The following is a 55,523-nucleotide window of genomic DNA, read 5'->3' as shown; positions in this document are numbered from 1 at the left end:
ATCGGAGGCAGCGGGTGGAACCGGAGGACCGTATAGTCCCCCGGCGGGCGCGTGTTTCGCGACAGCGCCGCGACGAGTCGCGCGGTCGCGCCGTCCCCGGCGGCGCGGTAGTAGTTGGTGTTCGGCACGCGCACCGAGCCCGGCACGAGCGGCTCGAAGGGCTGCTTGAACGCGGGGATGCCGGTGATCGACAGGGCGCCCTGCGGGGTGCCGTGGTAGGCGACCGCGCGGCTGATGACCTTGTGCTTGCCCGGCTTGCCGGTGATCTTGAAGTACTGCTTGGCCAGCTTCCACGCCGACTCGACGGCCTCGCCGCCGCCTGTGGTGAAGAACACACGGTTCAGGTCACCGGGGGCGAGCTCCGCGAGGCGCTGGGCCAGCTCGGCGGCCTTGGGGTGGGCGTACGACCACAGGGGGAAGAAGGCGAGCTCCTGGGCCTGCTTCGCGGCGGCCTCGGCGAGTTCGGTGCGCCCGTGGCCCACCTGCACGACGAACAGCCCGGAGAGGCCGTCCAGGTAGCGCTTGCCGTGGATGTCATAGATATGGGCACCGTCGCCCCGCACGATCGTCGGGACCTCGCCGGCGTCGTAGGAGCTGTGCCGGGTGAAGTGCATCCACAGGTTGTCCTGCGCTGCCCTCAGGACGGCGGCCGTGTCGGTTTCAGGTCGCGTCATGGCTATCTTTCCTCAGTGATCTCGACTGTCCTCAGTGTGCATGCTCCACACCGATGATTACAACTGGTTGCGTGGCGACACTATGCAAGAACTTCGGAATCCGTGATATCGGTATGTAACAACGACGAAATCCGTGTGGGGTGTCGCGCTTTTCGCCACTCCTCAAAGGCTTGGCGACGGCGGGGACGCCGTCCCGGAGCACCGGTGATCACGGCGTTCGCCGCTGGTGGCACGGCCGGTATCACATCTGTGATGCAATGTGTCGGATCAGAACACAGTCGATGCGGGGAACAGATAGTCGTGACTCCTGAGCTAATCGAGAACGCCGTCACAGCCGAGATGCCCCGGGCGGTGGACGAGCTGAGGCGGCTGGTCTCCATCCCCTCGGTCGCCTTCCCCGGTCATCCGGAGGAGCCGGTGTACGCGGCCGCCGCGATGACCGAGGAGCTTTTGCGCAGCGTGGGGCTGCCGCACGTCCGGCAGATCCCCGTCGAAGGCAGCTTCCCCGCCGTCTACGGCGAGGCGCCCGCGCCTCCCGGGGCGCCCACCGTGCTCCTGTACGCGCACTACGACGTGCAGCCCGCCGGGGACCTCTCGCTGTGGCGCACGGCCCCGTTCGAGCCCACCCTGGTCGACGGCGAGCTGTACGGCCGGGGCGCCGCCGACGACAAGTCGGGCGTCATCGCCCACGTGCTCGCGCTGCGGGCCTTCCAGGGCCGCTTCCCCGTGGGGATCAAGGTCGTCGTCGAGGGCCAGGAGGAGTACGCGGGCGAGCGCCTGGAGGCGTTCGTCGAGAAGAACCCCGAGCTGTTCCGCGCCGACGCGATCGTCGTGGCCGACACCGGCAACCCGAGCGTGGGCGAGGCGTCCGTCACGACGTCCCTGCGCGGCCTCGCCGCGTTCACCGTCGAGGTCAGGTCCCTGAAGGAGTCGCTGCACAGCGGCTCGTTCGGCGGCGCCAGCCCCGACGCCCTGTCGGCGCTGATCCGCATGCTCGCCTCGCTGCACGACGACAACGGCGACATCAGGGTCCCCGGCCTGCCGCGTGGCGTCTTCCTCGGCTCCGGCCCCTCCGACGCGGAGTTCCGCGCCACCGCCGGGGTGCTCGACGGCGTGTCCCTGGTCGGTTCCGGCTCGCCGGCCGACCGCCTGTGGGCCTCGTACGCGATCACGGTCACCGGCATCGACGCGCCGACCGTCAACGGTGCGATCAACGCCGTCCAGGCCGTGGCCCGGGCCCGCGTCACCGTCCGGGTCCCCCCGGCGGGCGATCCTGGCACGGCCGCCGACGACGTGGTGGAGCACCTTCGCCGGGCCGCGCCGTGGGGCGTGCAGGTGTCGGTGACCGACCGGGTCCTCGGCTCCGGCTACCTCGCCGACACCGGTGGACGCGCCAGGGCCGCGCTGAACCGCGCGATGGAGCGCGCCTTCGGCCGGGCGCCGCGTGACATCGGCTCGGGCGGTTCCATCCCGCTGGTGGCGACCCTGGTGAGGCAGTTCCCCGCCGCCGAGATCCTGCTGTTCGGCGCCGAGGACGACGGCGCGGCGATCCACGCGCCGAACGAGCGGCTCGTCCTCGAAGAGCTCCGCCGCGCGGCGACCGCCGAGGCGCTGTTCCTGGCGGACTACGGCACCATCTGAGCGGTCCGCTTCGCCGTACGTCACCCCGCTCCCTGCCGGAGCGCGGACGCCGGTCGAGCCAGAAGCCCCCGTGCCGTCGGCACGGGGGCTTCCCGCATTCGTGTGCTCCGCCCTCGGGCGGTTCCGGGGGCCTACCGGTCGGGGCGCCTTACCTGTAGGTGATGTCCGACGAGGAGTAGAGGCAGTTGGTGCCGTCGGCACCGCTTCCGATCTTCGTGGGCTCGCTGCCCTTCGGCACACCCTTGTACTTCTCGCAGATCACGATCTTCTTGCTGGAGTCGTTGACGATCGTGATGTTGGAGAACCTCGCGGTGTCGCCCCAGTTGGTGTTGATCCCGGCCAGGCTCTTGCCCGGGGAGGTCGCGGTGACGTTGGAGATGACCACGTCCCGCTTGTACGAGTTCGTACAGTTGCCGCAGGCTCGATAGAGCTTCCCGAAGTCGGAGACCTGGAAGTTCCTGATGTACATCGTGCCCGGGCCGTTGTGCTGGAACACCTTGTCCGTGGCGCTCCTGGCGCCGCCGCCGTCGATGGTCATCGTCTGCGACGACGAGGTCCCCATGAACGTCGCGGCGTCCTCGCCCACGTCCTCCCACCAGACGTTCTGCAGCGTGCAGGTGCCCAGGCAGTGGACGCCGTCGGCCGCGGGAGCCCCGATGATCACGTTCTTCAGCACCGCGCCGTTCGCCAGCTCGAAGATGGGCAGCTGGCTCTCGCTCTGGCCGCCGTCGCCCATGTTCCCCGTGGCGTAGTAGCGCTTCAGGCCGCCGTCCAGAGTGCCCGAGACGCTGATGGTGCTGCTCACGGCCTGCTGGCCGTTGGCGCTCGGCCACGATCCCGGGGAGCTGGTCGGGGTCGTGGTCGGAGTGCTCGTCGGTGTGTTGCTGGGGGTGGATCCGGCGGGGTTCAGCGTCCACTGCTTGGTGCTGACCGAGTCGCAGGAGTTCTGCTGGACCAGGGCGCTGGCGCTGGTGGCGTTGTCCTTGATGTTCAGGCACTTACCACCGTTGGCGTTCACCACCCGGTAGTTCGACCCCGACGCGGTCAGCTGCCAGGTCTGCGACAAGGCACCCGAACAGCTCTCCAGCTGAACGGCCGCACCCGCCGAGGTGCTCGCACCCTTGACCCCCGCGCACTTACCGCTGTTGCCCGCCTTCAACGTCACCCCACCGCTGACCGAGGTGACCGTCCAGCTCTGGTTCGCCGCCGAGTTACACCCGTACTGCACCAACTGCGTACCATCGGCCGTGCTACCACCCGGAACATCCAGGCACAGACCACTACCCGCGTTGACCAGGCTGTAGGTCCCCGACGTCGGCGCCGCCGCCGCCCACACCCCGGACACGACACCACCCGCCAGCGCCACACCGGCCGCCACCATCGCAGCCAGCACCGCACCCGCTCTGGTTCTTCTCACGATCACGCTCCTCGGCTCGTGGGACCTCGCGGTCCCGGCCTTGTTCATCGGGGTTCCCGCGTGCGCGTCAGACGCTGATCTTGCCCGCGCCCGCGCCGCCGCTGACGATCGACTTGATGTTCGACGGAGTGTCGAGCGTGTAGGAGTAGGGGATGGAGGCGACGCTGCCTCCGGCGTCCCCGGCTCCTGAGTTCACGAAGAAGTTGTTGCGCGCGACCAGGCTCCCGGCGGACGAGGACGCCTCGCCGCGGTGGAACGGGTCCGGGGTGTTCTCGAAGTAGTTGCCCTCGACCAGTACGCCGGCCCCTTCGGTGGAGGCGACGCCGTACCCGCCGGAGGAGCCGACGTTGGCGTAGTAGTTGTTGTAGACGTGCACCGGGTTGCCGAAGCGCACGCGCGGGTGACGCTGGTTGGTGCCGTCGAAGAAGTTGTGGTGGTAGGTCACCCGCAGGTGGCCGTTGTCCTCCGACCCGTTGTCGTCGCTGTGGCCGAGCAGCATGGTCTTGTCGTGGTTGAAGGTCCGGTTCCACGAGACGGTGACGTAGTCGCTGGCGCGCTTGATGTCGATCGCCCCGTCGTAGCCGTTGCTGAGGGTGTTGTGGTCGATCCACACCCGCGTGGAGTACTGGACGTTGATGGCGTCGTCGTCCCAGTCCCTGAAGGTCAGGTTGCGGATGATGACGTTGGACGCCTGGGTCACGTTGAGCCCGCAGCCGACGATCGTGGCGCCCGCGTTGCCGAGCACGCTCTTGTTCGAGGTCACCTTGAGCATCCCGGAGCAGGAGATCGTCCCGGAGACGCGGATGACCGCGGTGCCACTGGCCGCCAGCGCGCTGGTCAGCGCCGAGGCGCTGGTCACCGTGGTCGGGCTGGTGTTCCCGCCACCGGTGGTACCGCCGCCCTGGGTGGCCCAGCCGACCAGGCCCGTGGCGTTACCGGGCGGAGGAGTGACGGTGGGCGTGGGAGTCGGGGTGTTGCTGGGGGTGGATCCGGCGGGGTTCAGCGTCCACTGCTTGGTGCTGACCGAGTCGCAGGAGTTCTGCTGGACCAGGGCGCTGGCGCTGGTGGCGTTGTCCTTGATGTTCAGGCACTTACCACCGTTGGCGTTCACCACCCGGTAGTTCGACCCCGACGCGGTCAGCTGCCAGGTCTGCGACAAGGCACCCGAACAGCTCTCCAGCTGAACGGCCGCACCCGCCGAGGTGCTCGCACCCTTGACCCCCGCGCACTTACCGCTGTTGCCCGCCTTCAACGTCACCCCACCGCTGACCGAGGTGACCGTCCAGCTCTGGTTCGCCGCCGAGTTACACCCGTACTGCACCAACTGCGTACCATCGGCCGTGCTACCACCCGGAACATCCAGGCACAGACCACTACCCGCGTTGACCAGGCTGTAGGTCCCCGACGTCGGCGCCGCCGCCGCCCACACCCCGGACACGACACCACCCGCCAGCGCCACACCGGCCGCCACCATCGCAGCCAGCACCGCACCCGCTCTGGTTCTTCTCACGATCACGTTCACGACCACGCTCCTCGACTCGCGGTTCATATATGTGGACGCCATACATGTAACCGAACGAGCTAAACGTAGAACAACGCCAACGACTGTCAATGCCGCTGGTGACCTGGGCGAAACGCCTGCCCATCTCTTCGGAACCCCATATGGCATCTACCTGCGCTGTCGAGGATTTCGTATAAGCAGATGCATTTCATATATGTGAACGGGATGAAACATTCACGGCGCGGGGACTCGCACGCCCTTGGGCGGTGGTAGATTTTGAACTGACCGGTCAGTTCAAGGCGGCAGGGAGCATGGAGATGCAAGGCGAGGGCCAGGGGGCGCGGGCGATCCTCGCGACCGGGCTGTCACTCAGGGGCGGGCACGGCTGGGTCTACCGAGACGTCGACCTCGACATCCCCCAGGGAAGCGTCACCGTGGTCGCCGGCGAGACCGGCAGCGGTCGCACGAGCCTGCTGCTGACGCTCGGGGGGCGGATGCGCCCCACCGAGGGCACGTTGGTGACCGGCGGTCACACCAGCGGTCGTCGCATCCGCCGCGTCACCGCGCTCGGGTTGTTCGACGGCGTCAACGACCTCGACGACGCCCTCTCCATCCGTGATCACGCCCACGAGCGGCTCCGGCCCAGCGTGCTTCGCCGTCGCGACGGCCACGCCGCCGACGCCGCGCTCACCCGGGCCGGGCTCGACGTGTCCGGCCTGCCCCACGCCGACCGCACCCTCGTACGCCACCTCGGCCGCGACCAGCGGCTGCGCCTGGGCATCGCCCTCGCCCTGCTCGACGCGCCCGAGATCCTGCTGGTCGACGACATCGACGGCGGCCTGCGTGAAGACCACCGCACCGGCCTGATGACGACGCTGCGCGACCTGTCCCGCGAGGGCCTCACCGTGGTCGCCTCCGCCACCGACCCACCCGGCGGCGCCGACACCGTGATCACCCTGCCCTCCAACCCCGCCGAGCCCCAGCCCACACCTCCGCAAGACCGTCCGTCCGAAGAGGGCCGGGCATCGGCCGAAGAGACCCGGCGGGAGCCGCCGCAGGCTCCGCCGGAAGCGGTGGCCGAGATACCGGCGGAAGCGGCAGTGGAAGCGAAGGAAGAGGAGTCGTCGTGAGGAAGCCGCTTCCGCTCCAGCTCGGGCGGCTGGAGCTGCGCCGGTTCACCAGATCGCGCCTGACCCGGGCCGCGCTGGCCGCCGTCGTGCTGCTGCCGCTGCTCTACGCCGGGCTCTACCTCTGGTCGTTCTGGGATCCCCAGGGCAACCTCGACAGGATCCCCGTCGCCCTGGTCGTGGCCGACCGGCCCGTGACGGTCGGCGGCAGGACCCTCGACGCGGGCGGCGAGCTCGCCGCCGAGCTGCGCGACCGCGAGGTCTTCGCCTGGCACCAGGTCGATGCCCGCCAGGCCGACCAGGGCGTGAGGGACGGCACCTATTACCTGTCCCTGACGATCCCGGCCGACTTCAGCGCGAACCTCGCCTCGCCCGACGGCGACGGCGTCCCCACGGCGGCGCGACTCGGCGTACGCGTGGACACGGGGCGCAGCTACATCATGCGCACGATCTCCGACGCGGTCTTCTCCGAGGTCAAGGAGGCAGCCGGCCGCAGCGCGATCCACGACTACCTCGACCGCGTCTTCCTGTCCTTCGGCGACATCCACGACGCCACAGCGAAGGCCGCCGAGGGAGCCGGCAAGCTGAGCGACGGCGCGGCCGCCGCCAGCCAGGGCGCCTCCGCGCTCGACGACGGGCTCGGCGACGCCCAGAAGGGCACCCACCGCCTCGCCTCGGGCGCGGCCACGGCTCAGAGCGGCGCGGCGCGGCTGGCCGGAGGCCTGGCCACGGCACAGCGCGGCGCGGCGACCCTGCGCGAGGGCCTGGCCGAGCTCGACCGAGGCGCCGCGAAGCTCGCCACCGGCAACGCCCAGGCGTACAAGAAGGTGCACGCCTACTCCGGCACCGTCAACGGAGCGGCCGACACCTACGTGCCGATCCTCACGGAGAACGGTCACAAGATCCGGCAGGCGGCACTCGCCGTGGCCAGGGGGGCCGACCTCGTCGCCGCAGGGCTCGCCGACCTCCCCTCGGAGGTCGGCGGCGACGCCGCCCGCGCCCAGCGCGACCTGCGCGCGGTCGAGGCCTGGCTCGACGACCGCCCCGACGCCGATCCGGAGCTGCGCTCGCTTCTCGGCGACGCCGCCGACTCGGCCAGGTCGCTCGCCGACTCGGCCGGTCGCCTCCAGGACCGCGTCCAGGAGCGGAGCGCCGCCATCGACGACGTCCGGCGTGACGCGCACGCGGTCGCCGAGGCCGCGCGCGAGCTCGCCGCCGCCGCGCCCAAGCTCGGCGCGAAGCTCGACGCGGCGCGCGACAAGTTCAACGAGCTCGACAGCGGGCTGAAGCAGCTCGCCGACGGCTCGGCGAAGCTCAGCGAGGGCACCGGCAGCGCCGTGAGTGCCACGGCACGGCTCGGCTCGGGCCTCGCCGGTCTGAGCACCGGCGCCGACCAGCTCAGCGGGGGCCTCGCGGCACTCGGTGAGGGCGCGGGCCGGCTCGACAGCGGCATCGGCAAGCTGCACGCGGGGGCCGGCAAGCTCGACCATGGCCTGGTGCAGCTGGCCGACGGCTCGGACGACCTGGCGAGCGGTCTCAGCGACGGCGCCGGCAAGATTCCCGACTACACCGCCTCCGAGCGCGACAGCCGTACGGGCATGATGAGCGACCCCATCAGGCTCGACAGCGAGGTCGACAACAGCGTGCCCAACTACGGCACGGGCTTCGCGCCGTTCTTCGTCCCCTTGGCGCTGTGGGTCGGCGCCATGGTGACCTACATGGTCCTGCGCCCGCTGAACCCTCGCCTGCTCGCGGGCTCCGCCCCCGCCTGGCGCATCGCGACGGCCGGCTGGCTGCCGGGTGTCACCATGGGCTTCCTGCAGGTGGCCGTGCTGCTGGGAGTCATCCGGTTCGGCCTCGGGCTCGACGCGGCGAACTGGGCGGGCATGTTCGGCCTGCTGGCGCTCACGGTCACGGCATTCCTCGCTCTCGTCCAGGCCGTCAACGCCCTTGTGGGCCCGGCCGGACGGGTGCTCGTGCTGGCGCTGCTCATGCTGCAGCTCACCTCGGCGGCCGGCACCTATCCCATCGAGACCTCCCCCGGGTTCTTCCAGGCGATCTCGCCCTGGCTCCCGATGAGCTGGGTCGTACGGGCGCTCCGCCGGCTGATCAGCGGCGGCGACGCGACCGTGGTGTGGCAGGCTTGCGGCGTGCTCACCGCCTTCACCGCCCTCGGCCTGGCCCTGACCGTCCTCGCCGCACACCGAGCCAGAACCTGGTCCCCGCGCCGCCTCCACCCAGAGCTGTCGCTATGACGGAAACCAGAAACACCCGCACCAACAAGCCGCAGCACCCTCATCCGGAAACCAGAGACATCCGTACGAACAAGCCGCCCATGCGGAGGCCGGAGACGTGTGCGTCAACGAGCCGCAGCTCCCCTGTCCGCAAGCTGGAAACGTCCGCACGAGCAAGCCGGGGCTGTTGATATGAGCAAGATGGAGACCCAGCTCAAGCTCTACATGGCCGCGGTGGAGCTGATCGCCGAGCAGGGTTACACCGCCACAACGGTCGACGCGATCGCCGACCGCGCCGGGGTCGCCAAAGGCACCGTCTTCTACAACTTCGGCAGCAAGGACGGCCTGTTCGTCGCTCTCCTGGACCACGGCATCCAACGGCTCGCCGACACTCTCAACGATGCCCTCACCGACAAGCCCCCCGGCGAGACTCCCGCCCTCACCCCACCAGGTGGGTCTTCCACCCTCACCCCGCCCGGTGGGGCACCCGTCCCTAACCCGCCTGGCGGACCGGCTTCCGCGCCGCTTCAACGGCTTGACGCGGTGGTGATGGCGCAGCTTCGCTTCTTCGAGGAGTACGGCGCGTTCGCCCGAGTGCTGCTGGCCGAGATGTGGCGCACCACCTGGGAGGAGGCGGTGGCACGGCTCCGCAGGCAGGCACTCGGGGTGTACGCCGACGTGTTGCGGGAGGCTGTCGACGCTGGAGAGTTGCGGGCGGATCTCGACGTGGAGACGGCGGCGACGGCGGTGTTCGGGATGGTCCTCACGGTCTCGATCGAGCGCCGGGCACTTCACCCCGAGCGCCCCCTGACCGAGGTCCACGCCACCCTCACCGACCTCATCCACGGCCGCATCGCCGGCACGAACGTGCCTGAATAGCCCAGGGGCTCCCCACCCAAACGCCGCACCGGGTGTATCCAGTGGTCGCCGTACTCCCTGGTCGCCGTGTTGTATGGGCGTATTGCTGGGTGGGAAGCAGATGGGTCCCCCCGGCAATGGGTGCCGGGAGGGAACAACAACCCAACCGGCCCACCAGGTAGCGCCCTCGTCGTGATCAGCCGTGGTTCGCAGCCGTCGGATACGCAGTGGACAGGACGCGTTGGAGTTCGGCGGGGCCGGCGTTGGCGCCGGTGCAGACGACGCCTACCTTGCGTCCCGCGAACTCCTCCTTCCTGCTGATGAGGGCGGCCAGCGCGGCGGCCCCGGCCAGTTCGGTGAGCGTGTGCGCCTCGGCGAGCAGCAGCCACTGGGCAAGACGAAGGTCGTCATCGGTGACCAGCGTGAAGCCGTCCAGATCGCGCATGATCTCCTGCGGCAGCGCGAAGGCGGATCCGGTCGCGAGGCCGTCCGCCACCGTCCGCACCGGCCGCCTGACCGGCTCGCCCGCCCGCCACGAGTCGTGAGCGGCCGGCGCCAGCGACGACTGTACGGCGATCACCCGGCACCCGGGTGCGACCGCCTTCGCGACCAGGCACGCGCCCGCCGCGCCCGTACCCGACCCCACCGGGACGAAGATCGCGTCGAGGTCCGGACGGCGGGTCAGCATCTCCAGGTACAGCGTGCCGACCCCGGCGATCAAACCGGGCTCGTCGGCGGGGCTGATCAGGCGGTTCCCCCGGTCCACGGCGAGCGTGGCAGCGTACTCGCCCGCCTCCACCATCGTGGCTCCCTTGATCTCCACGGTGGCGCCGAGTGCCTCGACCGCCGCGACCTTGGCCGGGTTCGGGTTCTCGGGCATCACGATCGTGCAGGGCGCGCCGAAGATACGGGCCGCGTACGCGATCGACTGGGCGTGGTTGCCCGTGGAATAGGTCAGCACTCCGGCCGCCCGCTGGTCCCCGGGCATGCGGGCGAGCAGGTTGATCCCTCCGCGCACCTTGAACGCGCCGGTGGGCTGGGTGTTCTCGTGCTTGACGAGCGTCTCGGTCCCCAGCCGCTCGTTGAGCACCGGATAGGACCACATGGGGGTCTCCGGCAGGTGCGGAGCGATCAGGCGCGCGGCGTCGAGGACGTCGGTAATGGATGGCGATGTCGTATTCACGGACACCACGCTGCGGCAAAGTCATCCATTGGTCCAGTGCCAACACGCCGGCTGACCGACACGGGCAGGCTCCGCCACCGGGCGGCCGAGAGGGGCGTCGGACACCCCGAAATGCGCTGGACCGGATTACCAGGCATTTCCTAGCATCAGCGGCATGCCACCTATCACCACACTCGCGATCTTCGCCGCGGCGACCCTCGCGCTGCTGCTCGTACCCGGCCCCGCCGTCGTCTACATCGTGACGCGGAGCGTGGCGCAGGGACGTACGGCCGGGCTGGTCTCCGTCGCGGGCATCCACGCGGGCTCGGTGGTCCACGTGGCCGCCGCCGCCCTTGGCATCAGCGCGCTGCTCGCAGCCTCGGCCACGGCGTTCGCCCTGGTCAAGTACCTCGGCGCTGCCTACCTCGTCTACCTCGGCCTGCGGAAGCTCTTCTCCCGTACCGGCGACCTCGCCAAGCAGGTCGCGCCCGTGTCCCGGCCGAGGCTGTTCGGGGAGGGCTTCGTGGTCAACGTGCTCAACCCCAAGACGGCGATCTTCTTCCTGGCCTTCCTTCCGCAGTTCGTCGACCCGGCACGCGGCCCGGTCGCGGGCCAGATCGTGGTGCTCGGTCTCATCTGGATCGCCCTCGGGATGGCCAGCGACGGCAGCTACGCCCTGCTGTCCGCCGCCCTCGCCGGCCGCCTGCGCCGCTCCGTCAGGGCCACCCGGCGGCTCGACATCGCCAGCGGGCTCGTCTACATCGGCCTCGGAGCCGTCGCCGCGCTCGCCGGTGACGGCGCGCGCGAGTCCTGAACGAGCCCTCGGAGGGTGCACTGGGCTCCATGATCACCCGTGGGATGCCCCTCCCCGGGCAGCGGGCCACCGTGTCGTACGGCGAACGTCCTGCGCTTGAACGGGCCCGGTCAGGAGAGGGTGGCCTGGGCGGTCTCCATGGCCCAGCGGTAGTCGGCCTTGCCCGCGGGCGAGCGCACCATGCGGTCCACGAAGGCGTACGTACGCGGCACCTTGTATCCCGACAGCCTCCCCCGGCAGTGCGCGTCCAGTTCCTCGGCCGTCGGCTCGGCGCCCTCCCTGGGCTCGACGACGGCGGCGACGCGGCTGCCCCAGCGATCGTCCGGGATCCCGGTCACCACGGCGTCGAACACGGCCGGGTGTCCCTTGAGCACGGCCTCGACCTCCTCGGGGAAGACCTTCTCGCCGCCGCTGTTGATGCACTGCGAGCCGCGCCCGAAGACCAGGATCGTCCCGTCATCCTCGATTCTGGCGAGGTCGCCGGTGAGTAACCAGCGCGTCCCCTCGGCGTCGGTGACGAAGGTCCTGTTCGTCTTGTCCGGGTCGTTGTAGTACCCGAAGGCGATGCTTCCCGTCTTGGCCACGGTTCCCATCTCGCCGGACCCCGGCTTCACGGGTTCCAGGGCGTCGTTCAGCACGGCCAGCGTGGAGCTCGCGTTGGGCTGGTACTTCAGCCCGGACTCCGGGGACGAGCCCGCCACGGCCGAGGCGGTGTAGCCGGACTCCGTCGACCCGAAGCTGTCGATGATCATCACGTTCGGCAGCAGCTCCTGCAGCCGATCGCGTACCGCGCCCGTGAGGATGGCCCCGGTCGAGCTCAGGACCATGAGCGACGACAGGTCGTACGTCCCGGCGGCGATCTCGTCCGCGAGGGGGCGCGCCATCGCGTCACCCGTGATGTTGAGCGTAAGCACCTTCTCGCGCTCCACCGCGCGCAGCACCTCGGAGGCGTCGAACCTCGGCGTGTAGACGATGGTCGCCCCCATCCACCACGCGATGAACGTGGCCATCTGCGCCGCTCCGTGCATCAGCGGAGCGGCGGGCATCATGACGATGGGCCCCGTGTTCCTCGCCGTCTCGATGACCTGCCCGGGCTCGCTGTGCGGCTCCCCGTACGGGTTGCCGCCGCCGAAGGCCATGAACAGGTCCTCGGTGCGCCACATGACGCCTTTGGGCATGCCGGTCGTGCCGCCGGTGTAGATGATGTAGACGTCGTCGCCCGACCGCGCGGGGAAGCCGTCGCGCCCGTACGGCCGCCCGGCGACGGCCTGCCCGTACGGCACGGCGGCCTCGACGCGCGAGGGGCCGCCGACGGCGACGAAGGTCTCCAGCTTGGGGCACCGCGGGGCGGTGGCGGCCACCCTGTCGTCGAACTCCACGTCGAACAGCAGGGCCACGATGTCGGAGTCGGTGTACAGGTAGAGCAGCTCGGACTCGACGTACCGGTAGTTGACGTTGACCGGCACCGCCCTGATCTTCAGTACAGCCAGGATCCCCGCGATGTACTCGATGCCGTTGTACAGGTGGATGCCGACGTGCTGTCCGGGCTCGACGCCCCGGTCCCGCAGGAAGTGCGCGAGGCGGTTGGCGTGCGCCTCCAGCTCGGCGTAGGTCATGCGGGTGTCACCGCAGACGACGGCCACGCGGTCCCCGATCGCGTCGGCCAATCCCTCGAACAGATCAGCGTGGTTGAACTCCATCGGGGACGCTCCTTAGAAGTCGTGGCTGAAGACCCTCACGGCCGGTCACTCCCGACGATCCACATGGCGAAGAACTGGGCGCCCCCGCCGTACGCGTGGCCGAGCGCGCGGCGCGCCCCGTCCACCTGGTGCTCCCCCGCGAGGCCCCTGACCTGCAACGCCGCCTCGGCGAAGCGGATCAGCCCGGACGCGCCGATGGGGTTCGAGCTGAGGACGCCGCCGGAGGCGTTCCAGGGAATGTCCCCGTCGAGCGCCGTGGCCCCGGACTCGGTCAGCTTCCAGCCCTCGCCCTCCCCTGCGAAGCCGAGGTTCTCCAGCCACATCGGCTCGTACCAGGAGAACGGGACGTACACCTCGGCGACGTCGATCTCCCGCCGGGGGTCGGTGACACCGGCCTGGCGGTAGACGTCGGCGACGCAGTCCTTGCCGCCCTGCGGGTTCACCGTGTCGCGGTCCGCGCGGAAGATGGGCTCCGAGCGCATGGCCGTGCCGTGTACCCAGGCGGGCGTGCCCGTCACCTTGTGCTCGGCGGCGAGCACCATGGCGCAGGCGCCGTCCGAGGACGGGCAGGTCTCCAGGTAGCGGATCGGCTCCCAGAGCATCGGCGTGGACTCGACCATGGCCCGGTCGATGCCGGGGATCCTCAGGTGCGCGTACGGGTTCTTGAGGGCGTTCCGCCGGTCCTTGACGGCGACGAGCGTGCCGATGTGGTCGGGGGCGCCCGACCGCCGCATGTACTCGCGGATGTGCGGGGCGAAGTACCCTCCCGCGCCCACGACCAGGGAGGCGTTGAACGGCAGGTGCGTCGAAAGCGCCCACGTCGCGTTGGACTCCGACTGCTTCTCGAAGGCGACCACCAGCACCCGCTCGTGTACGCCGCCCTGGATGAGCGAGGCCCCGACCAGCGCGGTCGAGCCGCCCACGCTGCCGGCGGTGTGGACGCGGGTCACCGGCTTGCCCGCGGCGCCGAGCGCGTCGGCGAGGTAGGCCTCCGGCATCATGACGCCCTCGAACAGGTCGGGGGCCTTGCCGATGACGACCGCGTCGATGTCCTTGAACGTCAGCTCGGCGTCCTCCAGGGCGCGGATGGCGGCCTCGCGCACCAGCCCGGCGATCGAGACGTCCCGCCGCCTGGTCTGGTACTTGGTCTGCCCGACCCCGATGACGGCGCAGCGGTTTGCCATGGTCAGGCCTCCAACACGGTGACGAGGTTCTGCTGGAGGCACGGGCCCGACGACGCGTGGGCGACGGTTCGGCTCGCGCCGCCGTCGATGACGCGCCGGGCGGCCTCGCCGACGCGGATCAGCCCGGTGGCCATGACGGGATTGGCGGCCAGAGGGCCGCCCGAGGGGTTGACCACCGTGTCCGGCGGCAGCCCGAGCGCCTCGCGGAGGATGATCTCCTCGTGGCTGAACTGGGCGTGCAGCTCGGCGACCTCGACCGGACCCTTGCCGACGCCCGCGGCCCGCGCGGCGTCGGCGGCGGACGCCGACCGGGCGAGATCGCGCATGCCCAGGTAGTGGGGTTCGGTCCGATGGGCGATCCCCGTGATCCACGCCGGGCGTTCGACCAGTTCCCTGGCCAGGTCGCCGGCCGCGAGCACCACCGCCGCCGCGCCGTCGGTGATGGGCGCGGCGTCGCTCGGACGCAGCGGCCGGACCTCGTACCCCTCCTCGCCTGGCTCGGGCAGGTCCAGCGCGTACGGGTTGGCCCTGCCGTCGGCGCGGCTGCGCCGTACGATCTCGCGGAGCTCGCCCGGGTCGGCGCCCAGCGCGCTCGCCTGCAGCGCGGCGAAGGAGACCTGGTCGAGGCCGAGCGGAGCCAGATAGTACGGGTCGAGCTGGAGCGTCATGATCTCCCGCAGGTCGCCCTGGGAGGACTTGCCGTAGCCGTACACCAGCGCCGAGTCCACGTCGCCATGCTGGAGGCGCACCCACGCCTCGTACAGGGCCCAGGCGGCGTCCATCTCGACATGGCTCTCGGAGATCGGCGGCCAGGCGCCGATGGCGTCCAGCGCGGAGACGAACGAGAACGGCGCCCCCGCGAGGTAGTCACAGCTTCCCGAGCAGGTGAAGCCGAACCTCGTCAGGCCGGACAGCCGCTTGACCTCCTGGATCACCGGCGAGATCAGCTCGGGCTCGGTCAGTCCCTCGTCGTGGCCGGTGTGCCTGGTCTGGGCGAACGCGACGACCGCTACCTCACGCACGCGACCCTCCCCTCACGCGGCTCGCGCCGTCGATCCTCACAGCTCGCTCACTCAACAGGTCCTCACAGCTCGCTCACTCAACAGGTCTTCACAGCTCGCTCGCTCACACGTCCTCACCGCTCGCTCGCTCACAGTTCGGCGTCGGGCTCGCCCGTGGGGGCGAACCACCGGATGTTGGTCATGGAGAGGGTGCGCTCCTCGGGAGGCACCCAGACGGCCCTCACCCGCATGCCCTGCCGCACCTCGTGGGCGGGCACGTCGCCCATCAGCGCGATCATCGGGACGTCCGCCCCGTCGAGCAGGATGTAGGCCGAGACGAACGGCACCTCGGGCGCGCGGGGATCGGGCAGGTTGTTGATGGCGAAGGTGGTGACGGTGCCGGTGCCGGGCAGCTCCACCTCCTCACTGATGGACGAGCCGCACTGCGGGCAGGTGGTGCGGTAGGGCACGTAGACCTTGTCGCAGTGCGTGCAGCGCCCGGCCAGGAAGACGCCTTCGCGGACGCCTTCGAGGAAGCGGGCGAGCGATCGGCCGGCCTGGACGCGGTACTCGGTGCGGACGTGCGAGACCATCGTGGTGACCTCAGGAACGAAGCACGAAATGTCGGTGATGTGCCCGACGCGCTCGGCCTCCGGCCGGAACCGGGGACGCACCCGCAGGCCGGGCCGCATCGCCTTGACGTCGCCGGCGTCGACCGCGTGGACCAGCGAGGTGTCCGCGCCGTCGAGCTTGACCAGCGCCCAGGCGAACGGCCGGTCGAGTGGGTGTCCCTTGCGCGGCGTCTCCACCCAGGCCCAGCCGAGCACGGTGCCCGCCGGGCCGACCTCGACGAACGTGCCGGTCACGGCCTCGCCGGTGGCCGGGTCGTACTCCAGGGGCGGCACCAGCACGCGGTCGTCGGCCGTACGCACCCCGACGATCCGCCCGTCGCGTAACTCCGTGAGGAAACGCCCGATCACGGGTCCCGTCGTGCGGGTGTACCCCCCGGGGAACTCCAGCACATGCTCGGCGACGAGCGGATCAGATGGCACGGTCTCGGCCCTCCCAGTAGGGATCACGGAGCTTGCGCTTGAGGAGCTTGCCGTTCGGCTCGCGCGGCATCTCCTCGATGAAGTCGATCGAACGCGGCCACTTCATCTTGGCCAGCCGTCCTTCGAGTGACCGCAGGATCTCGCCCGCCAGCTCCGGCCCCGGAGCGACGCCGGGAGCGGGCTCGACGACGGCCTTGATCTGCTCACCCCACTCGTCGTCCGGGATCCCGAAGACGGCGACGTCGGCCACCTTCGGATGGACCACCAGCTCGTTCTCGATCTCGGCCGGGTAGATGTTGGTGCCACCCGAGATGATCATGTCGGCCTTGCGGTCGCAGAGGAACAGGAAGCCTTCCTCGTCGAGATAGCCGATGTCACCGACGGTGAAGTGGTCCCTGAGCCGGTTCTCCTCGGTCTTGGCGGGGTCGCCCTTGTACTCGAAGCGCAGGCCCCCCATCTTCATGTAGATCGTGCCGGGGGTGCCCGCCGGGACGGGCTCGTGGTCGTCGTCCACGATGAGCAGCTCGCTGATCGGCCAGGCCGTGCCGACCGTGCCCGGGTGCTTCTTCCACCCCTCCGGCGTGGCGATGGTGCCGCCGCCCTCGGTCGCCGCGTAGTACTCGTAGATGCAGTCGCCCCACCATTCGAGCATCGCCCACTTGACCGGGACCGGACAGGGCGCGGCCGCGTGGATCATCCACTTCAGCGAGGAGAGGTCGTACTTGTGCTTGACCTCGTCGGGCAGGCCGAGCAGCCGCTTGAAGTGCGTGGGCACCATGTGGGAGTTGGTCACCCGGTACTTCTCGCAGAGCCGCAGCGTCTCCTCCGGGTCCCACTTGTCCATGTAGACGAGCGTGTGCCCCATGTGCAGCGCCGTGCCGCCGAACTGCGTGACCGCCGTGTGGTAGTTGGGCGAGGTCACCAGGTGGGCGTTGGGCCTGCCCGCCGTGACCCCGAACAGCGAGAGCAGGAACGCCATCAGCTCGGCCGCGTCGTCCGGATCGAGCCCGTTCAGCGGTCGCCTGACGCCCTTGGGCCTGCCCGTCGTCCCGGAGGTGTAGTGCATGGTCGCGCCGGCCGTACGCTCGCCGGGCAGCGTCTCGGGCCGTCCCACGGTGAGCTCCGACACCGGCCGGAACCCTTCGATCGAGCCGAACGAGAACCGCCGGTCCGCCTCGATCGCCTCGGCCCCCCGCGCGCCCTCCTTGGAGTACCGCTCGTGGACGAAGAACGCCTTGGCCTCGCTGTCGGAGACGATGTACGCGATCTCGGGCCCGGTGAGGTGCCAGTTGACCGGGGTGTAGTACCAGCCCGCCTGCAACGCGGCGAGGTAGACGGTGAGGCCGTCGACCCCGTTCGGCACCAGGCCGCAGATGCCGTCGCCCGCCTTCAGGCCGAGGGCGCGCAGGCCGTGGACGAGGCGGTTGGCCCGGGCGAGCAGCTCCCCGGCCGTGTACTCGGTGCCGTCGGGATCCACCGCCGCGATCCAGCCGGGATCCGCCTGCGCGAGCCTCCAGAAGCCGAGCGAGCCCATCGGAACTCCCTTGTTCGGTTCCGCCCTGACGTCCTTGACGTCTGCGATCTCCCCCGAATCCGCCGCAGTGAAGCACGTTCCTGATATTCGGACAAGGCCTGGCGCTACGGGAGGTCACGAACAAGAATCTGTTCTAGTTCGCAAGCCGCAGACTAACCCGCCCGACGCGACCCGAGCAAGCGCTTGATATAACACCCACCGAGCGTCCGGCCGGCCCGGCAGGCGCCTGACCACTGAGGACGGTGTCCATGGAGCTCCTGCCCATCAGCACGCCACACTGCCGCGTCGAGCGCGAGGACCACGTCGTGATCGTGACGATGGACCGTCCCGAGGCCAGGAACGCGCTCTCATCCGACATGCTGGTAGGGCTCGCCGACGCCTGGGCCTACATCTCCGCCGAGCCCGGCGTACGGGTGGGCGTCCTCACCGGCGCGAACGGCACCTTCTGCGCCGGGGCCGACCTCAAGGCCATGGGCACGCCGTCCACCGACCCCCGCGTGCTCAAGCGCGCCCAGGAGATCCCCGACTTCCACTGGAAGGGCCTGCTGCGCGACGGCGACGCCCTGCCGACCAAGCCGATCATCTGCGCGGTCGAGGGCTACGCCGTCGCGGGCGGCACGGAGCTGCTGGTCGGCACCGACCTGCGGGTCGTCGCGGAGTCGGCGACGCTGGGCCTGTTCGAGGCGAGGCGCGCGCTGTTCCCCATGGGAGGCAGCGCCATCCGGCTGCCACGCCAGGTCCCCTACGCGTTCGCCATGGACCTGCTGCTCACCGGCCGGGCCGTCACCGCCCAGGAGGCGCTGGCGATGGGCCTGGTCAACCGCGTCGTGCCGGACGGGCAGGCCCTGACCGTCGCCCGCGAGATCGCCGACCAGGTCGCGGCCTGCGGCCCGCTCGCGGTGCAGGCCATACTCCGGACGTACCGCGAGACGCTGGGCATGCCCGAGGCCGAGGCCCTCAAGGTCTCCGACGCCATCGGATGGCCGGTGATCGGCTCCGAGGACGCCAAGGAGGGCTCCCGCGCCTTCCGCGAGAAGCGTCCCCCCCTCTACAAGGGCGCTTAGCCCGCTCTCTACAAGGACATGCCCGCCGCCCTCACGCCCGAGCCTGGATCATGGCGTGCGTGCCCGTCGTGCGCCACGGTTCGCCCGCCGCGTCCAGGGCGACCAGGGTGCGCTCGCCGACCCCGACGAGCACGTCCGACTTCAGCGTGCGCAGGGCGGCGACCGGCCCCGGGAAGTACGCGGTGACGTCCCGGAACGGCGTGTCCGGCGGCCACACCTGGTCGCCGACCAGCCGGCGGTAGTTGAGGTCCCCCTTGGTGATCGTCAGGGAGGCCGAGGCGAAGTCCTCGCGCAGGTCGTCGGGCATGTCCCGGTACGGCAGCGGAGCGCACGAGAAGGGATGGGCGCGCAGCGTGAGGCGCCCCTCCCCCATCGCCCTCCAGAGCCGGGCGCCCGCCTCGCCCGCCCGTCCCGGCGCGCCCGCGAGCCGCCGCAGGCAGGCGGCCACGTCCGCCGGCGTGGCGTCGGACACGAAGTACGGGTGCGGCTTGACGTGCAGCACCACCTCGGCGGCGAGTCCCTCGGACAGGAGGTGGTCGACCAGGACGAGGTCGGGCAGCAGCTCGCGCCCGGCGTTGTCCGCGAGCACGCAGACCCTCCCCGGAGCGCCGTCGCGGATCAGCGACCACAGCAACGCGCTGTCGTCCACGACGAGGGCGGCCACCCGCTCACGCTCGTCCGTCAGCGTGACCCTGAACGAGAGGTCCGCGCGGTTGCCCCAGAGCGATCCGAGCAGCAGTCCCTTCGCCCGCTCGCCGGGAGACAGCGTGGCGGCCTTGTCCAGGGCGGCCAGCTCGTCGTCCACGGCGGTGCCCCGCAGCTCGGCCTGCTTCACCGGCCCGAACGGGTCGACGCCCCGCCACGGGCCGTCCCCGAAGTAGCCCGTGGCGTCGAGGAGCTTGCGGTAGAAGTAGCTCTCGGCCCACAGGAACGGCACGTCGACCCACCGGCGGCCGAGCTTCCCGCGCCCCCACTCCGCCCACGCGGCGTAGTCGTGCGCCGAGCCGTCGAGCGGCTCCATCACGTCCCGCGCGACCTCGCCCGCCAGCCGGTCGAGCGCCTCGTGCCGGTCGGGGGTGTAGGGCAGCGCATCCCTGACCTGCCGCAACAGGACCGGATGCCGGTCACGGAACACCCCGAGAGCGTACGAGCCCGGCACGTTGCCCATGATGGGCGGCGCGTCGATCGTCTCCGGCATCCATCCATCTTGCATTACGGGGACATTCCCCTGTCCTTCGGGGACCGGCTCACCGCGCTTCCCCTGTCGTATCTATGGCAGACGGGCTGACGCGGAACAGGCGTACCCCGAAGGTCAGGGCTTCTCGGCACCCGGTGAGACGAGATCAGCCTCCCGTGAGGCGGTCCAGGCGTTCGATGGCCTCTACGTACTCTTCGACCAGGCCGAAGACGACGTCCTTGGCGGATTTCACCTGGTTCATGGAACCGATGATCTGGCCCGCCGGGAACGTCGCGAGCTCGGCGGCGTCGGAGTTGCCGATCCTGCGCAGGGCGCCGGAGATCAGCATGAACTGGAGGGGCATCGGCAGCGTTCCCGGCGACTCGGCCGACTCCCAGGCGTCGGTCCACTCGTTCTTGAGCAGCCGCGCGGGCTTGCCGGTCCAGGAGCGGGACCGCACGGTGTCGCGGGAGGTGGCCTTGAGGATCTTCTGCCGGGCGTGCTCGGGCGTGTCGGCCTCCTCGACCGTCAGCCACAGCGAGCCCGTCCAGACGCCCTCGGCGCCGAGCGCGAGCCCCGCGGCCATCTGGCGGCCCGACCCGATGCCACCCGCGGCGAGGACGGGGACGTCGACGGCGTCCGCGACCTGCGGGATCAGCACCATGGTGGAGATCTCCCCGGTGTGCCCGCCCGCCTCGGTCCCCTGGGCGACGACCACGTCCACGCCGGCCTCGACCTGCTTGACGGCATGGCGCGGCGTCGAGGCGAGGGCGGCGACCTTGACCCCCTTGGCGTGGGCCAGGTCGACGACGTCCTTGGGCGGTGGGCCGAGCGCGTTGGCGAGCAGCGCGATCGGGTGCCTGAGCGCGGTCTCGACCTGGGGCCGGGCGGTGGCGTCGGTCCAGCCGAGCAGCACCCTGCCCGCGTCGGCCCCGCCGGACAGCGGGGGCACGCCGTGCTCGGCCAGCAGGTTCTCCACGAACCGGCGGTGCCCGTCGGGGATCATCCCCTGGAGCCTGGCCACCAGTTCCTCCGGGGAGTCGACGCCGAGGTCGGCTCCGGCGTACGAGGCGGGCATGACCACGTCCACGCCGTACGGCCTGCCGTCGACGTGGTCGTCGATCCACTTGAGCTCCATTTCGAGCTCGTCGGGAGTGAAGTAGAGGGCGCCGAGCACTCCCATGCCGCCGGCGCGGCTGACCGCGGCGACGACATCCCGGCAGTGGCTGAAAGCGAAGATCGGTAACTCGATCCCGAACATGTCGGTGACACGTGTCCGCATGGCACGAATGTACGGCGCGCGCGACAATGACTGCAACGTGTTCTATCTAGAACATCTGATCGGTACGGCCTGCCGGACGCCCGGGCATGATCGCGACGGCGAAAATATGAGGAACACGTTCCAGTCCTTCTCATCACATCTCGCCTCGCGGGACGTGAAAGATGTTGGGCATGATCCGACTAATTAATGTCAAATTTCGTGACAAATCGGCATTGCGGACATAACACGTTAGTCGTACGTTCCCGGTATGGATCTGGAGCTCCGTCACCTCAAGATCGTGCGCGCGGTCGCCGAGGCAGGGAGCGTCACCAAGGCGGCCACCCAGCTCGGACTGGCCCAGCCATCGCTGACCGCGCAGCTGAAACGGATCGAGCGCACGCTCGGTGGCGCTCTGTTCGAGCGTGACCGCAACGGCGCCCGTCCCACTCCCCTCGGCGAACTCGTCCTGACTCGGGCACGTGTCCTGCTGCCCGCTGTGCGGGAACTCCAAGAAGAGGCGGTGCGCTTCGCCAACACCTATGAAGGAATACCGGGGTTCCGGATCGGCGCCACCCACGGACCCATACTCGGCGGCCTGGTCGAAAGACTCACCATGGCCCATCCGAACACGCCCGTCAGCACCCGTACGTCGTGGTCCTCACGCGAGCTCACCACGTTGGTGAGCGCCGGGCGGCTCGACTTCGCGCTCATCGGGACCTGCGGGGACACCCCGCCCCCCGCCGCCGACATCATGACGTGGAGCGTCGTCGGGGCCGACCCGGTCTTCGTCCTGCTTCGCGAGGACCACCCCATGGCCGGAGAGAAGGAGCTGGAACTGTCCAACCTCGCCGACGAGGCGTGGGCGGTGGCCCCGGGGGACGGCTGTTTCGCCGACTGCTTCGCCGGGGCGTGCGCGCGTGCGGGCTTCGTCCCGAAGACCGTGTACGAGACCGACGTGGGAACCTGCCTGCACCTGGTCAAGGTGGGCAAGGCCGTGGCGCTGTGCCAGGCGACGTTCGAGCTGACCGCCGAGCTGGTGATGATGCCCGTCGCCGGGGCGCCGCTGCGGTGGCGGCACCTGCTGGGCTGGCACTCGGACTCCCTCGCCGCCCGCGCCGCGCCCTCGCTGGCGCACCACGCGCGGGAGGCCTACGGGGACGCCATAGGACGCAGCTCCCGCTACCGCGACTGGCTCGTCGCCAACCCCCAGTTCGGCACGGTTCCATAACCCAGCGATAGGGGCAGACCAATCGCGCCCAGCATGGACGCCGCTACGGTGACGCCCCCCAACACCGAGGAACGTCGATGCGTGGAGCGACAGGCCCCCGCCTCGACGGCCCCACCGGCGCCGACGTCGAGGCGGTACCGCCGTCCGGCGTGGGACGGCAGCACCGCCTCCGCGTGCGCCCGGCCTCAGTCCTCCGGGTCGAGCTTGAAGATGACGTGCTGACCGGAGGTCGTGACGCGGGCCGAGCCGGTCACGCCGGCGTAGCGCTCGGTGCCGCCGGTGATCGTGGCACCGCTCGTCCACGGCGGGTTGCCCGCCCACTCGTCCATACCGAGCAGCGTGATCTGCCCCTGCCTCGTGCGCAGCACGCGCGTGCACTGCGCGATGACGCCGTGCGCGGTCGCCTGAACCGCCGAGCAGCGCGTGCTGCCGTCACCGGCCCGCTTCCTTTTCGCGTCGGAGAGGGAGAAGTAGGTGACCCATGAATCGCCCGGCTTGACCTGTGCGGGCTGGGTGTTCACCACATTGTCGGCGTGGAATACGAGCTCGGTGGACTTGTGCTTGGGAGTGGACGCGGCGGTGGACGTGAACGCGGTCGTGGAAGCCGACGCCGAGACCGGCGGAAGAACAGCGACCGAAGTACCCGAGAACGCCACGACCAGGGCGGTCGTGGCATAGCGGGTACGGATCGAGAACCCTGACATTTCTACTCCAACTCGGGAAAGGGGGATGCGGAGAGAGTGGCCGCATTTCGCTTTGAAGCGGCAGAACATTGTGTCCGCTCCGCTATGGCCATAGCAACGATCAGATTCGCGACATAATCGCATTCCCCTGGCAAGTCAGTATAAAAAGCTGCGCTATTTTTCCGGCCGCGGAAATGCCGTCGCTCTCGTGACGAGCCCCCCGCGCCCGGCGGCCAAGCCGCCGTTCCGAGGTCCCGGTTGGCGAATCCGGACAGGCCCGGCATCGCTCCGGAGGGTTCCATAACGCGGCGATAGGGACCAAACGATAGCTCCGCGACTTCCGTGAGCGCAGTTACGGTGACGGCACCCCCGAACACCGAGGAGAGCCCATGCTCCGCAGACGCACCGTTACCGCCGGATGCGCTCTAGCCGTCAGTGTCCTCACCATCATGGCCGCCCCAGCTGTCGCAGACCGCGCACCAGCCGCCGCGACCGGCGTCACCGCGCAACCCGCTCCCCCGATGCTCGACGCGATGAGCCGTGACCTCGGCATCACCCGCGAGCAGGCCGAGTCCCGCCTGCTCAACGAGTCGCGCTTCAGCGGCGTCGAGGCCAAGGTCAAGACCCAGCTCGGCGACACCTTCGCCGGTTCGTGGCTCAGCGGACCCACCTCGGCGACGCTGACCGTCGCCACCACCGACGCCGCCGCCGCGTCCGCCATCACCGGCACCGGCGTCCAGGCCAAGGTCGTCGGCCGTAGCCTCGCCTCGCTCGACGCCGCCAAGGCCGCGCTCGACAAGGCCGCCGCCGCCCAGACGCCCAAGTCGACCCCGGTGTGGTACGTCGACGTGCCGAGCAACAGCGTGGTCCTCAAGACCTCCCAGCCCTCGGACGCCGAGGCCTTCGTCGCCGCCAGCGGCGTGGACAAGTCGATGGTCAAGATCGAGCAGTCCACCGAGCGGCCGCAGACCTTCTACGACCTGCGCGGCGGCGAGGCGTACTACATCAACAGCTCGGCCCGCTGCTCGATCGGCTTCTCGGTGAGGCGCGGCAGCACGCCGGGCTTCGTCAGCGCCGGCCACTGCGGCCGGGCGGGCAACACCACGACCGGGTACAACCGGGTCGCCCAGGGCACCTTCCAGGGCTCGTCCTTCCCGACCAACGACTACTCGTGGGTCGCGGTGAACAGCAACTGGACGCCCAGGGGCATCGTGTCCTACGGCAACGTGACCGTCACCGGTTCGACCGTCGCCGGCGTCGGCGCGTCGATCTGCCGGTCGGGCTCGACCACCGGCTGGCACTGCGGCACCGTCCAGCAGCGCAACACCAGCGTGACCTACTCCCAGGGCACGATCTACGAAGTCACCCGCACCAACGTCTGCGCCGAGCCCGGCGACTCCGGCGGGTCCTTCATCTCCGGCAGCCAGGCCCAGGGCGTCACCTCCGGCGGGTCGGGCAACTGCTCCTCCGGTGGCACCACCTACTTCCAGCCGGTCAACGAGATCCTCTCGGTCTACGGCCTCACCCTGGTGACCGGCTGACCGACCGGGTAACCGGCTGAAAGACCCCGTAAGCACCCCCCGGCATCACCAAGGCGCCGCCATCCCTCCCGGGGTGGCGGCGCCCTCCCATGTGCGGCCACTGTACGGGTCACTGTGCGCCCGTCGTGCGGGCCGCGTCAGGCCGGGAGGTTGAGCCAGTAGAAGCCGTGGCCGGCCAGGTTGAGGGGATAGGGCTCGTGGCCGATCGGCAGGAAGCGCGACCCCCCGAAGGCCTCCACGGGAGTGCGGTTGGCGTACCCCGCGAGGTCGAGCCGGGCCGCCTGGGCGAACCTGGAGAAGTTGACCACGCACAGCACCTGGTCGACCTGGTGCGAGCGGACGTAGGCGAACACGGCGGGGTTGGTGGAGGCGACCTCCTCGAACCTGCCGACCCCGAAGGCGGGGTTGTGCCGGCGCAACTCGATGATCCGCCGCGTGAAGTGCAGGAGCGAACGGCTCCGCCGCTGCGCCTCGACGTTCGTCGCCTGGTAGCCGTACACCGAGTCCATCAGGACGGGCAGGATGAGCCGGTCGGGCTCGCTGTGAGAGAAGCCGGCGTTGCGGTCGGGCGACCACTGCATGGGCGTACGGACGCTGTCGCCGCCGCGCAGCATGAGGTTGTCGCCCATGCCGATCTCGTCGCCGTAGTAGAGCACCGGGGAGCCGGGGAGCGACATCATGAGCGCCGTACACAGCTCCAGGAGGCTGCGCTCGTTGTCCGCCAGCGGCGCGAGGCGCCGCCGGATGCCGGTCTCGGTGCGCATGCGCGGCGCCGTGGCGTACTCGCGGAACAGGTAGGCGCGCTCGCGCTCGTCGAGTGAGGCCAGGGACAGCTCGTCGCTGTTGCGCAGGAACACGCCCCACTGGCAGTTCGGCGCCGTGGCGGGCAGCCGGGTGAGCACGTCGGAGACCGGCTGGTGGTTCTCGCGCCGGATGGCCAGGAAGATGCGCGGGATCAGCGAGGCGTAGAGCACCATGTGGCACTCGTCCCCTGTCACGCCGTCGCCGAAGTAGGCCGCGGCGTCGGTCGGCCGGCGGTTGGCGTCCGCCATGAGGATGCGGCCGGGATACAGCCTCTCGACCTCGGCGCGCAGCCGCTTCAGGTAGTCGTGCGTCTCGGCGAGGCCCTCTCCCGAGGTGCCCTCGCGCTCGTACAGATAAGGCGCGGAGATCAGCCGGTAGCCGTCGACGCCGAGGTCGAGCCAGTGGCGCACGACGTCGAGCATGGCCTCCTGCACGGCCAGGTTGTCGAAGTTCAGGTCCGGCTCGGACGCGAGGAACCGATGCCAGTAGTGGGCGCGGCGTACCGGGTCGTAGGTCCAGCCCCGCGTGTCACCGTTTCCGCGGCCGTACGGGGCCTCGCCCTCGCCGGCGTCGCGCCAGACGTAGAAGTCCCCGTACGGCCCGGCGGGGTCGCTCCTGGACCGGAGGAACCACTCATGCTGGTCGCTCGTGTGGTTGAGCACCAGGTCGAGCACGACGCGGATGTCCTTGCGGTGGGCGGCGTCGATCAGCTCGACGAAGTCCTGCCGCGTCCCCAGGTCCGGATTTATGGCGAGGAAATCATCGATGTCGTAGCCGTCGTCGTGGAGCGGCGAGCCGAACACCGGGGACAGCGTCAGGCACGTCACCCCGAGCCAGCTGAGGTAGTCGAGCTTGTTGATGAGCCCCCGCAGGTCGCCGACCCCGTCGCCGTCGGAGTCGGAGAAGCTCCGCACCCGCACCTCGTAGAAGACGGCCTTCTTGTACCAGAGGGGGTCGCGGAGCGGTGCCCGCGCGGTGTCCTCGGCGAGGCCGGTGACCGACGTGCCGCGATGCCGGGCGAGTGCCCGCCGCGCGGCCAGCCCGACCTCCTCGGCGGGGTCGGCACGCAGGTCCGTCAGCGCGCGCTCAGCCGTCGCCACCTGGATGGCGTCCGCCGACAGCAGCCACAGGCCGATCTCCTCGACCGCCATGACCCGCGCGGCGGCGCGCCCGCTGTGCATCAGCGCGGCGACGTCGGCCGGGAGTACGCCGGGACGTACGGGGGCGCGGGCGACCCACAGGTCTCCGCCGACCCTGCTGTCGATCGTGGGCGTCTGGTTCCGCCCGCTGTAGCCGAGCCGCTCTCGGGCGTGGTCGAAGGCCTCGCGCACGCTCACCCAGCCGTTGCCGTCGCGGTCGGCCGCGCCGGTCTCGATGCCTTCGAAGAACGCGCTTCCGAAGACCGACGGGAGCGCCTGGCCCGCGTCGTCCTCGGCCTCGTGGGCCCGCTGGATCGGGCTGGCCGCCACGATGACCACCCGTTCGAGGTCGGCGCGCTGCTGCCGGCTGCGCGGGAACGCCCCGGCGTAGCAGCAGTCGAGGACGATGGCCACCCGGCGCGCGCGGCACCTGTCGAGGCAGTCTCGGATGTACTCGGCCGGCACGGCGGAGGGAAGCAGCCGCTCGGGGTCGGTCTCGATCGTGGCGAGGTAGAGGCGGCCGTCGGCGTCCTTCATCCCGTGCCCGGAGAAGTAGGCGAACAGGAAGTCGTCTGGCTCGGCCGTCACGAAGAAGTCGTAGATGCGCTCGCGCACGGTCACGAGGTCGGCGTCGTACAGGATGCCCACGGGGTCGAAGCCGCCGAGCAGCGGGTCGGAGAGCACCCTCCGCATGATCGCGGCGTCCTTCGCGGGCGACTCCAGGTCGGGCAGGGAGGGGTGACGGTAGTGGCCGGTGGCGACCGCCAGGGCACGCCGGTGACCGCCCAGGCGAAGATCTTCGCCCAGCGCCTCAGTCACGGTCGGCTCTGTCCTCGTATTCCTTGTATTCGTTGAGGATGGCCACGAGCCGCTCGGCGGAACCCTCTGAATGGCCCTCGATCGTCACCTTCTGCCCGTTGGGGAATTCGAGCCGCGCACGGTTCCCCGCGTTGCGCCGGAGGAAGTCGCGGATGATCGCGACGGCGGGCCTGACCATCCAGATGTAGATGGAGATCGCGAGCGCGCCCTCTTGCATGAGCGCGGGGGCACGGGTGCCCGCCGCCGACTCGCGGGACGGTACGGGCTCGGCGGCGGTGACGCCGTCGAGCTGAAGGATCTCGTCGCGCAGGCGGAGCGTCCTCTCCGCGAGGGCCTCGGTCTCGCCGGGGTCGATGGATTCGAGCCGGACGATGAGTGGCTGTGGCTCCATGAAGGAATTCTGCCCGACCCGAACTGCGGCGGGCACCCGTTCGGTGCCGTCACGTAGAGATATGTGATCTATCCCCCACACGGCGTGGACAAGTAACCCGCTTGGAGGTATATAGGGGGTATAACCCTTCTCTAACCCCACTTCCCGGAGCGCGTGTGATGCCGAAGATCAACGTCTATCTGCCTGACGAGCTCGCCGAGGCGGTCAAGGAGGCGGGCGTGCCCGTCTCGGCCGTCTGCCAGCGGGCTCTTGAGCAGGCGGTGCGCCGCGTCACCGCCATACGGGAGACGGTCCTGGGCGATCTGGACCTCGACGACCCCACCGAACGGCTAGCGCACTTCACCGGACGGGCGCGCACCGTGCTGAAGCTCGGCGTGGAGCAGGCGCGGGCCGATGGGGCGCCGAGCGTCGGCACCGAGCACCTGCTCGGCGGCATGCTCGCCGAGGGCGGCAACCTGGCACTGCACGTACTCCGGGCCGTGGAGATCGAGCCAGAAAACCTGAGCCGCACCCTCGACCGCCGCTCCCCCACGTCCACGTCCACGTCCGTACCCGCATCCACGTCCGCGTCCGGAGACGACGGCGACGACGCTGGCGACAGCGGCTACGACGGCCACGGCGACGAGGGAACGGCGCGGCACTTCAGCGGCCCCGCCGCCAACGCGCTGGAGCTGGCCGTCACCGAGGCCACCGCGCTCGGGCACAACTACGTCGGCTGCGAGCACCTCCTGCTCGGCCTGGTCGCCGAACCCGACGGCACCGCCGGGCAGGTGCTGCGCGCCCTCGGCGCAGAGCCCCGCCTGACCCGCCGCGCCGTCGCCGCCGCCCTCGCGGGGTACGTCCACCTCCGGGCGCAGACCCAGCCGGCGGCCCCGGCCGTACCCGCCGACGCGGCCCAGGCACTGGCGGCGGTCGTCCGCAAGGAACTCCAGCCCCTCACCCGGCGCATCGAGCAATTGGAGGAACGCCTCAACACGGCTCCCGAGAGCTGACATCGAGCGGATGCCATCCCATGGACCGATTACCGAAGACCGGATGGGCCAAGACCGTACGCGTCCTGTCCTGCGCCGTCGTCTTCTCCGGCTGGCTATGGACCGCCCAAGGAGCACCTTGTCACAGCACTCCTCGGACGTACCGACCAGGAGGGCCGTACAGCGCCCAGCGACCCGAAGACGACCAGCTATCGCCTAACCCACCGACCGCACCCGCTCCGCCCCCTGCGACCACAGGAGCAGCCCGGCGAGCCGATCCCGCGTGTGACATCGGAGCTGAAGGTGCTCTTGCGCCAAGCGCGTGTGATCGTGCCCGGTGCTTCGTGCGACATCCCGCGTCCCCTCACTTGCCGGCCTACAAGCGCTCGGAAATTCGACTGATCACGGCGAGTGATTCATCTGGACCGAGTGCCATAGCGCGCAGCTGGTCGAATACTAGGCTATATCGGTGCACTTCCGCATCATTCTCGATATAGAGGCTACTTGCCATAGTCTCCACAAACACCACTCCAGGATCATACTTCCCCGAAAAACTCCATGATCGAGAATGCTCCGACCATTCGCCCGCCACCCGGTCCCCGGAGCTTGGCATGAGGCGAGTTGGCGTTGTACAAGATGCCGGCTAACCGCGTTCTTTGTACGGCTGACAACGGCAGCGTGGCACGGTAGAACAGCAACTCGAACTCTGGTGCATAGGTTGCTCTTGTTCGACAACCTTCTAACAGTGGCTTCCCTATTTGTCGATCACGTACCGCACGCAATTCGAGTCCCTGGCCTGCGACTTCAGGGTGAAAAGGCGCACTGCATGGACAACGAGGCTCCGGTAGATCGGTCTGGCCCTCTGAACCGCCGTGCCATGGAGCCTTCGCAGGTCATGCCACCGCCTCACCGCACGCGATCAAGCTGTGAACTGCAGCGACCCACCAAACCGTCTCACCATGCGAGACTCCTCTCACCCTGCACGGCAAGGGCCTGCCGGACCCTTTTGGTCAGGGCCGAAAGGTGTTGCGGCCACAGTTCCGCCGGGGCAGCATTACTACGCGGATCCGGAAAACCATTATCGCCGGGCTCAGCATGACAGAAGGCCAATGACAGGAGCCAAAGAAAACTTTGGCGCCCTTGGCCCAAAACTGAACTCGGAATATGGGAATTCGGATGATCAGCGGGGCGGGACCGGCTGAAGAACCGCAGCCCGGCCCGTGTCCGCACGGCGGGACGCCCTTGAGGACGTAGAGAAAGTCCTCACCCACTTCCTGAAGGGAAATCGATACCATGTGGCAGAAGATGCGTTTCGTTGCCATCGCAGCTGTAGCTGCGGGAGCCATCGTAGCCTCGGGCAGCACGTCAGCTATGGCTGCGGCGACTGCCCCCTCTTGCATCGCAAGAAATGTGAAGACGTTCAACGTCGTTGAACTGGTCAACAACTGCGGAACCCCCATGAACGTGAAGGTCATCTGGAAGTACGCGCCGGACAGCGCTTGTCTTCCGATGGCCATCGGACAGAAGAGAACCGTGGCTGAGTATCGGTCGCCGCTCGTCGAATACGACAAGACCGTGACCTGCTGAGTAGTTATTTCCGAGCTATAAAAAGGGCCCTGTGCAATCCGGCGCAGGGCCCTCCTGGTAGGAACACAGCAGATCACCCATCCACACCCAAGGCCATCTCGTTCCAGCCCTCCAGGTCGCGCCTTCGAAGCCGACGTGGTGACGACTGGTGCTGTCGGGGCTGCACTTGAAGGCTGGATGCGTGCGAGCGATGAGGATGTTCGGGAGCTGCGCCGGTGCTTTCGTGACTGGGAGTGCGCGCTTGGTCCGGAAAGTGGAATAACGGGTGTCGGGAATCGAGGGCCCCTGCGGGTGGATGCTGAGTCCCGAGGGGTCTTTTGGAGGGGACGAGGGCCGAGGACGGCTCGCTGTTGGACCTGTAACGGGTTCTAGTTTGAAGCGCCTGAGATCGCTGGAGAGCGGCTGTCTACTGGCGAGTAACCAAGCCGCCCTCCGCATAGTAGAACATGTTCTAGCGGGGCATGCGGCGCCACAGTGAGCGGGGTAGGGCGCGCATCACCGTGAAGGCCGGGCGGAGCTTGGCCGGGACCCAGACGGTCTCCGCGTCGTCGCGCAGACCGGCTGCGACGGCGGCCGCGACCGCCTCCGGGGTGGTCGCCATGGGCGCGGGCGGCATCCCCGCCGTCATGCGCCCGGTGACGAACCCCGGACGTACCACCATCACGCGGGCACCGGAGCCGTGCAGGGCGTCGCCGAGGCCCTGGGCGAAACCGTCCAGGCCCGCCTTGGCCGCCCCGTACACGAAGTTGGCGCGCCGCACGCGCACGCCCGCCACCGAGGACAGGACGACGAGCGTGCCGTGGCCCTGTTCGCGCAGCCGGCGAGCGGCGAACAGCCCCGCCGACACGTACCCGCCGAAGTTGACCGCGACCGACGCGGCCGCCGACACCGGGTCGGCCTCGTAGGCGGCCTGGTCGCCCAGCACGCCGAAGGCCGCGACGACGACGTCGAGGTCACCGGCGAACTCGGCGGCGGAGGCGATGACCTGCTCGTGTGTCTCCGGCTCGGTCGCGTCGAAGTGCAGCACGCGGACGTCGGCGCCGAGGCCCTTCAGCCGTACGGCCGCGGCCTCCGCCTCGCCGCGCGCGGCCAGCACGACCCGACGGGCCCCGTCGCGGACGAGCCGCTCCACGATGGCCAGGCCGATCTCGCTGCGCCCGCCGAGCAGCAGCACCGAGTCCACCGAGCCCAGGGCGTTTTTCACAGGCCGGTCTCCTTGTCGGGTCCGTACGTCGCTCGGTTCACAACGCGAGTCTCGTATCCGGGTCCGTACGTCGCTCGGTTCACAGCGCGAGTCTCCTTGCCAGGTCGGAGCGGAAGACCTCACCCGGGTCGGCGCTCTCGCGTATCTTGCGCCATTCCGGCAGGCGCGGGTACATGACGGGCAGCAGTTCGGCCCGCATCCGCGCGTCCTTGGCGAGGTAGAGGCGGCCGCCGGCGCCGGCGACCCACTCGTCGAACCCCCGCAGCAGCCCGGCCAGACCCGCCTGCCCCGACGGGATGTCCAGCGCGAGCGTCCAGCCCGGCAGAGGGAAGGACAGCATTCCCGGCGTCCCCGCACCGAACCGCTTCAGCACGGTCAGGAAGGACACCACCCCCTCCGACGACAGGCGGGACACGATGCGCCGGAGCGTCCCCTCCTCGCCGAACGGCACGACGAACTGGTACTGCACGAACCCCCGCGAGCCGTAGACCCGGTTCCATCCGTTCACGAAGTCCAGCGGGTGGAAGAAGGGGGCGAGGTCCTGGATGATCCGCCGCTCGCGCGACTTGGCGTACCAGGCTTCGTTGAACGCGCGCACGGTCAGCCCGTTGAGCAGGCCGTTCGGCGCCCACGGCGGGGCGGGCAGCCGCGAGGCGGGGGCGAAGGCCAGGGGGTCCTCCCCGGCGGGGAGCTCGTCGCGGCGCGCGTGGTCGCCTCGCGTCAGCACGCTGCGGCCCATACGAGGGCCCCGGGCGAGCAGGTCGATCCACGCGACCGTGTAGCGGTAGCGGTCGTCGGTGGCCGTCATGACCTCCAGCGTGTGGTCGAGGTCGCGGGTGCGCTCGACGTCCACGCGCATGCGGGAGGTCTCGACGGGGACGCAGGCGAAGCTCACCTCGGTGATCAGGCCGGTCAGGCCCATGCCGCCGACTGTGGCCCAGAACAGCTCGTCCCCCGGGCCCAGCGTGCGGCTCGCCCCGTCGGCGGTGACCAGCGTCAGCGACCGCAGGTGCGCGCCGAAGGAGGAGTCGACGTGGTGGTTCTTGCCGTGTACGTCGGCCGCGACCGCTCCGCCCAGGGTGACGTGCCGGGTCCCCGGCGTGACCGGGACGAACCATCCGCGCGGGACGAGCGCGCGCATCAGGTCGTGCAGGCTCATCCCGGCGGTCGCGGTCACCACGCCCGTGGACGGATCCAGCGACCAGCGCGCTTCCATCCCCGCGAGGTCCACCACCACGCCGCCGGCGTTCTGGGCGGCGTCGCCGTACGCCCGGCCGAGCCCGCGCGCGATCAGGCCGCGCGACGGCGCCCCGGTGACCAGGGCGGCCAGTTCGGACGGCGTTCGCGGCGTGACGAGCGTGGCGGGCGTGGGGGCGGTGCGCCCCCAGCCGGACAGGAAGGTCATCGCGAACGAGTCCTGAGGGCGAAGGTCATCTCAGAGGGATCCCGACGGCGAGTGGGGTCATTGCACGTAGATTCCGACGGCGAGCAGGACGACGAGCAGGGCGGTGTAGAGCTGTAGCGGCCGGTCGCGCAGCGCGAGCTCTTCCGGCTCCTCCCCGATCCCCCGGTCGACCAACAGGTTGTGCCGGAGCACGATGAGGACGAACGGGACGATGCTCACACCATAGAGGGTGTCCGCGTGGATCTGCAGCGCCCACAGGCAGTACGTGACGATCATCGCCCCTGAGGCCATGGAGCGGACGTGCGCCAGGTAGCTCGGGGTGTAGGTGACCAGGGTCGCGCGGGTGCCGTTCGTGCCCTGGTTGCGCACCTCGGCCTCCCGCTTGCCCACCACCACCTGGAGCGAGCCGAGCGAGATCACCACCAGGAACCAGCTCGTCACGGGCACGCCCACCGCGACCGCGCCGGCGAAGGCCCTGATCACATGGCATGCCGCGACGGCGACGAGGTCGACGACCACCTCGTGCTTGAGCCAGTAGGTGTAGGAGAGGGTCAGGACGAGGTACCCGGCCACGACCGCCGGCAGCTTCCAGCCACCGGCGAGGAACGCGAACCCGGGCGCCGCCACGATGAACAGCGCCCCGGCCACCCGCGCCGCCCGTACCGGCACGATTCCGGCGGCGATGGGACGCAGGCGCTTGCGCGGGTGGCGGCGGTCGGCCTCGGCGTCCGCGGCGTCGTTGAGCAGGTACGCGCCGCTGGCCGCCATGCAGAACGCCACGAACGCCACCATGGCGTCGAGCAGGCCGGACGGGGTGGTCAGCACCCCGGCGGCGGCCGGGGCGGCGAAGACCAGGAAGTTCTTCAGCCACTGGCGGGGACGGCACGCGCGCGCGAATCCCCGGATCCGCGCCCCCACGCCCACGGCCGCCGGAACGGTGTCCGACGGCCGTACGTCCGTTCGCCCGGAGGTCACGAAGCCCCGGCGCTCCCGCGCCGCGACACCGGACGGCCCCGGACGACGAGGAACGCCCCGGCGAGGAGCGACAGCAGCCCGGCGACGAGCAGGACGATCGGGATCGTGGTCTTGATCAGGCCGATCTGGTCCCTGGACTCGATCGCCTTCTTCACCAGCTCGTCGGTGGTCTCCGGGGTGTACTTCGCGGTGGCGATCAGGGCCGGCTTGCGCTCGACGCCGTCGTCGGTCTTGAGCACCTCGTGACGCCGCTGCTCCTGCCTGACCGGCACGCCGCTCGCCGGCTCGACCCAGAACGTGACCGTGCCGTCGTACCAGCGGCCGAGCTGCACGTCTCCGGCCTCGTCGATGCCCATCACGGAGGCGGGGGCGGTCAGCGTCTGGATCTTGGTGGCGGGCACCTGCTGCACGTACCTGTAGACCGGCAGCCCGTTGACGACGTCCTCGCCGTCGAACGTGGCGTCGTAGGCGGCGCCGGTGCTGGAGTTGAACACCTTGTAGGTCTTCTTCTCCGCGCCGAACGGGAACAGGAAGATCTGCCCGTCCAGCTTCACCGGCTGCTTGTCGATGCTGGCACCGCAGCAGTTGACCGCCGCACCCGTGTACTTGTTGAACGCGCTGCGGAACTCCGTCATCGAGATGCCGGGCCTGTTGTTGGTCACGTCGCTGACCGAGGTGAACTGGTCCCAGACGACCTTGTCGTCCGTGGAGTCCGTCACGTCACCCCGGGTGGTGACGGTGATGTCCAAGGTCCCGGTGAGTACCTTCAAGTCACCGACGCTGAAGTACTGTGCGTTGTCGGCGGTCAGCTTGGTGATGCCGTACTGATCGGCCGGGGCGGCGATGAGCTGTCCTGCGACCTGGAACCTCACGAGTGGTGCCAACGCGATCAGGAACGTGCCTACTCCTAAGAGAACAATTCCGACGACGCGGCCCATCGCTCCTCCTGGGGGTGCCCGTCGGACCGGGCTTGTACCCGGACGACGGGAATGTACTTACTCTCGACAACTGGTGACGGTACGCGCGAGGGTAATCGCGGCGATATGTCCTAAAACAAAGTTCTATTTCGGGATATGTTAGTTGGGCGAGTGACCCCAAGTCACGAGGGATGCGGAAAAGTGACAGAAACAGGTTCTAGGTTGGGCTCCAGCGACGCGCCGGGCACCGGTCCCTCGGCGTCCACCGTCGCCGCGACCCGCGAGCCGGAACCCGAGACGCCTCCGACGCCACCGGAACCCGGGACGTCTCCGGAACCCGGGACCCCTGCGACGCCACCGGAGCCCGGGAAGCGACCGCCCGATGGGCCGCCGTCGCCCTCCGGGCACCTCGACGCGCTCGACGGGATGCGGGCCGTCGCCGCCTTCGCGGTCCTGATCTTCCACGTCGCCATCGAGTCTGCCACCGCGCTTCAGAACAACTTCTTCGCCGCCCTGCTGTCTCGCGGCGACGTGGCGGTGCCCATCTTCTTCACGCTCTCCGGGCTGCTCCTCTACCGCCCCTACGCCAGGGCAGTGGTGGACGGGACCAGGTGGCCGGGCACCCGGACGTACCTGGTCAAGCGGGCGCTGCGCATCCTGCCCGCCTACTGGCTCGTCGTGGTCATCGCCTTGCTGCTGTGGTCCCGCGACCACCTCGGCGACACCAAGACGTGGCTGCAGATGGTGTTCCTGGCCCAGAACTACGAGACCGACCCCTGGTGGTTCGGCCTCGGCCCGAAGGGGCTCGCCCAGATGTGGAGCCTGTGCGTGGAGGTGGCGTTCTACCTGGTGCTGCCGCTGCTCGCCGCGGGGCTCGCGTGGTTCGCGCGCCGGGGCGGAGGCGACGCCGGTCGCCGGGCGAGGCGCCTGCTGCTGGGCCTCGCCGCGCTCGCCGCGGTCTCCTACCTGTGGACCGTCCTGAGCTACTACCCCGACTACCGGCCCTACATGAACACCTGGCTCCCGCGCGCGCTGACGTTCTTCGCGCCCGGCATGGCGCTGGCCGTGGTGTCGGTGTGGGCGCGCCGCGAGCAGGACGGCCCGGCCGCGCGGCTGGTCCGCGCCGTGAACGCCTCGCCGGGAACACTGTGGGCGGTGGCCGGCCTCGCCTACGCGGTCGCGGCGTCCCCGGTGACCGGTCCCCGGTTCTCCGGCGTCGACGGGGTCTGGAGCGGCGTGTTCGAGCTGGCCCTCTACAGCACGATCGCCCTGTGCCTGGTGGCGCCGTGCGCCACGCTGTCACACGGCGACGCCCCCGTGGCCCGCCTGCTCGGCAACCCCGTGATGCGCTACTTCGGGCGCATCTCCTACGGGATCTTCCTGTGGCAGTTCATCGCGCTCTACCTGTGGTATGACCTCAGCGAGCAGCAGCCGTTCTCGGGGAACTTCGCGGGCAACCTCCTGGTGGTCGGCGCGCTGACGATCGGCCTCGCGGCACTGACCTACAAGTACATCGAGGAGCCGGCGCGCGGGCTGGCCCGCTTCCTGCGGCCCTCCGCCCTCAGCGCCCGTTCACAGGAACCGCCGCCCCAAGGGCGAACCCCTTGAGGCAGACGTCCGCCGAGGGGTCGTCGATCCGCAGAAGCAGGCCCCTGCCCGGGGTCAGGATCGGGAAGTGCAGCAGCCGGCCCGGGGTGGCCGTCAGGTTGAGCTGCTGGCTCTGACCGCTGACCTCGATGGAGACCGAGGTCGGCCGCTCGGCCGAGTAGGCCAGGCCCGCCACCCCGTCCGGCCCGCCCCAGCTGACCGCCTCCGGGTAGTAGACCGCGCCGTCCAGCGTGGGCAGGCACTTCTTCTTCGGGGGAGGAACCTGGGCGAAGTCGGCCCTGACGCTCACCGGGACCAGCTTGCCGCTGTCGTCGAACACCATGGCCTGGTCGGAGGGCTCGGGCACGCGCATCCGGGCGCGGAGCGCCGGAGAGGCCAGCGGGGCGAGCAGGTGGTGGCTCAGACGGCGGCTGCCGTTCCAGGGCAGCACGATGGAGTCGGGCACCGGACGCGAGAAGATCACGGTGTCGGCCGGGGCCTTGGCCAGCGCCGCCCGCACGTTGCCGAGGTAGGTCCGTACGAGCTCACCGGACAGGGTCTGCCGGAAGTTCTCGATGGAGACCACCGACATGGTCAGGTACGCTCCGGCGGCCAGCCCCGTCACGAGCGGGACGACGGTGCCGGCCGGGAGGGGCCTGCGGTAGGGGTCGGGCTCACCGCGCGACGGCAGCAGCGCGAGGCCGAGGCAGACGGCGAACACCACGACGGCGTCGGCCACGTAGCGGGTCTCGGCCCCGACCAGCCCGAGCGCGGTGCCCCGGGCGATCACCGTGGGGACGGCGTCCACGGCCACGACGTACACCGCGACGACGAGCCAAGCGCGCGCCGCCCGGCGGCGGTAGAGCAGGGTGGCGCCCACCAGGACGGCGAGCGCCGTCCAGGCGGCGGCGACCAGGAGCGTGGAGGGATCGGCCATGCCGCCCGTGGACGGCACCGGACCCCACGACAGCGGGCCGCCGACCACGCCGGTGGGCAGGGTGCGTCCGAGCAGCGTCCCGAGCAGGTCGGCGGCGACGCCCGGCTTCGGGACCGCCGCCCCCTCCCCCGGCGCGGTGTACTGGCGCGACAGGTACAGGGCCGTGTAGCCGCCCATGAGCAGGACGTGGACCCCCCACAGCCGCCAGTGCCCGCGGAGCTCCCGCGCCACGGAGGTGAACCACCCGGTCCCGTCCACCCGCAGGTAGGCGGTGGTCAGGGCGAACAGCAGCAGCGGAACGAAGACGCCCTTGGTGCTGAAAGCAATGCCGAACACGACCCAGCCAAGGGCCTTCCAGGCGTGCCTGGTCCCCTCGCCGCGCGCGTGGCGGAGCTGCGCCGCAAGCGCGAGCACCATCGCGAGTTGCAGCGGGACGGCGTTGAGCGCCGCCGACCACCAACTGAAGGCCGGGATGGTGAGCGGGCAGAACAGGTACACCGCGAGCGGCAGCAGGATGCCCATGCGGGGGCCGAAAAGCGACCACAGCAGGCGGAACATCAGCACCGCGACCAGCGCCTGCAGGACGAGCGTCACCGAGGCGACCAGCAGCCAGTCATAGGCGGCGAGCCGGGACTCCACCCACGTCAGCCCGAGCGCTCCGGGCATCAGATGGCCCTTGTGGACGCGGAACAGGAAGTCGAAGGTCAACTCGTGCTCGTAGGCGTCGCCGACGAACAGCAGGTCGTCCTCGATGAAGTAGGCACCGCGCAGGATCGGGACGCGCAGGCCCGTCGACGCGAGCACGAGCAGCGTGCCGAGGATCAGCACGGGGTTCGCCAGGGGCGCCATCCACCTCGGGTAGGCGATGCGTACGGTCGGCCGCTCCGGCTGCTCGACCTCCGCGGTCTGCGGCAACGGTCCCTCCGATCACGCGCCGGTTGCTACCCCCGAGTAACGAACACCCTATGAGCCCCGCAAACCCGGCGCAACGCGGTGTTATGCTCCCGGGCACCCGAACACTCCCGTGAAGGGAAGCAGACGTGGAGACCTCGAACGCGCCGTTCCGCGCCACGCTCGGCCGGTCGGTCCGGCTGCTGTCGGCCTTCCGCAAGGAGCAGACGGATCCCGACTTCTTCTACGGCATGCTCGCCCGCGACACGGCCGCCCAGCTCGCCACCTACACCGGCCTGCCGGGCGCGCTGGTGGCCGACGTGGGCGGCGGGCCCGGGTACTTCACCGAGGTGCTGCGGGCGTACGGCGCGAGGACGCTGTGCGTCGACTGCGACGCCGGGGAGATGATGGCCAGGGACGGCGCCGTCCCCGAGGGCGCGGTGCTCGGGAGCGCGCTCGACATCCCGCTGCGCGACGCCTCGGTGGACGTCTGCTTCTCCTCCAACGTGCTGGAGCACGTGCCCGACCCCTGGCGCATGGCGGCCGAGATGGTGCGGGTCACCCGGCCGGGCGGGGTGGTCTACCTGTCGTTCACCAACTGGCTCTCGCCCTGGGGCGGCCACGAGACCTCCCCCTGGCACTACCTGGGCGGCCACCGCGCCGCGCGCCGCTACACCGGCCGCCAGGGCCACCGCCCCAAGAACCTCTACGGCGAGAGCCTGTACCCGGTGTCGGTGGCCGCCGCCCTCCGCTGGGCCAGGTCGCGCACGGACGCCGAGGTGCTGGACGCCCGGCCCCGCTACCACCCCGAATGGGCCACCGGCGTGCTCCGGCTACCCGGCGTCCGCGAGATCGTGACCTGGAACCTCCTGCTCGTCCTGCGCCGTCGCTGACCCCTCCGCCTTCGGGCGGCGGCGCGGGCGCAGGCGCACGGCCACCACGACCAGGATGACCGCGGCCGCGAGCGCGAGGCAGCCGACCGGGAGCACGTCCCGGATCAGGATCGCCCACCGCCGGAACCCCGCGGCCTCGCCCACCTGGGCGTCCACGTCCCCCGGCTCGGTGGTGAGGTCGGCACGGAAGCTCACCACGCGGTCCACCTGGTCGGGGGTGCGCAGGGTGTCCACCCGCTGCTCCCGCGTACGGACCGGCAGGCCGCTCTCCGGCTCGACCCACATCGTCCTGGTGATCCGCACGTACCTTGCCACGCTGACGAGCTTCCACTCGGGCAGGCCGAGCACCTTGCCCGGCACCTGGTCGGGCAGGTCCTCCACCTTGGCCGGGCCGACGGTGTAGGAGTAGCGGTAGGCCGGCAGGCCCTCGACGGTCTCCTCGCCCTCGTACCGCAGCGTGACCTGGCGCTTGAGAACAGTGTCGAAGATCGGGTACCCGCGCGGCTCCGCCCCGTGCGGCAACCGGAACGCCAGGCCCGTCTGCCGCACGGCCGTGTCGTCGTCGATGTAGGCGTCGCAGCAGGCGACGGCCAGCCCGGTGCGCCGGTCGAAGGCCGCCCGGCGCTCGTGGTAGTCGATCCGCTGGCCGTATCCGGTCTCCAGCGACGAGAACTCCACCCAGACCGCGGTGCGCGCGTCCCCCGCCACCGGGTCGCCGTACAGCGAGACCGTGTCGGTCACGGGCACGCCCGTACGGACCTGGAAGGTCGCGGTGTCGAGGTAGGTGGCCGACGGGGCGGTCAGGTGGGTGGTCCTGCGCTGTTCCAGGGGCAGCGTCAGGCTGGTGCCGTAGACGTAGTACCGCAGCAGCACCGCCATCGTCACCAGGAACGCCACCACGACGTACGGGATGGTCCGAAGCAGTTGCTCGCGGGTCACCCGCCCACCTCCGTCAGCGTGGCCTCGCGGTGCCTCGGGGCGGGCGCCGGGGGCGGGGCAGGGTCCAGGGAGGGCACGGCGGCCAGCAGCCGGGCGACCACCACCAGGCAGCAGAGCTGGGGAACCAGGCCGGTCAGCGGCGTGACCTGGTACGCGGTGCCCACCGCCGCGCTCAGCCCGGCCAGGACCAGCGCCCACGCTGGCACCCAGGGGGACAGCGCGACGCGGGCGGCGCGCCTGGCCCGGCTGCCGCCGGCGTGCTGGGCGGCGAGCACGCGCGGAAGCCACAGGCCCACGAGCGTCAGCACCGACAGGACCGCCGCGCCGGGGAGCCCGCCGATCCACAGGCCGGCCAGCGGCGCGGCGGGCCAGACCCAGCGGCCCTTGATCCGTCCCACGCCCGCCTTCGGCGGGCGGCGGCCGGGCCTCGCGCGGATCAGGGCCAGCGCGGCGACGCCCAGCACGAGCGCGAGCCCGGCCAGCAGCGCCACCCGGTACGTCGCGTCCGGCTCGTACCGGAGCACCACCGTCCCTGTGCCCGGAGGCAGGATCCACGCCTGCCTCCACCCGTCGAGGCGTACGGGCCTGAGCCGCGCGCCCTTCAGGTAGGCGTTCCAGCCGGGGTTGTAGTTCTCGCCGACGGTCAGGTAGGAGCCCTCGCTCGTGGAGACGGCCAGCCGCCGCTCCTCGGGCCCCCAGCTCTCGACGCGGGCGGGCTGGATCCTGGTGGTGCCGTCGTCTGCGGCCGACTCCCCGCGAAGGACCGCCGACCTGACCCTGAACGCGTCGGTGAACGGCGCGCCGACCCAGGTCATCCCCGGGATGAGCCGCACCGGCGCGCACCCGGCGTAGGTCAGGGGACGGCCGTTCAGCACGTCGTTGAGCGTGCCGCCGACGATGCGGGTCGGCACGGTGTCGCCGTCGACCTCAAGGGTGGGACCGTACCCGCAGGGCAGCCGGAGCGGGAATCCGCCGAGCTGGCCGAGCGGCTCGACCCCCGGGATGGCGATCTCGGCGACCTCGATGGACCGCGAGGCCGGAGCGGTGAACTCGATGCTGAGCCGCCGGGTCGTGAGCTCGGGGAACGCCACACGCCCGTCGCCGCCGATCCACGCCTGGACGGTGCGCGATCCCGTGCGGATGGTGATCTTCACCGGAGGCTTGCCGAGGAAGGAGTCGGGGAACAGCACCTTGACCTGGGAGAACTTCCGGGGCCTGCCGAGGTCGATCGAGAGCGTGGGGTGGCGGTCGAACGGCTGGGCGTACCAGAGCGTCTTCTCGTCGCCATCCATGGCCGAGCGCCCGAGCGCGGCCGGGTGGTCGGTGATGGTCGAGGACGCGGTCACGTGCGGGTAGGCGTTCGGCAGCGTGGTGAGCAGGTCGGCCGACCTCGGGTCGGTGAGCACGGCCGTACCGCTCAGCGTGCGCGTCTGGTTGGAGTCGACCGCGAACAGCCGCTGGAAGCCGTAGCCGTCCTCGCCGACGATCTCCAGCCGCCGCGAGCAGGCCCAGGCGGACGAGCCGCGCATGCAGGCCGGGGCCTTGCCCTTCGAGGTCAGCATCACCGTCCCCGCGTCGCCGCCTCCGGGCAGCCCGGGGGCCGCGATCGCCCGCGTCGGCCGTACCCCCGGAATGGCGACCTCGCTGATGCCCACCCGGCTGCCGAAGGCGCTCTTCGGCTGGTACGCCAGCTTGGTGACCCGGATGCGCAGCCAGGTCGTCTCCCCAGGAACAGGGGCGAACAACTGCGGATCGGCGGTCTCCCGTACGGGCACACGCCGCGTCCCCGCCGCGGTCGAGAGCTCGACCTCGGCGACGGGCGGTCCGATCGCGCCCTGGTCGAACGCGATCGTGATCTCCTTCATCGGCACCGGCTCGACGAATTTCGCCTCCATCCACTCGCCGAGCGCGCCGTTCCACCCGTCCGACCGCCATCCGGTGCGCGCGTCCCCGTCGAAGGCGGCGAACGGCAGGCGGCCGGGATCCCGCTCCCCCGCCGCGGCCGTGATGTTCGCGTCCGAGGAGGACGCGAGGACGTCGTCGATCCCGAGATAACGCGCGGAGGATGTGGCGGAGGCCCAGGCCGGGTCCAGCAGGTCGGTGGTGGCGTTCAGCTTCCCGCCCTCGGGGAGCGTCGGCCCCGCGCTCCGCCGGAGGTCGCCGAAGACCATCTGCCGCCTGCGCAGGGTGTCAGTGACCACGGTCTTCCTGGCGGGCACCGACGAGGCGCCCGGCTCGTCTCCCACCAGGACCGGGGAGTCGTCCTTCAGCACCCCCTGCTCCGCCATGTCGAGCACGCCCTCGGGGGCGCCCGCCATCCGCATCGTGGAATCGGCCGGCACGGTGCCCGCGACCGGCGCGGGATCGGGTACCGCGTAGACCTCCAGGGCGGGATATGCCTGGTCGAACCAGTTCGAGGCCGTGGGGCTGGAGATCTGGCCGACCAGGGGGCCGAACTGGGCGACCCGCACCAGCCCCGTGGAGTCCTCGATGGTCTGGTGGACGCGGGCCGGCCACGCCGAGCCGATGGTGTCGCGGGCCAGGTCGTTGCGGACGAGCAGGTACTTCACCCCGATGCGGCGCAGGGTGAGGGTGAGGCCTTCTGAGCCTTCGCCGTCGGAGAAGCGCTCGTCGACCGCCTGGAGCAGGCGTGCCAGCCCGGCGGAGCCCCACGGCACGTTCGAGTGCGTGGCCCAGCGCACGGTCAGCAGTGACTGCATCGGCTCGTCGAGCGGACGGCCCCACAGATACTCGCCGCGCTTGGAGCCGGGGACGGCGAGCACCATGCCCTGGCCGGTGTTGCCGTTCAGCCAGGTGGCCGCGTCGCGCCAGTAGGTGGGCAGATCGGTGAAGGCCCCCGCGGGGGTGATCCCGGAGGTGGCGACGGGCAGCACGGCGAGCCCGGCGAGGCCCGCGCTCACGGCGGCCAGCCGCAGCCGCGTCACCTCCGGGCGCAGCGCCGGCAGGGCGGCCAGGCCGAGGGCGAGCGGCAGCCGCAGCAGCGCGTCGAACTTGTGCAGGTTGCGGAAGGGGGCGAGCGGGCCGTCGAGCAGGGCTCTGAACTGCGCCGCCCACGGGAAGGTGAGCGCGTCGGCGTGCCCGGCGGTGACGATCACCACCCCGGCGAGCACGCAGAGCACGAGGAACGTGCGCTCTGGCGTGGACCCGCGGACCAGCCCCGCGAGGCCCAGCGCGGCGACGGCGGCGGTCACGACGACCAGCCACGGCTGGGTCGCCTGGTCGTAGGCGGCGGGCAGCCACGGCCTGCCGTCCACCGGAAGGAAGGAGATCCAGCTCGACGTGCCGCGCAGCGTGTTCAGCAGGGACGTCACGCCCGTGGTCGCGGCGGCGGTCTCGATGAACGGCAGGAAGGAGAAGATGTAGCGGCCGAGCAACACGAGCGGGACGAGCCACCACATCGACACGGCCGCGACGCAGACGAGCCACCAGGCCAGCAGCCGCCGCCTGCGCGGGCCGCCGCGGCGGGTGAGCAGGTAGAGGAACGGCACGACGAGCACGGCCAGCTCGGCGGCGGCGTTGATGCCCCCGGCGAACAGGAACGCGAGGGCCGAGAGCGCGGCGGCGCGGCGCGGGCTGACGCTCTCCTCGGCCCCGCGCACGAGCGGCAGCAGGATCCACGGCAGCACGGCGCTGGGCTGGAACTCCGAGGAGTTGACGCCGATGAGCGCCAGCGCGTGCGGCGCGAGCGCGTAGACCAGCCCGGCGAGGATCCTGGTGTCGGGCGTGCCGATACGCAGCGCACGCGCGACCCTCTCGGCCCCGAGGAACGCCGCGCACAGCACCAGCGTCATCCACAGCCGCTGGATGTTCCACGGAGGCATGTCGAGCCAGCGGAACAGGGCGTAGAACGGCCCCATCGGGAACAGGTAGCCGTACGCCTGGTTCTGCAGGTGCCCGAAGAAGGCGTCGTCCCACAGGTGGGCGGCACGTTCCAGGAAGCCGATCGGGTTGACCGCCATGTCGAGCTTGGTCTCGGCGATGACCTCGCCCGGCGAGGTGTTGAAGGCGATCGCCCCAAGGAGCAGGCAGCCCGCCAGCAGGCGGAGCCGCCGGCGCAGCCGGGATCCCGGGGCATCGGGCCCGGCACGGCCGGTCGTCAGACGGCGGAACCAGGCATCAGCGGTCAAAACGTACCCTTGGCCGGGGTTCAGGGGATATGGCTCTCACCTGTGGCAAGACGGAGACCCAGGGAACGAACGTGCCCCTTTTGCTCAAGTTCGGCCGTGATGAGTCCGGTCATCCTAGCGCCCGTCCTTCCCCACGAGAACTCCGCCGCCCAGCCGCGGCACGCCTGCTGGATCTCCGCGCGCCTCGCGGGGTCCTCCAGCTCCTTCAGTGCCCGGTCCACCACGTCGGCCAGCGACTCGCCCTCCTGGACGAGCCAGCCGGTGACGCCGTGCCGCACCGAGTCGCGCAGGCCCGCCACGTCGTAGGCGACGGTGGGCACGCCGAGGGCGGCGGCCTCGATGACCGTGAGCCCCCATCCCTCGAACTCCGACGCCGTGACGTTGAGCCGCGCGGCGCCGAGCACCGCGTTCTTCTCCGGCTCGGCGAGGAAGCCGTGCAGGCTGACCCTGCCGGTCACCCCGAGCGCGGCGGCCCTGCGCGCCAGCGGTACGTACTCCGGGCCGCGTCCGATCACGTGGACGTGCAGGTCAGGCCAGGTCTCCCCCAGCTCGGCCACCAGTTCCACGACGCGTTCGACGCGCTTGTGGCCGACCAGGCGTCCGAGGTAGGCGACGACCGGGTCCCCCGCGACCTCCTCGCCGCCGACGCCGGAGGCCACCGGGCGCGCGACGGGGCTGCCGTTGGGGATGACCTCGATGGGCGCGAGCCAGCCGAGCTTGTCACGCAGCTCGGTACGCGAGGACTCCGACACCGTCACGGTGGTGCAGTGGCGGTAGAGCAGCCGCGCGACCGGCCCCTCGACGAAGCAGCCGGCGCGGGCGAGCCAGCGGGGGAAGAACGCGTAGAACTGGCGGTCGTGTACGTGGTGGACCAGGGAGATGACGCTCGTGCGCCTGCCGGCCACCAGCGGAGCGAAGAACGGGATGCCGTTCATGCAGTCGACGACCACGTCGAAGCGGCGGCGGCGCAGCAGGAGCCAGAGGGGTACCAGCAGGTAGACCAGGTAGCGGTTGCCCATGCGCCGCAGCTCGATGCCCTCACGCCGCTCGCCGCCTGGCTGCCCCGGCTCGCGGCTCGTCAGGAAGTGCACCGAGGCGCCCTGGCCGACCAGGTACCGGCCGACCTGCCAGGCGTACTCCTCCGCCCCTCCGGCGACCGACTGCAGCGGCTCCCGGAAGTTCAGCACCGCGACCCGGACGCCCTGGAGAAACCGGTCAGGAGCGTGCGCCGTCTCCACCGTGAGGCGCGGCGGGCCGATGGGCCCGGTTGGAGGTACGGGCACGTCGCCGGGATCGTGGGGAGCCCGGCCCGCCTGCTGTGCGACCACGGCCACTCCTTCTGTGTCTCGAACCCCCCTGGCTGCCGCGCGTGCTCGGGCGTGGTTTCGAGCATGGGCATGATCACGCCGGATGGTTTCGGGCACGGCGAAGCCGCGCTTCGTGCTCATCCGACGTGGAACCGGACGGGCTCACCGATCGACGTGTGAGACCCGCCCGTGAAAGATCATCTGTTGCCGTAGTTGTACAACGGCTTGTTGGGCGGCTGAGGGCTGGGGGCGACAACGTTGACGACGCTGACGGACGCGCCGATCGCCAGAACCACCCCAACGACGAGAGCGGCGAGCACTCGCACCATTGGGCTTCTCCCTCCAAAGTGCGGACGCTGTGGGCCTACCGAGAGTAGAACGTGATACAGGTTCTAAGCCAGCAGCTTGGTCAAAACGTAATAAATGGACTTACCGTCCAGTATGCCTGCCTGGCCGCACCTTCACTGGGTCACAGTCGAAGCAGGAGCACCTGACGGCCCACGTAGACCGAGGTGGCGCCGGGCAGCCGTGAGCGGAACGCGTTCTCGTCCTGTCCCACGATGAGCACGTACCGTATGCCGGCCGCCCTGAGCACCGAGGTCAAGGCGCCGCCGCGCGTCCCGATGGCCGCCCCGACGCGCCTGGCCAGGAGATCCTCCCCGGCGACGCGGAGCGGCCGCCCGGCTGCCAGGCCGACGACGAGCGCGTCGTCCCAGACGACCCGCCGGGCGAACGACTTGGTGGCGGGGTCCAGGATCACCCGGCCACCGTTCCACGCGAACGCCCGGTGGGCGCCCCATGGCAGCGAGATCAGCGCCCCCGGCCGGGGGTCGCCGTTCACGATCGCCTGCACGCGCCGCCAGTCGTCCGGGTACTCCACCGCCGCCAGCCGCCCCGAGGCCCCCCAGGCGAACGTGGGCAGGACGAGCACCGGCACCAGCACGCCGACGACGGCAGGCACGAGCACCGCCGCCCTGCGGGCACGGGCATCGGCGCGTGCCACCCCTCGGACACGGTCGTCCAGGCGGGGCAGATGGCCCACGGCCACCCCTCGGACACGGTCATCCGGGCGGGACAGCCGGCCCACGGCCACCCCGAACCCGACGGCCTGGACCAGCACCAGGGGAGCGACGTAGAGCTGCCCGTCCCGAAGCGGCCCGAACCCCGGCCACAGCCCGATCAGCCCCTTGAGGACCCCCGGCGCGTACGCCCCGGCCAGCGCGATCACCAACCCGGCCGACGCGGCGATGAGCAGGCCCCTCCAGTAGGGCGCTTCGGTCCGGAGAAGACGGACGAAGGTGACGACGGCCACCACGGCGAGGAGCAGGCGGGCGGTCGCGAGCACCCAGGCGGCCTGGCCGGGAACGACCGCCTGGGCGTTCCAGATGCCGCCGAGGCTGAGCAGGCTGCCCAGGGTGCCGAACGGCCCGTCGGCCCTCGGCGCGAAGGCGTCCACCCCGGCGGGGTCGGTCACGGCGTGGCTGAGCAGCGCGGGGACCGCCCACGGCAGGCTCAGCACCGCCAGTACGGCCAGAGCCTCCAAGGTCCCGCGAAGCCGCCGCGACGGGCCCGCGACCGGCACGGTCACTACCGGCGACGAACCGCCGACCGGCACAGGCACCACCAGGGACGAGCCACCGGCCGGGACGGGCAGGGCCCGGGTGGCGGCCACGGGGAGTACGGCGAGGACCGACACGAGCATGGCCTGGAAGCCGCCGGCGGCGGCCGGGACCAGCGCCAGGGCGAGCCGCCACGGCCCGCCTCTGGCCGCCGCCCTGACCGCCCACGGCAGGCCGGCGAACCCGAGCAGCAGCGCCCACTGGCCGAGCAGCAACCGCTGCGCGAGGTAGGCGTTCCACGCGTAGAACACCGCCGCGGCCAGCCGGGCCACCAGCCGGTCCCCCGGCACCAGCGCCGCCGCCCCCGACCCGGCCAGCACGAAGATCGCGAGCAGGATCAGCTTCTGCACGGCCTGCGCCGGGAGCACCGACGACAGCAGCGCGACGACCTGGTCACTCGGCACGGCACGCGGGAACCCGCCGGGATCGAGGCGCAGCGGCGGACCGGGCACGAAGACCATGTCGTACCGCAGCACGAACCCGCGCCCGAGCGCGGGCCCGAGGGCGAGCAGCCCCACGACCAGCCCCGCGAGCGCGGGCGCCGCCCGCACCAAGCGGTGAGCGCGCATGGCCTCGTACCACCCCCGGTCGCCAGGCACCGTGATGCCGCAAAGCTACCGGACGGTCATCTGGCTATTTGCCGGGTTCCGGGTCGCGGGGGAGGCCGAGCATGCGTTCGGCGATGATGTTGAGCTGGACCTCGGTCGTGCCACCGTAGATGGTCATCGCGCGCGTGGCGAGGACCGCGCGGTTCCAGTAGCCGGCGTCGCCCAGCTTCATGTCGGCGGCCACCGTGGCCGAGGCGCCGAGCAGGGTGACCGCGCATTCGGACACGTGCTGCGCGTGCGAGGTCGACAGGAGCTTGCGCACCGAGGCGTCCGCGCCCGGCTCGGACCCCGCGAGCTGCTTCAACGTGACCCGCATGCTCAGGGCGTTGATCGAGTGGCCCTCGCAGACCACGCGGGCCAGCTCCTGCCGCTCGACCGCCGTCAGGTCGCGGCCGAGCCGGGACGCCAGGCCGAGCAGGTCGGTGACCGAGGAGCCCGTGCCGCCGGAACCGGACGACAGGGACACCCGCTCGTTGGACAGGGTGTTGCGCGCGACCCGCCAGCCCTCGTTGATCTCGCCCACGACCAGGTCGTCCGGGACGAAGACATCGTCGAAGAAGACCTCGTTGAAGAGGTTCTCGCCGGTCATCTCGGTCAGGGGCCGCACGGTCACGCCGGGGGCCTTCATGTCCACGACGAAGTAGGTGATGCCGTCGTGCTTGGGCTTGGAGGTGTCCGTGCGGGCGATGCAGATGCCCCACTCGGCGACGTGCGCGACGGAGGTCCAGATCTTCTGCCCGTTGAGCTTCCAGCCGCCTTCCACGCGCTCGGCCTTCATCTGCAGCGAGGCGAGGTCGGAGCCCGCGCCCGGCTCGCTGAAGAGCTGACACCAGATCAGCTCTCCGGCGAGCGTGGGCGGCAGGAACCGCTCCTGCTGCTCGGTGGTGCCGTACGCCGCGATGGAGGGCACGACCCAGGCTCCGATGATCATCTGTGGCAGCCGTACGCGCGCGGCCTTCAGCTCCTGGTGGATGAGCACCTGCTCCAGCGGCGAAGACCCACGGCCCCACGGCGCCGGCAGGTGGGGCATCACGAAGCCCTTGCCGGCGAGCGCGCGCTTCTGCTCCTTGCCCTCCAGCGTGGCGATCTCGGCGATCTCCTCGCGAAGGGACGAGCGCAGCGCCTCGGCGTCCTCGGGAAGGTCGAGCTCCATCTCGCGGGCGACGCCGGACAGGGCGTGCGACGCCACGGACTCGGCCCACTCGGCCGACGGGCCGAGCAGCGCGCGGAGGGTCAGCGCGCGGCGGAAGTACAGGTGGGCGTCGTGCTCGAAGGTGTAGCCGATGCCGCCGAAGGTCTGGATGGCGTCCTTGGCGCACTGCACGGCGGCGTCGGGGGCCATGACACCGGCGATCGCGGCGGCGTAGCCGAGCTCGTCGCCGCTCGCGCGGGTGGCGTCCCAGACGGTGGCGCGGGCCTGCTCCAGCGCGACGAGCATCCGGGCCGCCTTGTGCTTGATGCCCTGGAACTGGCCGATCGGACGGCCGAACTGCACCCGCACCTTGGCGTAGTCGGAGGCGGCGCGCACGCACCACGAGGCGACGCCCGCCGCCTCCGCGCCGAGCACGATCGCACCCAGCTCGCGGACCTGGGCGCCCGTCAGCCCGTCGAGCACCCGCTCGCCGGGCACGCTCACCGAACCGGCCTCCACCTTGGCCACGCCCCTGGTGAGGTCGAGGCTCTTGAGCGGGGTGACGGTCACGCTGTCTCTGGAAAGGGCCACCCACTCCTGGCCCCGATCGGTGCTCACCGGGAGCACGAACACGTCGGCGAGTGCGGCGCCGAGCACGGGCTCGGCCGTGCCGCTGACGGTCAGGACGCCGTCGTCGTCGCGGTTGCCGGTCAGCGTGCCGGTGAACGCGACGGCACCCGTCAGCGCGCCCTCGGCGAGGCCGGGCAGGAGCTCGGCGCGGGCCTTGCCGTCGGAGGCGAGGATCACCGCGGACGCGAGCACGGTCGGGACGTACGGGCCGGGGGCCATGCGCTCGCCGAGCGCCTCGACGGCCACGGCGGTCTCCAGCAGGCCGAAGCCGCTCCCGCCGTACTCTTCGGGCAGGTGCAGGCCGAGCAGGCCCTGGTCGGCGAGGCCGGCCCAGAAGGCGGGCCGCTCCTCGGTGTCCGCGCCGACGGCCGAACGGACGACCTCGGCGGGAATGTTGCGCTCCGCCCAGCCGCTCACGGACTCGCGGAGCGCCTCGTGCTCCTCGCTCAACCCGATCGCCATAACACCCTCCGTGCGGTTCGGCCCCAAGACGTGGCAGAACCATATTCTAGAAGATGCTTCCAAGGCTAACCATGGCCCAGACCACATCTGGCCCGAATCAACTTAGCGACCACAGCGCGTGAATAAGGGGAAACCCTGGCACGGGCGCACCCCGGAAAGGGATCACTCGCCGTGCAGGTCGGCCAGCGCCTTCTCGAAGGCGTCCATCTCCCCCTCTATGCGGGCGAGCCCGGCCGAGGGCAGCCACGGCATGACCCGCGCGACCCCGGCCTTCTCGCACTCCTCAAGCACCTTCGGGTCCGGCGGAACCGACATCATCATCACTCGTACGGACTTCCCGAGCTCCTCCGCCCGGCGGAACAGCTCGGGCACGCGCTCCAGCACGCCCGGAGCGTAGTTCGGCAGCCAGACCTCACCGTACGACAGGACCCGGTCGAGCACCTTGGGTCCGGTGCCGCCCACCAGGACCGGCGGGTGTGGCTGCTGGACCGGCTTGGGCCAGGACCAGATCGGATCGAACGAGACGAACTCACCGTGGTACTCGGCCTCGTCGTGGGTCCAGATCTGCTCCATCGCCTCGACGTGCTCCTTCATCACGGCGAACCGCCTGGAAGGGTCGACTCCGTGGTTGCGGATCTCGGGGTCGTTCCAGCCGGCGCCGACGCCGAACTCGAAGCGGCCGCCGGTGAGGCGGTCGATGCTGGCCACCGTCTTGGCGAGGGTGATCGGATGATGCTGGACCACCAGGCAGACACCGGTGCCGACGCGTAGTTTGGTGGTGGCCATGCCGGCGACCATGCACGTCGTGAGGGTGTCGTAGGTGTGCCAGTACTTGCGCGGGAGCGGGCCGTTCTCGGGCCGTCGCGGCAGCTCGGCGTGGGCCGGGATATGGGTGTGCTCGGAGAAGAGCACGGCCGCGTGCCCGCGCTCTTCCACCAGCCTGGCCAGGGTGTCGGGAGCGACCGCGTCATGCGTCGCGAAGTAGCCGAATCCAGTGTCCATCGCCCCAAGGTAACCCGGGCCCCCGCCATCGCCGCGCCGACACCCGGATGCCTTCTGACCAGGTGTTTCGCGGCCAAGGACTAGATCGCGCGGGCGGTCCAGAAGAGCATGTTCAGGTCGTGGTAGAGCGCCGTACGGGTGTCGGGGACGGTCGCGAACAGCATCGCGGGCTTCTTCTTGCCCGTCGCGATGACCATGACGTAGGCCTGCGAAGAGTGCTTCTTGCCGCCCTGGACGTAGCTGACCTTGTAGCCGAGCACCCATCCGAGGTTGTACCGCGCCTGCTGCGACACGGTCCAGGTGAACTTCGACCCGGCGGGCTGGTAGCGCAGCGTCCACTTCGCCGCCTTGCCCGCCAGCTTGCGGAAGTCCTCGTACGTCGTCAGCGCCTTGGGAACGGCGACCGGCACAGGGGCCGAGCCGATCAGCGCCTGCCCGGACGAGCCGGCCTTCTGCGCCGCCGAGAAGGGGGCGCGGGTGGTCTTGGCCCACGGGGTGCCGTACTGGGCGTAGCTGAGGCCGGCGGTCCGGTCGGCCACGTACGACGCGATCGGCGTGCCCGCGCCGGAGAAGACCGTCATCGCCTTGGCGGCGGGGACCGGCGGGACCGCGATCGGGGTCGGGGTCGGCTTCGGCGGCGCGCTCGGCACGGCGGGGCCGCCCGCCTGGGCCGGGCTCACGTGTACCTGCTCACCGGGGATGTCACCGCCGAACAGCATGAAGATCAGGACCACGATGATCCCCGTGACGATGGCGGCGCCGACGCCGTACACCGCTCTCATGGGGATGTCACCGATCCGGAAGATCGCCCTGGCGAACCAGCGGGGCCGCTTCCTCGCGCGGGGTGCGGCGGGCCTCGCCTCGCCGGCCAGAGCCCCGAAACTCGACGGCGGCCCCGGCGCGGGCGGCTCATGCCGGGCCGAGGCCCGCGGCGTGACCGGATCGGGGGCCGAGGGCTCTGGCGTGGCGGGACCGGGACGGGCCGAGGGCCGCGATGTGGCCGGATGGGGACGGGCCGAGGTGGCGGGCGAGCCGGCGACGGACCGGTCCGGCCGGAGGAACGGTCCAGTCGGCCTTCGGACGTTCGCCGTCACGTTGTGGTCCGCGGTCTCGTGCGCGCTCTCATCCGGAGCCGCTGAGCCCGGCGCCGGATCCGTGGACGCCGGGTCCGTGGTTGCCGGGTCCGTGGTTGCCGGGTCCGTGGACGCTGGGTCCGTGGTTGCCGGGTCCGTGGACGCTGGGTCCGTGGTTGCCGGGTCCGTGGCGGCTTCGCCGGGCTCCTGCCGTTTGGACGCCCGAGCCCTCGCCGCCTCGGCCATGGCGAGTGCCTGCTCGGTGCTCACCCGCGGCATCGGGGTGGTCGGCGCTTCATAGGAGGGAACGTACGTCGGAGGCCGCCCCGGCCCAGGGCGGCTGGGGGAGTTTCCAGCGCCGTCCGCCATGTCCGCAGACTACGTCACAAATCGTGATCCACGAGGTCCGCCATCGCGGGCCGCGACGGCAGAAAGCGCGTTCCAGCAGGTAGAACGCGCGAGCCCGCACCGAAGAAAATCGGGTCGCCAACATGCTCGCGATGATCACCGCCGACGTGCCCGATCAGGGCGGGCCCGACCGGCCGGACCGTTGGCAAGATCGACCTATGGGCCGCTGACAGCGAGTATCTTCCGTGTGGTCGGGCATCACCTTGACCATGGAGATGACACCAGGTACGCGGCGCACCGGACATATCGGCCGGCACGCTCTCACCGCCGGGGTGGCCGGGGTCCTGGTGGTGCTCAGCGGCTGCGGACTCACCGGAGCGCCGGCCTCGACGCACCGGGCCTCCGGGGGGTCCACCACGCCGCCACCGCCGCCCGCGACGATGGTCTCGGAGGAGCAGGCGTACGAGCGGGTCATCGCCCAGGTGCTTCCGTCCATCGTGCAGATCAACACGTCGGGAGGTCTCGGGTCGGGCGTCGTATACGACACTGACGGCCATATCGTGACAAATGCCCATGTTGTGGGTAAGTCCACGAACTTCGAGGTCATACTCGCGACGGGCGGCAAGCCCCGAAAGGCCAAGCTCGTCGCGTCGTACCCGCTGGGCGACCTCGCCGTCATCCGCGTCAACGACAAATCGGGGCTGGCCCCGGCGACGTTCGGCGACTCCACCAAGCTCAAGGTGGGTCAGATCGTGCTGGCCATGGGCAACCCGCTGGGCCTGTCGGGCAGCGTGACCAACGGCATCGTGTCCGCGCTCGGCCGTACGGTCACCGAGCCCCAGGGCGAGGGGTCACCGGGTGCCACGATCACCAACGCCATCCAGACCTCGGCGTCGATCAACCCGGGGAACAGCGGCGGCGCGCTCACCAACCTCTCGGGCGAGGTCATCGGCGTCCCAACGCTGGCCGCGATAAACCCCGAGCTGGGCGGGGGCGCGGCCCCGGGCATCGGCTTCGCCATCCCGAGCAGCACCGCCAAGGACGTCGCCGAGCAGATCATCAGGAGCGGCAAGGTCACCAACACGCGCCGCGCCGCCCTAGGGGTGCGGGTCAACACCGTCGTCGGGCCCGACGGCCAGCCGGTGGGCGTGGGCATCGCCCAGGTGGATCCGGGCAGCGGCGCCGCGAAGGCGGGCATCAAGCCCGGTGACATCATCGTCAGCGTCAACGGCAGGCCGACTCCCACGGCCGCGACGCTCTCCGAGGTGCTCGCCGGCCTCAAGCCGGGGGCCCAGGCGAGGGTCGAGATCCTCCATCCCAACGGGAGGTCGGACACCGTCACCGTGATCCTCGGCACCCTCTCGGGCACCTGATCCGTCTCCGGCTCCCCGTGGTGTGGCCGCTCGCATCGCGGCGGTGGTCGCTGACAGTAGGTGTCAGCGATCCGGGCCTAGCTTGGCTCCCATGAACGACTTCGACTTCCTCGTCGGCACCTGGAACGTGGCCAACCGGCGGCTCAAGGAATGCCTGACGGCGTGTACGGAATGGGATGAGTTCCCCGGCGTCTCAACCTCCAAGAGCATCTTCGGCGGCGGGAACATGGACGAGATCGACTTTCCCACCAGGGGCTTCTCGGGGCTGACCCTCCGGCTCTACGACTCGGGGCGCGAGGAGTGGTCGCTGTACTGGTCCAGCAGCCGCTCCGCCGTGATCGACCCGCCGGTGGTCGGCCACTTCGACGGAGGCGAGGGCGTGTTCTACGCCGACGACACCTACCGGGGCGTTCCCATACGGGTGCGGTACATCTGGTCCGGGATCACCCCGACCTCCGCCCGATGGGAGCAGGCGTTCTCCACCGACGGCGGCAAGTACTGGGAGACCAACTGGATCATGGAAATGACCCGCGCCGAGGCATAGACAGCGGCTCCCACTCCCCTGCCTCACCCGGCCACGCCCCGAGACCAGGACGCCGGGGGCGCGCACCTCGCTCACAGAGCCGATACGAGAGACCGGGCACCCCGGGCCCGGCTACGCCATTGGATCAAGAACGACTAGAGTCCTTACGTCAAGGGTGAGATGTCCCTTTGGTTCTCAATCCGCTGATCACCGCGATGGAGAATGGCAGCCGATGACCACCACCACATCCGTCTCCGCGCGACGGGTGATCGAGCAGGCGGCGCGAGGGCACTATCGAACCGTCTACACGCCCTCGGTGCTGGAGGCCGCCTCCACGGTGCTGGCCGACCTGCACGCCGCCGGGCTGCGCCATGGCATCGGCCCGGCTGACTGGCAAGGTTTCCACGGTACCGACCACCGACTCGCCGAGGCCGTTCTCCTGGGCCAGGCGACCGCGTACCGTCAGGCCTCCCTCGCCGGCCTGGACGACCCGCTCGCCCTGCTCACCGCCGCCGCCGACCGCGCCGGCCTGACCACCCTCCGCCCCCGGACGCGCCCCGACCTACCCGGTGCGCCGAGGGACGGCGGCGTGGCGACTTTCGGGGTGACCGGTGCGGCGGACGCCGCCGGTCCGGCTCCCCGGGCCTCGATCCGCCTGGCCCGGCTCCCGCGGACGCCTCCGTGGGGATGGGACGGCATGGCCTCGCTCGTCGTCTCCCTGGACCGCTTCGACAACCCCACGAGCCCCGCGTGGAAGTGGGAGCTGTTCCCCGACGTCGGCGAGCCCAGCACCCAGATGGTGCAGGTCGTCGCGCCACCTCCGTCGCCCGCCGTGGCCGACGAGGTCCTCGCCATCGCCCACCAGGCCCTCACCGGCGCCCTCCGCCTCTACCGCTAATGGAAGCTACCGGGTCGGCTGATCGGGCAGACTCGGTGCCTGGTAGCCGCGAGTGAGTGAGTACTTCCAACCGCTGGACCGATCTTGA

The 55,523-nt window shown here is 70.6% G+C and carries 42 protein-coding genes; 15 read left to right on the top strand and 27 right to left on the bottom strand.

The genetic code is table 11. The features are described 5' to 3' along the window. Positions 1-674: aminotransferase class III-fold pyridoxal phosphate-dependent enzyme (locus tag AB0B89_RS07740; protein WP_358549707.1), on the bottom strand; the 674-nt coding region annotated here is incomplete at its 3' end. A 300-nt stretch (positions 675-974) separates the two neighbouring features. Here AB0B89_RS07740 and AB0B89_RS07735 point away from each other — a divergent pair. Next, positions 975-2,315 carry a M20/M25/M40 family metallo-hydrolase gene (locus tag AB0B89_RS07735; RefSeq protein ID WP_358549705.1) on the top strand — a complete coding sequence of 447 codons (1,341 nt, stop codon included), beginning with the start codon at positions 975-977 and terminating at the stop codon, positions 2,313-2,315. A gap of 148 nt (positions 2,316-2,463) precedes the next feature. Here AB0B89_RS07735 and AB0B89_RS07730 read toward each other — a convergent pair whose 3' ends face one another. After that, positions 2,464-3,732, bottom strand: coding sequence for a pectate lyase (locus AB0B89_RS07730; protein ID WP_358549703.1), 1,269 nt, complete (start codon positions 3,730-3,732; stop codon positions 2,464-2,466). A 67-nt stretch (positions 3,733-3,799) separates the two neighbouring features. After that, on the bottom strand, positions 3,800-5,254 hold the full coding sequence (locus AB0B89_RS07725; protein ID WP_358549701.1) for an RICIN domain-containing protein: 1,455 nt from the start codon (positions 5,252-5,254) through the stop codon (positions 3,800-3,802). A gap of 290 nt (positions 5,255-5,544) precedes the next feature. Between AB0B89_RS07725 and AB0B89_RS07720 the strand changes: the two genes are divergently transcribed. From AB0B89_RS07720 to AB0B89_RS07710, 3 genes are all read left to right on the top strand, one after another. Continuing rightward, on the top strand, positions 5,545-6,363 hold the full coding sequence (locus AB0B89_RS07720) for an ATP-binding cassette domain-containing protein (RefSeq protein ID WP_358549699.1): 819 nt from the start codon (positions 5,545-5,547) through the stop codon (positions 6,361-6,363). Continuing rightward, on the top strand, positions 6,360-8,615 hold the full coding sequence (locus AB0B89_RS07715) for a YhgE/Pip domain-containing protein (RefSeq protein ID WP_358549697.1): 2,256 nt from the start codon (positions 6,360-6,362) through the stop codon (positions 8,613-8,615). The genes AB0B89_RS07720 and AB0B89_RS07715 overlap by 4 nt, the downstream gene beginning before the upstream one ends. Positions 8,616-8,786: 171 nt before the next feature. After that, a complete protein-coding gene (locus AB0B89_RS07710; protein ID WP_358549695.1) occupies positions 8,787-9,473 on the top strand; it encodes a TetR/AcrR family transcriptional regulator in 687 nt (228 codons plus the stop codon). Positions 9,474-9,648: 175 nt separating this feature from the next. Here the strand turns inward: AB0B89_RS07710 and AB0B89_RS07705 are convergent, their stop codons facing one another. Further along, positions 9,649-10,635, bottom strand: coding sequence for a pyridoxal-phosphate dependent enzyme (locus AB0B89_RS07705; RefSeq protein WP_358549693.1), 987 nt, complete (start codon positions 10,633-10,635; stop codon positions 9,649-9,651). 154 nt (positions 10,636-10,789) lie between these two features. Between AB0B89_RS07705 and AB0B89_RS07700 the strand changes: the two genes are divergently transcribed. Continuing rightward, the gene (locus AB0B89_RS07700) at positions 10,790-11,428 is read left to right on the top strand and encodes a LysE family translocator (protein WP_358549691.1); all 639 of its coding nucleotides are present in this window, start codon (positions 10,790-10,792) and stop codon (positions 11,426-11,428) included. 110 nt (positions 11,429-11,538) lie between these two features. Here AB0B89_RS07700 and AB0B89_RS07695 read toward each other — a convergent pair whose 3' ends face one another. From AB0B89_RS07695 to AB0B89_RS07675, 5 genes are all read right to left on the bottom strand, one after another. Then, positions 11,539-13,128 carry an acyl-CoA synthetase gene (locus AB0B89_RS07695; RefSeq protein WP_358549689.1) on the bottom strand — a complete coding sequence of 530 codons (1,590 nt, stop codon included), beginning with the start codon at positions 13,126-13,128 and terminating at the stop codon, positions 11,539-11,541. Positions 13,129-13,163: 35 nt separating this feature from the next. Beyond that, positions 13,164-14,312, bottom strand: coding sequence for a thiolase domain-containing protein (locus AB0B89_RS07690; protein WP_358549687.1), 1,149 nt, complete (start codon positions 14,310-14,312; stop codon positions 13,164-13,166). A 2-nt stretch (positions 14,313-14,314) separates the two neighbouring features. Further along, entirely contained in the window at positions 14,315-15,334 is a 1,020-nt protein-coding gene (locus AB0B89_RS07685; RefSeq protein ID WP_358549685.1) for a thiolase domain-containing protein, read from the bottom strand. 128 nt (positions 15,335-15,462) lie between these two features. Beyond that, entirely contained in the window at positions 15,463-16,365 is a 903-nt protein-coding gene (locus tag AB0B89_RS07680) for an OB-fold domain-containing protein (RefSeq protein WP_358549683.1), read from the bottom strand. Further along, complete coding sequence (locus tag AB0B89_RS07675; protein ID WP_358549681.1) at positions 16,355-17,899, bottom strand: acyl-CoA synthetase; 1,545 nt, start codon at positions 17,897-17,899, stop codon at positions 16,355-16,357. Before AB0B89_RS07675 ends, AB0B89_RS07680 begins: the two co-directional genes overlap by 11 nt. 248 nt (positions 17,900-18,147) lie before the next feature. Here AB0B89_RS07675 and AB0B89_RS07670 point away from each other — a divergent pair, with 248 nt between their 5' ends. After that, on the top strand, positions 18,148-18,963 hold the full coding sequence (locus AB0B89_RS07670) for a crotonase/enoyl-CoA hydratase family protein (RefSeq protein WP_358549679.1): 816 nt from the start codon (positions 18,148-18,150) through the stop codon (positions 18,961-18,963). A 31-nt stretch (positions 18,964-18,994) separates the two neighbouring features. Here the strand turns inward: AB0B89_RS07670 and AB0B89_RS07665 are convergent, their stop codons facing one another. Both AB0B89_RS07665 and AB0B89_RS07660 read right to left on the bottom strand, forming a co-directional pair. Continuing rightward, entirely contained in the window at positions 18,995-20,161 is a 1,167-nt protein-coding gene (locus tag AB0B89_RS07665) for a damage-control phosphatase ARMT1 family protein (protein ID WP_358549677.1), read from the bottom strand. 145 nt (positions 20,162-20,306) lie between these two features. Beyond that, complete coding sequence (locus AB0B89_RS07660; protein ID WP_358549675.1) at positions 20,307-21,422, bottom strand: nitronate monooxygenase family protein; 1,116 nt, start codon at positions 21,420-21,422, stop codon at positions 20,307-20,309. 247 nt (positions 21,423-21,669) lie between these two features. Here AB0B89_RS07660 and AB0B89_RS07655 point away from each other — a divergent pair, with 247 nt between their 5' ends. Continuing rightward, positions 21,670-22,629, top strand: coding sequence for a LysR family transcriptional regulator (locus tag AB0B89_RS07655; RefSeq protein ID WP_358549673.1), 960 nt, complete (start codon positions 21,670-21,672; stop codon positions 22,627-22,629). Positions 22,630-22,814: 185 nt separating this feature from the next. Here AB0B89_RS07655 and AB0B89_RS07650 read toward each other — a convergent pair whose 3' ends face one another. Beyond that, a complete protein-coding gene (locus AB0B89_RS07650) occupies positions 22,815-23,333 on the bottom strand; it encodes a hypothetical protein (protein ID WP_358549671.1) in 519 nt (172 codons plus the stop codon). A gap of 428 nt (positions 23,334-23,761) precedes the next feature. Between AB0B89_RS07650 and AB0B89_RS07645 the strand changes: the two genes are divergently transcribed. Next, positions 23,762-24,853, top strand: coding sequence for a S1 family peptidase (locus AB0B89_RS07645; RefSeq protein ID WP_358549669.1), 1,092 nt, complete (start codon positions 23,762-23,764; stop codon positions 24,851-24,853). A 137-nt stretch (positions 24,854-24,990) separates the two neighbouring features. On the opposite strand, the gene treS is transcribed toward AB0B89_RS07645, so the two are convergent. Both treS and AB0B89_RS07635 read right to left on the bottom strand, forming a co-directional pair. Beyond that, positions 24,991-27,615 (bottom strand): maltose alpha-D-glucosyltransferase, encoded by a 2,625-nt coding sequence (gene treS / locus AB0B89_RS07640; RefSeq protein WP_358549667.1) that lies wholly within the window; start codon positions 27,613-27,615, stop codon positions 24,991-24,993. Further along, on the bottom strand, positions 27,608-28,006 hold the full coding sequence (locus AB0B89_RS07635) for a hypothetical protein (RefSeq protein ID WP_358549665.1): 399 nt from the start codon (positions 28,004-28,006) through the stop codon (positions 27,608-27,610). Before AB0B89_RS07635 ends, treS begins: the two co-directional genes overlap by 8 nt. A gap of 158 nt (positions 28,007-28,164) precedes the next feature. Here AB0B89_RS07635 and AB0B89_RS07630 point away from each other — a divergent pair, with 158 nt between their 5' ends. After that, a complete protein-coding gene (locus AB0B89_RS07630) occupies positions 28,165-28,998 on the top strand; it encodes a Clp protease N-terminal domain-containing protein (protein ID WP_358549662.1) in 834 nt (277 codons plus the stop codon). A 355-nt stretch (positions 28,999-29,353) separates the two neighbouring features. Here AB0B89_RS07630 and AB0B89_RS07625 read toward each other — a convergent pair whose 3' ends face one another. Further along, on the bottom strand, positions 29,354-29,590 hold the full coding sequence (locus AB0B89_RS07625) for a Scr1 family TA system antitoxin-like transcriptional regulator (protein WP_358549659.1): 237 nt from the start codon (positions 29,588-29,590) through the stop codon (positions 29,354-29,356). Positions 29,591-30,282: 692 nt separating this feature from the next. Here AB0B89_RS07625 and AB0B89_RS07620 point away from each other — a divergent pair. Continuing rightward, complete coding sequence (locus tag AB0B89_RS07620) at positions 30,283-30,564, top strand: hypothetical protein (RefSeq protein WP_358549656.1); 282 nt, start codon at positions 30,283-30,285, stop codon at positions 30,562-30,564. 451 nt (positions 30,565-31,015) lie between these two features. Here the strand turns inward: AB0B89_RS07620 and AB0B89_RS07615 are convergent, their stop codons facing one another. The 4 genes from AB0B89_RS07615 to AB0B89_RS07600 all read right to left on the bottom strand — a co-directional run bounded on the left by AB0B89_RS07615 (position 31,016) and on the right by AB0B89_RS07600 (position 35,086). Then, positions 31,016-31,768, bottom strand: coding sequence for a decaprenylphospho-beta-D-erythro-pentofuranosid-2-ulose 2-reductase (locus AB0B89_RS07615; protein WP_358549653.1), 753 nt, complete (start codon positions 31,766-31,768; stop codon positions 31,016-31,018). Positions 31,769-31,847: 79 nt separating this feature from the next. Beyond that, positions 31,848-33,173, bottom strand: coding sequence for an FAD-binding oxidoreductase (locus AB0B89_RS07610; protein WP_358549650.1), 1,326 nt, complete (start codon positions 33,171-33,173; stop codon positions 31,848-31,850). A gap of 57 nt (positions 33,174-33,230) precedes the next feature. Beyond that, a complete protein-coding gene (locus tag AB0B89_RS07605) occupies positions 33,231-34,097 on the bottom strand; it encodes a decaprenyl-phosphate phosphoribosyltransferase (RefSeq protein WP_358549711.1) in 867 nt (288 codons plus the stop codon). Between the two features lie 47 nt (positions 34,098-34,144). Continuing rightward, complete coding sequence (locus tag AB0B89_RS07600) at positions 34,145-35,086, bottom strand: DUF3068 domain-containing protein (protein WP_358549647.1); 942 nt, start codon at positions 35,084-35,086, stop codon at positions 34,145-34,147. Between the two features lie 135 nt (positions 35,087-35,221). On the opposite strand from AB0B89_RS07600, the gene AB0B89_RS07595 reads away from it, so the two are divergent. After that, on the top strand, positions 35,222-36,673 hold the full coding sequence (locus tag AB0B89_RS07595; RefSeq protein WP_358549645.1) for an acyltransferase: 1,452 nt from the start codon (positions 35,222-35,224) through the stop codon (positions 36,671-36,673). On the opposite strand, the gene AB0B89_RS07590 is transcribed toward AB0B89_RS07595, so the two are convergent. Beyond that, positions 36,627-38,504: a hypothetical protein gene (locus AB0B89_RS07590; protein ID WP_358549642.1), complete on the bottom strand. Its 1,878-nt coding sequence runs from the start codon at positions 38,502-38,504 to the stop codon at positions 36,627-36,629. The two genes, AB0B89_RS07595 and AB0B89_RS07590, sit on opposite strands and share 47 nt — an antisense overlap. A 125-nt stretch (positions 38,505-38,629) precedes the next feature. On the opposite strand from AB0B89_RS07590, the gene AB0B89_RS07585 reads away from it, so the two are divergent. Then, entirely contained in the window at positions 38,630-39,373 is a 744-nt protein-coding gene (locus AB0B89_RS07585; protein WP_358549640.1) for a class I SAM-dependent methyltransferase, read from the top strand. On the opposite strand, the gene AB0B89_RS07580 is transcribed toward AB0B89_RS07585, so the two are convergent. The 7 genes from AB0B89_RS07580 to AB0B89_RS07550 all read right to left on the bottom strand — a co-directional run bounded on the left by AB0B89_RS07580 (position 39,314) and on the right by AB0B89_RS07550 (position 52,314). Further along, entirely contained in the window at positions 39,314-40,312 is a 999-nt protein-coding gene (locus AB0B89_RS07580; RefSeq protein WP_358549637.1) for a DUF3068 domain-containing protein, read from the bottom strand. The genes AB0B89_RS07585 and AB0B89_RS07580 overlap by 60 nt on opposite strands. Continuing rightward, positions 40,309-44,460: an alpha-(1->3)-arabinofuranosyltransferase family protein gene (locus AB0B89_RS07575; RefSeq protein ID WP_358549634.1), complete on the bottom strand. Its 4,152-nt coding sequence runs from the start codon at positions 44,458-44,460 to the stop codon at positions 40,309-40,311. The genes AB0B89_RS07580 and AB0B89_RS07575 overlap by 4 nt, the downstream gene beginning before the upstream one ends. 20 nt (positions 44,461-44,480) lie before the next feature. Further along, positions 44,481-45,719 carry a glycosyltransferase family 4 protein gene (locus AB0B89_RS07570; protein WP_358549709.1) on the bottom strand — a complete coding sequence of 413 codons (1,239 nt, stop codon included), beginning with the start codon at positions 45,717-45,719 and terminating at the stop codon, positions 44,481-44,483. Positions 45,720-46,236: 517 nt separating this feature from the next. After that, positions 46,237-47,955, bottom strand: a complete 1,719-nt coding sequence (locus tag AB0B89_RS07565; protein ID WP_358549631.1) for a hypothetical protein — start codon at positions 47,953-47,955, stop codon at positions 46,237-46,239. Positions 47,956-48,019: 64 nt separating this feature from the next. Continuing rightward, positions 48,020-50,218, bottom strand: a complete 2,199-nt coding sequence (locus AB0B89_RS07560) for an acyl-CoA dehydrogenase (RefSeq protein ID WP_358549628.1) — start codon at positions 50,216-50,218, stop codon at positions 48,020-48,022. Between the two features lie 162 nt (positions 50,219-50,380). Beyond that, positions 50,381-51,220: a TIGR03619 family F420-dependent LLM class oxidoreductase gene (locus tag AB0B89_RS07555; protein ID WP_358549625.1), complete on the bottom strand. Its 840-nt coding sequence runs from the start codon at positions 51,218-51,220 to the stop codon at positions 50,381-50,383. Positions 51,221-51,300: 80 nt separating this feature from the next. Further along, complete coding sequence (locus tag AB0B89_RS07550) at positions 51,301-52,314, bottom strand: hypothetical protein (RefSeq protein WP_358549622.1); 1,014 nt, start codon at positions 52,312-52,314, stop codon at positions 51,301-51,303. A 602-nt stretch (positions 52,315-52,916) separates the two neighbouring features. Between AB0B89_RS07550 and AB0B89_RS07545 the strand changes: the two genes are divergently transcribed. From AB0B89_RS07545 to AB0B89_RS07535, 3 genes are all read left to right on the top strand, one after another. Then, positions 52,917-54,014, top strand: a complete 1,098-nt coding sequence (locus tag AB0B89_RS07545; RefSeq protein WP_358549619.1) for a trypsin-like peptidase domain-containing protein — start codon at positions 52,917-52,919, stop codon at positions 54,012-54,014. Between the two features lie 91 nt (positions 54,015-54,105). Continuing rightward, positions 54,106-54,558, top strand: coding sequence for a hypothetical protein (locus AB0B89_RS07540; RefSeq protein ID WP_358549616.1), 453 nt, complete (start codon positions 54,106-54,108; stop codon positions 54,556-54,558). Between the two features lie 211 nt (positions 54,559-54,769). Further along, entirely contained in the window at positions 54,770-55,435 is a 666-nt protein-coding gene (locus tag AB0B89_RS07535; protein WP_358549613.1) for a hypothetical protein, read from the top strand. Positions 55,436-55,523 lie beyond the last annotated feature (88 nt).

It is taken from the genome of Sphaerisporangium sp. NPDC049002 (assembly GCF_040649355.1).
Classification (GTDB): Bacteria; Actinomycetota; Actinomycetes; order Streptosporangiales; family Streptosporangiaceae; genus Sphaerisporangium.
The sequence above is the reverse complement of the archived record's forward strand: the minus strand, read 5'-3'. Positions and strand labels throughout refer to the sequence as shown.

Excerpts from the sequence above, each read along its gene's own strand:
- AB0B89_RS07720 (WP_358549699.1), top strand. The coding sequence starts at position 5,545 with ATGGAGATGCAAGGCGAGGGCCAGGGGGCGCGGGCGATCCTCGCGACC.
- AB0B89_RS07710 (WP_358549695.1), top strand. The coding sequence starts at position 8,787 with ATGAGCAAGATGGAGACCCAGCTCAAGCTCTACATGGCCGCGGTGGAG.
- AB0B89_RS07700 (WP_358549691.1), top strand. The coding sequence starts at position 10,790 with ATGCCACCTATCACCACACTCGCGATCTTCGCCGCGGCGACCCTCGCG.
- AB0B89_RS07695 (WP_358549689.1), bottom strand. The coding sequence starts at position 13,128 with ATGGAGTTCAACCACGCTGATCTGTTCGAGGGATTGGCCGACGCGATC.
- AB0B89_RS07690 (WP_358549687.1), bottom strand. The coding sequence starts at position 14,312 with ATGGCAAACCGCTGCGCCGTCATCGGGGTCGGGCAGACCAAGTACCAG.
- AB0B89_RS07675 (WP_358549681.1), bottom strand. The coding sequence starts at position 17,899 with ATGGGCTCGCTCGGCTTCTGGAGGCTCGCGCAGGCGGATCCCGGCTGG.
- AB0B89_RS07670 (WP_358549679.1), top strand. The coding sequence starts at position 18,148 with ATGGAGCTCCTGCCCATCAGCACGCCACACTGCCGCGTCGAGCGCGAG.
- AB0B89_RS07665 (WP_358549677.1), bottom strand. The coding sequence starts at position 20,161 with ATGCCGGAGACGATCGACGCGCCGCCCATCATGGGCAACGTGCCGGGC.
- AB0B89_RS07660 (WP_358549675.1), bottom strand. The coding sequence starts at position 21,422 with ATGCGGACACGTGTCACCGACATGTTCGGGATCGAGTTACCGATCTTC.
- AB0B89_RS07655 (WP_358549673.1), top strand. The coding sequence starts at position 21,670 with ATGGATCTGGAGCTCCGTCACCTCAAGATCGTGCGCGCGGTCGCCGAG.
- AB0B89_RS07650 (WP_358549671.1), bottom strand. The coding sequence starts at position 23,333 with ATGTCAGGGTTCTCGATCCGTACCCGCTATGCCACGACCGCCCTGGTC.
- AB0B89_RS07645 (WP_358549669.1), top strand. The coding sequence starts at position 23,762 with ATGGCCGCCCCAGCTGTCGCAGACCGCGCACCAGCCGCCGCGACCGGC.
- AB0B89_RS07635 (WP_358549665.1), bottom strand. The coding sequence starts at position 28,006 with ATGGAGCCACAGCCACTCATCGTCCGGCTCGAATCCATCGACCCCGGC.
- AB0B89_RS07630 (WP_358549662.1), top strand. The coding sequence starts at position 28,165 with ATGCCGAAGATCAACGTCTATCTGCCTGACGAGCTCGCCGAGGCGGTC.
- AB0B89_RS07625 (WP_358549659.1), bottom strand. The coding sequence starts at position 29,590 with ATGCCAAGCTCCGGGGACCGGGTGGCGGGCGAATGGTCGGAGCATTCT.
- AB0B89_RS07620 (WP_358549656.1), top strand. The coding sequence starts at position 30,283 with ATGCGTTTCGTTGCCATCGCAGCTGTAGCTGCGGGAGCCATCGTAGCC.
- AB0B89_RS07610 (WP_358549650.1), bottom strand. The coding sequence starts at position 33,173 with ATGACCTTCCTGTCCGGCTGGGGGCGCACCGCCCCCACGCCCGCCACG.
- AB0B89_RS07600 (WP_358549647.1), bottom strand. The coding sequence starts at position 35,086 with ATGGGCCGCGTCGTCGGAATTGTTCTCTTAGGAGTAGGCACGTTCCTG.
- AB0B89_RS07595 (WP_358549645.1), top strand. The coding sequence starts at position 35,222 with ATGTTAGTTGGGCGAGTGACCCCAAGTCACGAGGGATGCGGAAAAGTG.
- AB0B89_RS07565 (WP_358549631.1), bottom strand. The coding sequence starts at position 47,955 with ATGCGCGCTCACCGCTTGGTGCGGGCGGCGCCCGCGCTCGCGGGGCTG.
- AB0B89_RS07560 (WP_358549628.1), bottom strand. The coding sequence starts at position 50,218 with ATGGCGATCGGGTTGAGCGAGGAGCACGAGGCGCTCCGCGAGTCCGTG.
- AB0B89_RS07555 (WP_358549625.1), bottom strand. The coding sequence starts at position 51,220 with ATGGACACTGGATTCGGCTACTTCGCGACGCATGACGCGGTCGCTCCC.
- AB0B89_RS07545 (WP_358549619.1), top strand. The coding sequence starts at position 52,917 with ATGACACCAGGTACGCGGCGCACCGGACATATCGGCCGGCACGCTCTC.
- AB0B89_RS07540 (WP_358549616.1), top strand. The coding sequence starts at position 54,106 with ATGAACGACTTCGACTTCCTCGTCGGCACCTGGAACGTGGCCAACCGG.
- AB0B89_RS07535 (WP_358549613.1), top strand. The coding sequence starts at position 54,770 with ATGACCACCACCACATCCGTCTCCGCGCGACGGGTGATCGAGCAGGCG.